Annotated in this window: 53 protein-coding genes, 1 tRNA gene, 1 pseudogene, 1 CRISPR repeat array and 1 riboswitch (1 of these 57 cut by a window edge); of the genes and pseudogenes, 43 read left to right on the plus strand and 12 right to left on the minus strand. The window is 49.5% G+C overall.

Annotation, left to right across the window (positions count from 1 at the left end; all coding sequences use genetic code 11):
* The 3 genes from dnaE to pyk all read left to right on the plus strand — a co-directional run.
* Positions 1–1,459, plus strand: the end of a protein-coding gene (gene dnaE, locus LJ046_RS05580; protein ID WP_035176460.1) for a DNA polymerase III subunit alpha. 2,036 nt of this gene lie to the left of the window's left edge; only the last 1,459 of its 3,495 coding nucleotides appear in the window; the start codon falls outside the window, past its left edge; it ends in the stop codon at positions 1,457–1,459.
* Between the two features lie 208 nt (positions 1,460–1,667).
* The gene (gene pfkA / locus LJ046_RS05585) at positions 1,668–2,627 is read left to right on the plus strand and encodes a 6-phosphofructokinase (RefSeq protein WP_002877605.1); all 960 of its coding nucleotides are present in this window, start codon (positions 1,668–1,670) and stop codon (positions 2,625–2,627) included.
* Positions 2,628–2,666: 39 nt separating this feature from the next.
* Positions 2,667–4,436: a pyruvate kinase gene (gene pyk, locus LJ046_RS05590; RefSeq protein WP_002877603.1), complete on the plus strand. Its 1,770-nt coding sequence runs from the start codon at positions 2,667–2,669 to the stop codon at positions 4,434–4,436.
* A gap of 390 nt (positions 4,437–4,826) precedes the next feature.
* Here pyk and LJ046_RS10380 read toward each other — a convergent pair whose 3' ends face one another.
* From LJ046_RS10380 to LJ046_RS05600, 3 genes are read right to left on the minus strand one after another with little or no spacing between them, the layout of a single operon-like run.
* Complete coding sequence (locus LJ046_RS10380; RefSeq protein WP_231127972.1) at positions 4,827–4,967, minus strand: hypothetical protein; 141 nt, start codon at positions 4,965–4,967, stop codon at positions 4,827–4,829.
* A 4-nt stretch (positions 4,968–4,971) separates the two neighbouring features.
* Entirely contained in the window at positions 4,972–5,361 is a 390-nt protein-coding gene (locus LJ046_RS05595; protein WP_231127973.1) for an ATP-binding cassette domain-containing protein, read from the minus strand.
* A complete protein-coding gene (locus tag LJ046_RS05600) occupies positions 5,289–5,711 on the minus strand; it encodes an acyltransferase family protein (protein WP_002877597.1) in 423 nt (140 codons plus the stop codon). The genes LJ046_RS05595 and LJ046_RS05600 overlap by 73 nt, the downstream gene beginning before the upstream one ends.
* A gap of 190 nt (positions 5,712–5,901) precedes the next feature.
* Here LJ046_RS05600 and LJ046_RS05605 point away from each other — a divergent pair, with 190 nt between their 5' ends.
* From LJ046_RS05605 to LJ046_RS05670, 14 genes are all read left to right on the plus strand, one after another.
* Positions 5,902–6,780 (plus strand): CvfB family protein, encoded by an 879-nt coding sequence (locus tag LJ046_RS05605; RefSeq protein WP_002877594.1) that lies wholly within the window; start codon positions 5,902–5,904, stop codon positions 6,778–6,780.
* Positions 6,773–7,669 carry a site-specific tyrosine recombinase XerD gene (gene xerD / locus LJ046_RS05610; RefSeq protein WP_002877591.1) on the plus strand — a complete coding sequence of 299 codons (897 nt, stop codon included), beginning with the start codon at positions 6,773–6,775 and terminating at the stop codon, positions 7,667–7,669. Before LJ046_RS05605 ends, xerD begins: the two co-directional genes overlap by 8 nt.
* A 10-nt stretch (positions 7,670–7,679) precedes the next feature.
* The gene (locus tag LJ046_RS05615; protein WP_002877582.1) at positions 7,680–8,033 is read left to right on the plus strand and encodes a hypothetical protein; all 354 of its coding nucleotides are present in this window, start codon (positions 7,680–7,682) and stop codon (positions 8,031–8,033) included.
* Complete coding sequence (locus LJ046_RS05620) at positions 8,023–8,757, plus strand: segregation and condensation protein A (RefSeq protein WP_002877580.1); 735 nt, start codon at positions 8,023–8,025, stop codon at positions 8,755–8,757. The genes LJ046_RS05615 and LJ046_RS05620 overlap by 11 nt, the downstream gene beginning before the upstream one ends.
* Complete coding sequence (gene scpB / locus LJ046_RS05625) at positions 8,747–9,349, plus strand: SMC-Scp complex subunit ScpB (protein ID WP_002877578.1); 603 nt, start codon at positions 8,747–8,749, stop codon at positions 9,347–9,349. The genes LJ046_RS05620 and scpB overlap by 11 nt, the downstream gene beginning before the upstream one ends.
* Positions 9,349–10,068, plus strand: a complete 720-nt coding sequence (locus tag LJ046_RS05630; RefSeq protein WP_002877577.1) for a pseudouridine synthase — start codon at positions 9,349–9,351, stop codon at positions 10,066–10,068. Before scpB ends, LJ046_RS05630 begins: the two co-directional genes overlap by 1 nt.
* Before the next feature lie 25 nt (positions 10,069–10,093).
* Positions 10,094–10,209: riboswitch (FMN riboswitch) on the plus strand.
* A gap of 80 nt (positions 10,210–10,289) precedes the next feature.
* Positions 10,290–10,994, plus strand: coding sequence for an ECF transporter S component (locus LJ046_RS05635; protein ID WP_002877575.1), 705 nt, complete (start codon positions 10,290–10,292; stop codon positions 10,992–10,994).
* 109 nt (positions 10,995–11,103) lie between these two features.
* A complete protein-coding gene (locus tag LJ046_RS05640; protein WP_002877574.1) occupies positions 11,104–11,499 on the plus strand; it encodes a LysM peptidoglycan-binding domain-containing protein in 396 nt (131 codons plus the stop codon).
* A gap of 52 nt (positions 11,500–11,551) precedes the next feature.
* Entirely contained in the window at positions 11,552–12,229 is a 678-nt protein-coding gene (cmk, locus tag LJ046_RS05645) for a (d)CMP kinase (RefSeq protein ID WP_003612970.1), read from the plus strand.
* Positions 12,230–12,317: 88 nt separating this feature from the next.
* Entirely contained in the window at positions 12,318–13,523 is a 1,206-nt protein-coding gene (gene rpsA / locus LJ046_RS05650) for a 30S ribosomal protein S1 (protein WP_002877570.1), read from the plus strand.
* 76 nt (positions 13,524–13,599) lie between these two features.
* The gene (gene der, locus LJ046_RS05655; RefSeq protein WP_002877568.1) at positions 13,600–14,907 is read left to right on the plus strand and encodes a ribosome biogenesis GTPase Der; all 1,308 of its coding nucleotides are present in this window, start codon (positions 13,600–13,602) and stop codon (positions 14,905–14,907) included.
* 203 nt (positions 14,908–15,110) lie between these two features.
* Positions 15,111–15,386 (plus strand): HU family DNA-binding protein, encoded by a 276-nt coding sequence (locus LJ046_RS05660; RefSeq protein ID WP_002877566.1) that lies wholly within the window; start codon positions 15,111–15,113, stop codon positions 15,384–15,386.
* A 115-nt stretch (positions 15,387–15,501) separates the two neighbouring features.
* Positions 15,502–16,755 (plus strand): tetratricopeptide repeat protein, encoded by a 1,254-nt coding sequence (locus tag LJ046_RS05665; RefSeq protein WP_002877565.1) that lies wholly within the window; start codon positions 15,502–15,504, stop codon positions 16,753–16,755.
* A 122-nt stretch (positions 16,756–16,877) separates the two neighbouring features.
* A complete protein-coding gene (locus tag LJ046_RS05670; RefSeq protein ID WP_002877563.1) occupies positions 16,878–19,739 on the plus strand; it encodes a YfhO family protein in 2,862 nt (953 codons plus the stop codon).
* A 77-nt stretch (positions 19,740–19,816) separates the two neighbouring features.
* Here the strand turns inward: LJ046_RS05670 and LJ046_RS05675 are convergent, their stop codons facing one another.
* On the minus strand, positions 19,817–20,752 hold the full coding sequence (locus LJ046_RS05675; protein ID WP_002877561.1) for a LysR substrate-binding domain-containing protein: 936 nt from the start codon (positions 20,750–20,752) through the stop codon (positions 19,817–19,819).
* Between the two features lie 367 nt (positions 20,753–21,119).
* Here LJ046_RS05675 and LJ046_RS05680 point away from each other — a divergent pair, with 367 nt between their 5' ends.
* Complete coding sequence (locus LJ046_RS05680; RefSeq protein ID WP_002877558.1) at positions 21,120–21,263, plus strand: LysR family transcriptional regulator; 144 nt, start codon at positions 21,120–21,122, stop codon at positions 21,261–21,263.
* An 80-nt stretch (positions 21,264–21,343) separates the two neighbouring features.
* Positions 21,344–21,997 (plus strand): LysR family transcriptional regulator substrate-binding protein, encoded by a 654-nt coding sequence (locus LJ046_RS05685; protein ID WP_035176470.1) that lies wholly within the window; start codon positions 21,344–21,346, stop codon positions 21,995–21,997.
* Here the strand turns inward: LJ046_RS05685 and LJ046_RS05690 are convergent.
* Positions 21,983–22,324 carry a hypothetical protein gene (locus tag LJ046_RS05690; RefSeq protein ID WP_231127976.1) on the minus strand — a complete coding sequence of 114 codons (342 nt, stop codon included), beginning with the start codon at positions 22,322–22,324 and terminating at the stop codon, positions 21,983–21,985. The genes LJ046_RS05685 and LJ046_RS05690 overlap by 15 nt on opposite strands.
* Before the next feature lie 38 nt (positions 22,325–22,362).
* Between LJ046_RS05690 and LJ046_RS05695 the strand changes: the two genes are divergently transcribed.
* Genes LJ046_RS05695 through LJ046_RS10000 form a run of 3 tightly spaced genes read left to right on the plus strand, consistent with a single transcriptional unit; the run spans position 22,363 to position 25,456 of the window.
* Positions 22,363–24,789 (plus strand): Aq_aa27 family P-loop NTPase, encoded by a 2,427-nt coding sequence (locus LJ046_RS05695; RefSeq protein WP_002877545.1) that lies wholly within the window; start codon positions 22,363–22,365, stop codon positions 24,787–24,789.
* 47 nt (positions 24,790–24,836) lie between these two features.
* Positions 24,837–25,256, plus strand: a complete 420-nt coding sequence (locus LJ046_RS05700) for a hypothetical protein (protein ID WP_002877544.1) — start codon at positions 24,837–24,839, stop codon at positions 25,254–25,256.
* A 53-nt stretch (positions 25,257–25,309) separates the two neighbouring features.
* The gene (locus LJ046_RS10000) at positions 25,310–25,456 is read left to right on the plus strand and encodes a hypothetical protein (RefSeq protein WP_155114311.1); all 147 of its coding nucleotides are present in this window, start codon (positions 25,310–25,312) and stop codon (positions 25,454–25,456) included.
* 44 nt (positions 25,457–25,500) lie between these two features.
* Here LJ046_RS10000 and LJ046_RS05705 read toward each other — a convergent pair whose 3' ends face one another.
* Positions 25,501–26,406, minus strand: coding sequence for a LysR family transcriptional regulator (locus tag LJ046_RS05705; protein ID WP_002877532.1), 906 nt, complete (start codon positions 26,404–26,406; stop codon positions 25,501–25,503).
* 18 nt (positions 26,407–26,424) lie between these two features.
* On the minus strand, positions 26,425–27,330 hold the full coding sequence (locus tag LJ046_RS05710) for a LysR family transcriptional regulator (RefSeq protein ID WP_002877531.1): 906 nt from the start codon (positions 27,328–27,330) through the stop codon (positions 26,425–26,427).
* Positions 27,331–27,896: 566 nt separating this feature from the next.
* Here LJ046_RS05710 and LJ046_RS05715 point away from each other — a divergent pair.
* From LJ046_RS05715 to LJ046_RS05725, 3 genes are all read left to right on the plus strand, one after another.
* Complete coding sequence (locus LJ046_RS05715; RefSeq protein ID WP_002877529.1) at positions 27,897–29,123, plus strand: argininosuccinate synthase; 1,227 nt, start codon at positions 27,897–27,899, stop codon at positions 29,121–29,123.
* Between the two features lie 36 nt (positions 29,124–29,159).
* Positions 29,160–30,542: an argininosuccinate lyase gene (argH, locus tag LJ046_RS05720; protein WP_002877528.1), complete on the plus strand. Its 1,383-nt coding sequence runs from the start codon at positions 29,160–29,162 to the stop codon at positions 30,540–30,542.
* Positions 30,543–30,794: 252 nt separating this feature from the next.
* The gene (locus LJ046_RS05725) at positions 30,795–30,998 is read left to right on the plus strand and encodes a hypothetical protein (RefSeq protein WP_002877527.1); all 204 of its coding nucleotides are present in this window, start codon (positions 30,795–30,797) and stop codon (positions 30,996–30,998) included.
* A gap of 323 nt (positions 30,999–31,321) precedes the next feature.
* Here the strand turns inward: LJ046_RS05725 and LJ046_RS05730 are convergent, their stop codons facing one another.
* The gene (locus LJ046_RS05730; protein WP_231127978.1) at positions 31,322–31,603 is read right to left on the minus strand and encodes a helix-turn-helix domain-containing protein; all 282 of its coding nucleotides are present in this window, start codon (positions 31,601–31,603) and stop codon (positions 31,322–31,324) included.
* A gap of 77 nt (positions 31,604–31,680) precedes the next feature.
* Positions 31,681–31,769, minus strand: a tRNA-Ser gene (locus tag LJ046_RS05735).
* Between the two features lie 230 nt (positions 31,770–31,999).
* Here LJ046_RS05735 and LJ046_RS05740 point away from each other — a divergent pair.
* From LJ046_RS05740 to LJ046_RS05800, 13 genes and pseudogenes are all read left to right on the plus strand, one after another.
* Entirely contained in the window at positions 32,000–32,704 is a 705-nt protein-coding gene (locus LJ046_RS05740) for an FMN-binding protein (protein WP_255217694.1), read from the plus strand.
* The gene (locus tag LJ046_RS05745) at positions 32,623–33,816 is read left to right on the plus strand and encodes an FAD-binding protein (protein ID WP_080638354.1); all 1,194 of its coding nucleotides are present in this window, start codon (positions 32,623–32,625) and stop codon (positions 33,814–33,816) included. Before LJ046_RS05740 ends, LJ046_RS05745 begins: the two co-directional genes overlap by 82 nt.
* A gap of 185 nt (positions 33,817–34,001) precedes the next feature.
* The gene (locus LJ046_RS05750; protein ID WP_002877508.1) at positions 34,002–34,610 is read left to right on the plus strand and encodes a GTP pyrophosphokinase; all 609 of its coding nucleotides are present in this window, start codon (positions 34,002–34,004) and stop codon (positions 34,608–34,610) included.
* A gap of 2 nt (positions 34,611–34,612) precedes the next feature.
* Entirely contained in the window at positions 34,613–35,281 is a 669-nt protein-coding gene (locus LJ046_RS05755) for a response regulator transcription factor (protein ID WP_002877504.1), read from the plus strand.
* A gap of 2 nt (positions 35,282–35,283) precedes the next feature.
* Positions 35,284–36,543: a sensor histidine kinase gene (locus LJ046_RS05760; protein WP_002877503.1), complete on the plus strand. Its 1,260-nt coding sequence runs from the start codon at positions 35,284–35,286 to the stop codon at positions 36,541–36,543.
* A 159-nt stretch (positions 36,544–36,702) separates the two neighbouring features.
* Positions 36,703–40,965: pseudogene (gene cas9 / locus LJ046_RS05765) on the plus strand (type II CRISPR RNA-guided endonuclease Cas9).
* Positions 40,966–41,182: 217 nt separating this feature from the next.
* Positions 41,183–42,094: a type II CRISPR-associated endonuclease Cas1 gene (gene cas1, locus LJ046_RS05770; protein WP_002877500.1), complete on the plus strand. Its 912-nt coding sequence runs from the start codon at positions 41,183–41,185 to the stop codon at positions 42,092–42,094.
* Positions 42,072–42,377 (plus strand): CRISPR-associated endonuclease Cas2, encoded by a 306-nt coding sequence (cas2, locus tag LJ046_RS05775; protein WP_035162685.1) that lies wholly within the window; start codon positions 42,072–42,074, stop codon positions 42,375–42,377. The genes cas1 and cas2 overlap by 23 nt, the downstream gene beginning before the upstream one ends.
* A complete protein-coding gene (gene csn2, locus LJ046_RS05780) occupies positions 42,374–43,042 on the plus strand; it encodes a type II-A CRISPR-associated protein Csn2 (protein ID WP_002877496.1) in 669 nt (222 codons plus the stop codon). Before cas2 ends, csn2 begins: the two co-directional genes overlap by 4 nt.
* Positions 43,043–43,073: 31 nt before the next feature.
* Positions 43,074–43,836: a CRISPR direct-repeat array (repeat unit 36 nt; unit sequence GTTTTAGAAGGTTGTCTATTCAATAAGGTTTAACCC).
* Between the two features lie 361 nt (positions 43,837–44,197).
* On the plus strand, positions 44,198–45,298 hold the full coding sequence (locus LJ046_RS05785; RefSeq protein WP_002877493.1) for a thiolase family protein: 1,101 nt from the start codon (positions 44,198–44,200) through the stop codon (positions 45,296–45,298).
* 1 nt (position 45,299) lies between these two features.
* Positions 45,300–46,526, plus strand: coding sequence for a hydroxymethylglutaryl-CoA reductase, degradative (locus LJ046_RS05790; RefSeq protein WP_002877491.1), 1,227 nt, complete (start codon positions 45,300–45,302; stop codon positions 46,524–46,526).
* Between the two features lie 3 nt (positions 46,527–46,529).
* Complete coding sequence (locus tag LJ046_RS05795) at positions 46,530–47,693, plus strand: hydroxymethylglutaryl-CoA synthase (protein WP_002877490.1); 1,164 nt, start codon at positions 46,530–46,532, stop codon at positions 47,691–47,693.
* 164 nt (positions 47,694–47,857) lie between these two features.
* A complete protein-coding gene (locus LJ046_RS05800) occupies positions 47,858–49,216 on the plus strand; it encodes a threonine/serine exporter family protein (protein WP_002877489.1) in 1,359 nt (452 codons plus the stop codon).
* A 57-nt stretch (positions 49,217–49,273) separates the two neighbouring features.
* Here LJ046_RS05800 and LJ046_RS05805 read toward each other — a convergent pair whose 3' ends face one another.
* Positions 49,274–49,780: an aminoacyl-tRNA deacylase gene (locus LJ046_RS05805; RefSeq protein WP_002877487.1), complete on the minus strand. Its 507-nt coding sequence runs from the start codon at positions 49,778–49,780 to the stop codon at positions 49,274–49,276.
* Positions 49,781–49,842: 62 nt separating this feature from the next.
* Between LJ046_RS05805 and prmA the strand changes: the two genes are divergently transcribed.
* From prmA to aspS, 5 genes are all read left to right on the plus strand, one after another.
* Positions 49,843–50,787, plus strand: coding sequence for a 50S ribosomal protein L11 methyltransferase (gene prmA / locus LJ046_RS05810; protein ID WP_002877485.1), 945 nt, complete (start codon positions 49,843–49,845; stop codon positions 50,785–50,787).
* 140 nt (positions 50,788–50,927) lie between these two features.
* Entirely contained in the window at positions 50,928–53,189 is a 2,262-nt protein-coding gene (locus LJ046_RS05815) for a RelA/SpoT family protein (RefSeq protein ID WP_002877484.1), read from the plus strand.
* A gap of 28 nt (positions 53,190–53,217) precedes the next feature.
* Positions 53,218–53,655 (plus strand): D-aminoacyl-tRNA deacylase, encoded by a 438-nt coding sequence (dtd, locus tag LJ046_RS05820; RefSeq protein WP_002877483.1) that lies wholly within the window; start codon positions 53,218–53,220, stop codon positions 53,653–53,655.
* A 284-nt stretch (positions 53,656–53,939) separates the two neighbouring features.
* Entirely contained in the window at positions 53,940–55,226 is a 1,287-nt protein-coding gene (hisS, locus tag LJ046_RS05825) for a histidine--tRNA ligase (RefSeq protein ID WP_002877481.1), read from the plus strand.
* 15 nt (positions 55,227–55,241) lie between these two features.
* Complete coding sequence (aspS, locus tag LJ046_RS05830; protein WP_002877480.1) at positions 55,242–57,086, plus strand: aspartate--tRNA ligase; 1,845 nt, start codon at positions 55,242–55,244, stop codon at positions 57,084–57,086.
* A gap of 71 nt (positions 57,087–57,157) precedes the next feature.
* Here aspS and LJ046_RS10385 read toward each other — a convergent pair whose 3' ends face one another.
* Both LJ046_RS10385 and LJ046_RS10390 read right to left on the minus strand, forming a co-directional pair.
* Entirely contained in the window at positions 57,158–57,412 is a 255-nt protein-coding gene (locus tag LJ046_RS10385) for a hypothetical protein (protein ID WP_231127980.1), read from the minus strand.
* A 72-nt stretch (positions 57,413–57,484) separates the two neighbouring features.
* Positions 57,485–57,667 carry a hypothetical protein gene (locus LJ046_RS10390; RefSeq protein ID WP_231127982.1) on the minus strand — a complete coding sequence of 61 codons (183 nt, stop codon included), beginning with the start codon at positions 57,665–57,667 and terminating at the stop codon, positions 57,485–57,487.
* Positions 57,668–57,671 lie beyond the last annotated feature (4 nt).

The following is a 57,671-nucleotide window of genomic DNA, read 5'->3' on the forward strand; positions in this document are numbered from 1 at the left end:
CGCGGGCTTCAGCCTGGCGGAGGCTGACGTCTTCCGGAACGCGATTTCCAAAAAGCAGGCTGGCCTTTTAGACGAAGAAAAGGGCAAGTTTGTCGCTGGCGCTGTCAGAAAGGGACACAGCCGGCAAGCCGCCGAGGCAGTCTACGCCTTAATCGAGCCTTTCGCCAACTACGGCTTCAACCACTCCCACGCCGTCGCCTATGCTCTTTTGGCCTACTGGCAGGCCTTCTTGTCCGTCCATTTCCCTAGGGAGTTCTACTTGGAAAAGCTCCGGGCCAGCCGGGGCAAGGAAAAAGGGGCCATCATCCGCCAGGCCAGAAAGGCCGGCGTTGAGATCCTGGGGCCCGACATCAACTTGAGCCAAGCAGAGGCCCGCTTGTTTGAAGGCCGGATCTACCTGGGCTTAAAGGATATTATGGGGATTACGCCGGCCTTTTTGGACCAGCTTCTGGCCCTAAAACGGCCAGTAACCAGCTTCCCGGCTTTTTTGCGGCAGCTGGATACCAAGGAATTGAAAGAAAAGCAGCTGGTCCCCTTGATCGAAGCCGGCCTCTTTGACCAGGTCAGTCCCAACCGGGCCAGTCTTTTGGTCAACTGCGGCAACATGCTCAATACTGCCCGCTTGTCGCAAAAAAGCCTGGTCTTGCAGGACTTTTTAGCCGCCAAGGAAGAAAACGTGCCAATGCCGACGGCAGCAGAAAAGATGGCTATGGAAGAAAGAGCCATGGGCTTTGCCGTAACGGCATCTCCCCTGGAAATTGCCGGCAAGGCCCTGGCCAAGCGTTATGGAGCCAAGCCTTTTGCTGGTCTTGCCTTAAACGAGACCGGGCAGGTGCTTGCCCAGTTCATCAAGAAAAACAACTGGCGGGTCAAGCGGGGAGCCCGGGCCGGTGAGTTAGGCAGCAACGCCGTCTTTAGCGACGGACAGACCAGCGAGAAGGTGACCATTTTTACCAGCCAGTACCGCCGCTTTGCCCAAATTCTGAAAGAAAACGCCGTCTACCTCCTGCAAGTTGACAAAAAAGAAGACCAAAAGGACAGCCGGGGCTACCAGCTGATCTTGCAGGATTTGCGCCTTTTGGACTTAAAGCAGCTCGAGCAGGCTGAAGAAGTCAAGCCGGTTACCGTCAAGCCTAAGGACCTGGCTCTTGAGCGTTATTTTGACCAGCACTACCGGACCAAGCGCTTAGGCGACTTCCAGGTTAAAGAAAGGGGCCTGGCACTGGCCAAGCTTTTGGCTGTCCGCTACCAGGAAGACAAGCGGGGACGGAAGATGGCGACCTTGATTCTGGCTGATTCTTCCGGCCGCTACAGGTGCTGGCTTTTTGCCGGGGAACTGGCCAAATTAACTTTGAATTTACAGGTAAATGACTACTACCTGCTCAAGCTGGAAGCTTTAGGCCAAAGAGAGAGACTGGACTTCAAAATTTGGGACATGAAGCAGGTAAATTTGCGCTGAAAATGACTTGACCAATTTGCTTTTTTGAAAAAAATCTCTCCTAGTGAAATAAATAATAAACGCCAGGCTGGGATTTGTAAGCCCTAACAGGTCGAAAGTCTGAAAAAATCGAATTTAAACCAGATTTTACAAGACTTTATGCGGTAAAAATGTTATGATTTATTTGATGTGAGATATTACACAATTTAAATCATGATGAGGTGAATTCATGAAACGGATTGGTATTTTGACTAGCGGCGGTGACGCCCCTGGTATGAATGCAGCCGTAAGAGCCGTAACCAGAGTCGCGATCGCGAACGGTTTGGAAGTTTTCGGTATCAGATACGGTTTTGCAGGTTTGGTTGCGGGCGACATTTTCCCATTGGAAAGTGAAGACGTAGCCCACTTGATCAATGTTTCCGGTACCTTCCTCTACTCTGCGCGTTATCCTGAATTTGCAGAAGAAGAAGGACAGCTGGCTGGTATTGAACAATTGAAGAAGCACGGCATCGATGCTGTTGTCGTTATTGGTGGGGATGGTTCCTACCATGGCGCCCTGCAGCTGACCCGCCACGGCTTCAACTCAATTGGCCTGCCAGGCACGATCGACAACGACATCCCTTACACGGATGCCACGATCGGCTATGACACGGCCTGCATGACGGCAATGGACGCGATCGACAAGATCCGTGACACTGCTTCCAGCCACCACCGGGTCTTCATTGTCAACGTAATGGGCCGCAACTGTGGTGACATCGCTATGCGCGTCGGCGTAGCCTGCGGGGCGGACGCGATCGTCATTCCTGAAAGACCATATGATGTCGAAGAAATCGCCAACCGGCTCAAGCAAGCCCAGGAAAGCGGTAAGGACCACGGTGTGGTAGTCGTTGCTGAAGGCGTAATGACCGCTGACCAATTCATGGCTGAACTGAAGAAGCATGGTGACTTCGACGTCCGGGCCAATGTTTTGGGTCACATGCAGCGGGGCGGCACGCCAACTGTTTCTGACCGGGTGCTGGCTTCCAAGCTGGGCAGCGAAGCCGTTCACCTTCTTTTGGAAGGCAAGGGCGGCCTGGCTGTCGGCATTGAAAACGGCAAGGTTACTTCACACGACATCCTTGATTTATTTGATGAGTCTCACAAGGGTGACTATGACTTGTTAAAGCTCAACGCAGATTTATCAAGATAGTTATTTTTATAGTTTTTGATTTAGGGAGATTTTTTCAAGATGAAAAAAACGAAGATTGTTAGTACTTTAGGACCAGCTTCAAACGATATTGAAACTATTACCAAGTTAGCCGAAGCAGGCGCAAACGTATTCCGTTTCAACTTCTCACACGGCGACCACGAAGAACACTTGGCAAGAATGAACATGGTTCGTGAAGTTGAAAAGAAGACTGGCAAGCTTTTGGGCATCGCTTTGGACACCAAGGGTGCTGAAATCAGAACCACTGACCAAGAAGGTGGCAAGTTCACTATCAACACTGGTGACGAAATCCGCGTGTCAATGGACGCAACTAAGGCCGGCAACAAGGACATGATCCACGTTACCTACCCAGGTCTGTTCGACGACACTCACGTAGGCGGCACTGTATTGATCGACGACGGTGCTGTTGGTTTGACTATCAAGGCCAAGGACGAAGAAAAGCGCGAATTGATTTGTGAAGCTCAAAACACTGGTGTCATCGGCTCAAAGAAGGGTGTTAACGCTCCAGGTGTTGAAATCCGCCTCCCAGGGATTACTGAAAAGGACACTGACGACATCCGCTTTGGTTTGAAGCACGGTATTAACTTCATCTTTGCTTCTTTTGTACGTAAGGCTCAAGACGTTCTTGACATTCGCGCACTTTGCGAAGAAGCTAACGCACCATACGTTAAGATCTTCCCAAAGATTGAATCACAAGAAGGTATTGACAACATCGACGAAATCTTGCAAGTTTCAGATGGTTTGATGGTTGCCCGTGGTGACATGGGTGTTGAAATCCCATTCATCAACGTGCCATTTGTTCAAAAGACTTTGATCAAGAAGTGCAACGCTTTGGGCAAGCCAGTTATCACTGCTACTCAAATGCTGGACTCAATGCAAGAAAACCCACGTCCAACCCGTGCCGAAGTAACTGACGTTGCTAACGCCGTTCTTGACGGTACTGACGCAACTATGCTGTCAGGCGAATCAGCAAACGGTTTGTACCCAGTAGAATCAGTTCAAGCTATGCACGACATCAATGTCCGGACTGAAAAGGAAATGGACACCCGGAACACTCTGGCTCTGCAACGCTTTGAAGAATACAAGGGCTCAAACGTTACTGAAGCTATCGGCGAATCAGTTGTCCGCACTGCTCAAGAACTGGGCGTTAAGACTATCATCACTGCTACTAGCTCCGGCTACACAGCTCGTATGATCTCCAAGTACCGTCCAGACGCAACCATCGTTGCCTTGACTTTCGACGAAAAGATCCAACACTCATTGGGTATCGTTTGGGGCGTTGAACCAGTTTTGGCAAAGAAACCTTCAAACACTGACGAAATGTTCGAAGAAGCTGCCCGCGTAGCTAAGGAACACGGTTTCGTTAAGGATGGCGACCTGGTAATCATCGTTGCCGGCGTACCATTCGGCCAATCAGGTACTACTAACTTGATGAAGCTGCAAATCATCGGCAACCAACTTGCTCAAGGTTTGGGCGTAGGCACTGGCTCAGTTATCGGCAAGGCTGTTGTTGCGAACAGCGCTGAAGAAGCCAACAATAAGGTTCACGAAGGCGACATCCTGGTAGCTAAGACTACTGACAAGGACTACATGCCAGCTATCAAGAAGGCCAGCGGTATGATCGTTGAAGCTTCCGGCTTGACCAGCCACGCAGCTGTTGTCGGCGTATCACTCGGCATTCCAGTTGTTGTCGGTGCTGCTGACGCAACTTCAAAGATCGCTGACGGCTCAACTTTGACTGTTGACGCACGTCGCGGCGCAATTTACCAAGGTGAAGTTTCAAACCTGTAATCTAGGATTGCAAGTCTGACAACCACAGAAGAAAGAGTTCAATCAATCGATTGAGCTCTTTTTCTTTGCTAATTTTCCTCTGCTTTCTTTAATGATTGCCTTGAATATAGCTAAGGCAGAAGAGGTATTTTAAACTGCTGAGCCGCTTTAAATCGTCTGCAAACTTAATCTACCCAAAAAGCATAGCCGACCTTAGAAGACCGATATGGGCTGTTTAACAGGGAGGAAAAAGCGCATTAAAAAACTCCAGCTGAGCTAGAGTTAAATTACCACTTTTTAATTGTTAAGCTGCAAGGTCATCTTCACCTAAGATGATCTGCAAGGTGTCGTGGACGATCTTGTCCTTGGCCAGTTGGGCCTGGTCATCGCCTTGGTCGCGGAAGTCGTTGATCATTTCTGCCGCGATTTGATGACCCAGATCTTGTTGGCCATGATGGTGGCTTCCCGGACGTCGTGGGTAACGAGCACTGTGGTGATGCCCTCTTCCTTGCAGACCTGGAGGATGAGCTCCTGCATCTTGGATCTGGTCAAGGCATCAAGGGCTCCGAGGGGGTTGTCCAAAAGCAGGAGCTGGGAAGAGGACAGGAGGACTCTGGCTAAAGCAGCTCTTTGTCTCTGCCTCCCCGGACAGGGTGGCCGGGTGGCCGTCAGCGTATTCTTCCAGGCCCACCCGGGCTAAAAGGCGCTTGGCCTTGTCCGGGTCATTGCCGGTCATGAGCAGGTTGCCCAGGACGGTCTTCCAAGGCAAAAGGCGATCATCTTGGAACATGACCTGGGCCTGCTGGTTGAGGCCGGATAATTTTTGTCCGTTCATGGTGATTTCCCCGGCTGTCAGTGCTTCCAGGCCGGCGATTAGGCGCAGGAGGGTGGATTGAAGTAGAACTGGCTGCCCTTGCTGATGGCTTCCAGCCAGCCGGTCAGCCACTTGTTCCAGCTAAAAGAGCCACTGGTCAGCAAGAGAAAGGCCAAAAAGAGGCCGTTCCAGAAGAGGTAGGGAATACCGCTGACGATATAGCGCTTTTTCCAGAAGACCGGCCAGTTTTGTTTTTCAGGCCGGCCCCAGTAGCCTAAAAAGAGAACCAGTCCGGTGATGAACATAAAGCCGAAGCGAGGAAAGTGCAGGATCAAGTGGGTTGATACTAAAAAGCGGCCGGCAGGGGTCGCCTTGTTGCCTAAAGCTGCGGCAAATGTGCTGGCCACGTGGTTGAGCACGACGCCGAACATAAAGAAGCAGCGCATCAGGTCAACTTCGTAAAGGTGTTTTTTCTTGGTCATGTAAGCCTCCTTTTCTTTGATTACCTAGATTAATTAAAGAACTTGGTCAAAACTTGCTTTAAAATAGAGAAAACTATGCGTGAATTGAAAAAAATCAGCGAACTGACGGAAAAACTATTGTTAATTGCTTTATTTTCTTTCTTTGTTCCCGTATACTAGTGTTAGAATTATGTAAAGTTGGAGGCAGACTATGCTTGGAGAAATCCGGACCGGTAAAATCATTGACAGCAACGCTGAAGCCTATTTTGTGCAGATTGACGGCTTAACGTTCAAATTGAAGAAAGAAGAAATCACCCAGGAAGAGACGCCGGAAATTGGCGGGCAAATCACGGGATTTATTTATGATAACCAAAAACATGAACGGGAAATGACCCAGTTCCTGCCTTTTGCCCAGGCTGACCAATACGGCTGGGCCACGGTTACCAGGGTCCAGCGGGGGCTGGGGGTCTTTTTGGACATTGGCTTGCCTGATAAGGATATAGTTATGTCCCTGGACGACCTGCCACTTGACCCGGCCCGCTGGCCGCAAAAGGATGACCGCCTTTTGGTGCGGCTGGAAACTGATGACAAGGACCGGATCTGGGCCAAGGCCGCTGACGAAAACGTCTTTGCCCAAATCGCTGTCCGTTTCCCCAACAACCTGGTCAACAAGAACCTGCTGGCCCGGGTATACTCCAGCAAGTCCTTGGGTTGCTTTGTTTTGACCAATGACTACTATTTGGGCTTCATCCATGAATCTCAAATGCAGCAGCCGCTGCGGCTGGGTGAGGAAGTCAAGGCCCGGGTAATCGGGGTCAGCCAGTATGGCCGCTTGAACATGAGCGTTTTGCCCCGGTCTTTTGAAGAAATTGACGATGACGCGGCTATGATCATGATGTCTTTGCGCCGCAAGGGCGACAAGACCCTGCCATTTAGCGACAAGAGCGAGGCCCAGGCCATCAAGGACTATTTCGGCATCTCCAAGTCTGCCTTTAAGCGGGCCTTAGGCAACTTGATCAAGCGGGGCCTGGTCAGCCAGGACAAGGAAGCCGGCACGATCAAGCTGATTAAGGATGAGGCGGATGAATAAGCTCGCTGAGCAGATAAACGATTATCTGCGCTACAGTCAGATTGAGCGGGGACTCAGTCCGAATACCATCGCGGCCTACCATCAGGATTTGCTGGAGTTTCTGGCCTTTGTCAAAGAAGAGCAGATGCCCGCCTGGCCGCTGGAAGCCGTGGAAATTGATGCTTTTTTAGCTAAAGAGCGGGACTTGGGCAAGGCTAACAGCTCTATCAGCCGGCTGGTGTCGACCCTGAGCCGCTTTTACCAGTGGCTGGTCCGCCAGCAGCTGATCGCCCTGGACCCCATGAGCCAGATTGATGCTCCCAAGCGGGAGAAGCGGATGCCCTTGGCTTTGACTGAGGCTGAAGTGGGCAAGCTCTTAGAGCAGCCAGATCTGACTACGGATTTAGGAATCCGCGACCGGGCCCTTGTGGAACTGCTTTACGCGACGGGGATGCGGGTCAGCGAAGCGGTCAACTTGCAATTAGCCGATGTCCATGCCGACCTGCAGCTGATCAAAGTCCTGGGCAAGGGGAGTAAGGAACGGCTTATTCCGGTGAGCGCCCTGGCCTTAGACTGGATTAAGCGTTATCTGCCTGTCAGGGACCAGCAGCTTTTAAAGCGGGGCAAGAGCAGCGACTACCTGTTCTTAAACAGCCGGGGCGGGCAATTGACCCGGCAGGCTGTCTGGCAGAAGATCAAGAAGTACTGCCAGCAGGCCGGCATTGCTAAGGATGTGACTCCCCACACCCTCCGCCACAGCTTCGCGACCCATTTGCTAGAGCATGGGGCGGATTTGCGGGTGGTGCAGGAAATCCTGGGCCATACAGACATTTCCACGACCCAAATCTATACTAATCTGACCCAGAAGCATATCCTGGACGTCTACCAAAAGACCCATCCCCGCATTTAGAGGTGATCATATGCTAGTACCATATAAGAAAGATTATGAAAAAGTCGCCATGGGTCTCTTGTCCTATCTGCCGGATTTCAAGAACCTGCAGAACCTGAAGGAAGAGATGCAGCTCTACGCTGAAGACCCGGCCCACCAGCTCTACCTTTACCGGGACGAAGACCAAAACATCGTCGGCCTGGCGGGCTGCGAGACCGGGGTCGGCTGCCTGGTCCTGCGCTATTTGTCTTTAGCACCGGGTTTCCGGGACGATGAGCATTTTTCGGAAATCATGCGGGAACTGGCCCAGGAAGCTGGCAAGCAGAAAGTAATGACGGTTCCGGAATATACTTATTTGATGAAGTACTTGAACAATGATGAATGAAGGCATGACCATTGAGCTGCCGAATTTTGAAGGCCCCCTGGACCTTTTGCTCCACCTGATTAGGTCGCAGGAATTAGACATCTATGACATCCCGATCGCCCGGATTACCCAGCAGTACTTGGACTACCTCCAGCAGATGCAGCGGCTGAACCTGCAACTAGCCGGGGAATATTTCGTGATGGCGGCAACCTTGCTGCGGATCAAGTCCCAGTATCTGCTGCCGAAAAACGACTTTGTCGAGACAGAAGAAGAATTTGCCGACCCCCGGGAAGAACTGGTTGAGCAACTGGTTCAGTATTCCGTCTTTAAAAAGATTTCGGCCTACTTCAAGGTCAGAAATGACGAGGTACCAGTTTTGGCCGCCAAGGAGCCCAGCGTGGCTGTAGGGGCCAAGGTTCAGCCCCTGCCTTTAGGGCAAATCAGCCAGCAGGACCTCACGGCCAGCTTTATTTTGGCTATGCGCCGCTTTAAGAAAAGGAACGACCATGCCCAGGTGACCTTGACTGGCCGGCCGATCCAGGAAATGATTGCCTGGCTAAAGGAAGTTTTAGAGCAGCAGGGCCGGGTCAGCTTTTTTGCCTTGACTGACCAGGTGGAAAGCCTGGCCGACCTGGTTGGCCTTTTTTTGGCAATTTTGGAACTGGCCAAGGACCAGTACTTGAAAGTTAGGCAAAAGCGCCGCTTTGGCGACTTGGAAATAGAAAGGAGCAAGCATGACGAGTAAAATAGCCCAGCTGCAAGCCCTCCTTTATGTGGCCGGCGACGGCGGGATCAAGAAAGAGCAGCTGCGGGACCTGTTGCAGCTGGCGGACCCGGAAATTGAGAGTCTGGCCAAAAGGCTGCAGGAAAAACTGGCCAGTGATCCGGACTGCGGCCTGCAGCTTTTGGAAATCAACGACGAATATAAATTAACGACCAGCGGGGAAGTCAGCGACCAGGTGGAAGCCTATTTCAATAAGGACCTGACCAAGAATATCAGCCAGTCAGCCTTGGAAATTCTGGCGATCGTGGCCTACCGGCAGCCGATTACCAGAATTGAGATCGATGAAATCCGGGGGGTCAACTCTTCTGGTGCCCTGCAGACCCTGGTTTGGCGGGGCCTGGTCAAGGCCCAGGGGGTTAAGGACGCCCCGGGCCACCCCAAGCTGTACGTGACGACCGATTATTTCCTCCAGTACTTTGGCTACAAGTCCCTGGCGGATCTGCCGGTAATTGAGAATTTTGAAGACAGCAGCTTTGATGCCGACGGCCAGGTAGACCTGTTTGCCGAAAACGGCACGGCTGATAAAGCATTGCAGAAGATGGAGGATTTATAATGGCGGAAGAACGTTTGCAAAAAGTGATCGCCCAGGCGGGGATCGCTTCCAGAAGAGAAGCGGAAAAAATGATCCTGGCCGGCCGGGTCAGAGTCGACGGGCAAGTGGTAACCAAGCTGGGGACCAAGGTCAGCTCGATTGAACAAGTTGTTGTTGACAACCAGCCGATTGAAAGAGAAAGCCACCATACTTATCTCTTTTACAAACCCCGGGGCGTGATCTCCGCGGTTAAGGATAACAAGGGCCGCAAGACGGTGGCAGACTACTTTACAGATTTGCCATACCGCCTTTACCCGGTTGGCCGCTTGGACTACGACACTTCCGGCCTGCTCTTGATGACCAATGACGGGGAACTGGCCAACCTGCTTATGCACCCGAGAAACGAAGTTGACAAGGTCTACGTGGCTAAGATCAAGGGCATTCTGCAGCCAGATGAAATCAAGGCCTTGAAGAAGGGGGTCCAGATCGGCCGCTACAAGACCAAGCCGGCCCGAGTCAAGGTTTTGAAGACCAATCCCCGGGCCCAGACCCAGATCGTCCAGCTGACCATCCATGAAGGCCACTACCACCAGGTCAAGGAAATGTTTAAAGCTGTCAATCACCTGGTTGACAAATTGTCCAGAGAACGCTACTCCTTCCTGGACTTGCAAGGCCTTACATCCGGACAGTACCGGGAATTAAACCACAAAGAAGTTGACAGACTCAAGCAAGTGGATTAGAATGTAAACGTAATCAAAAAATACAAGTTGTCTTCGGGGCAGGGTGAAAATCCCGACCGGCGGTGCAAGTCCGCGAGCCACGCGAGTGGTTGAATGCTGTAAAGCTACCGATAGTTATAGTCTAGATGGAAGAAGGCAGACGCTGGAATAATAAGCATGCTTACTAAGAAAGGTCTGTTGCTCTTCGAGGCAACGGACTTTTTTAATGGAGATATGTTAATATGGACGCTACTAACAAACGGACAGATAAATCAGTCAGCAACTGGCTCGCTTATGCCATGATCGGGGCCATCGCCTTTGTGGTTATGAAGTTTGAATTCCCGATCATGCCGGGTGTCAGCTTTTTGAAGATGGACTTCTCAGACGTCATCGTGGTCATTACCACCTTTATCTTCGGCATCGGCGGCGGGGTGGCCGTAGCCGCGATCAAGTGCCTCTTGTCCTTGATCTTTGCCGGCTTTGCCCTCCCGTCACTGGTCGGTGAACTGGCTGCCTTACTGGCTTCAATGGCCTTTGCCCTGCCATTTTACTTCCTGGCTGGCTCAGTCAAGGAAGAAGACAGAAAGAGCCTGAAGGGCCACCTGCTGCCGGCCCTGGGCCTGCTTTTGGGCGTTTTGTCATTGACGGTGGTCATGGCTTTGACCAACCAGTTCCTCTTGACTCCGGTTTACGCCTACACTTCAGTGCCGCAGGCAGCGGGGATGCACATGAGCTACGCTCAGCTGCTCACTTTTACTGAACAGACTTACCTGGGCAAGATGATGCACATTCCAAGCATGTCCAGCTACATCATGGGCATCATCGTCCCATTCAACTTGATCAAGGGGGCCATCAACTCAGTTGTGGTCTACATCCTCTTTGAATCTGTCTTAAAGACGATCAAGCCATTCGTGATCAAGCACTTCAGTGTTTCCAGCAAGTACTAATGCGAAAAGACAAATAAAATATTAGATGAGGCTTTCCTTAAGGAAGGCCTTTTCTTTTCAATTAGCACCTGGTTTTATGTTAAAATGTAGGCTTAAAGGGGGAAGCTAGATGGATCAAAATGCCCAAAAGCCCTTGTCACGTCTGGCCCGCCAGCAAGCGGTCAGAGAAGAGCGCAAGAACAAGCAGGCGCCGTGGTGGACGGCCCTCTTGATCGCGGTTATGATGGCCTTGGCAGCCGTGCCGCTGATCACCAGTCAAAACAGTGACTACGCCGTTCCGCAGGCAAAGAAAGAGCAGGCCAAGCCCAAGCCAGCCGCTGAAAAGACTAGCAAGGTCAAGCCTGCTCCCAAGGTCAAGACTTACGTGGTCAAGGCCGGCGACAGCTGGGCCGCGATCGCCCAGAAGTACGGCATAAGCGCCGAAGAGCTGGCTGAGCAAAATGGTCTGGATACCAGCTCAACCCTGGCAGTTGGTCAGAAACTGAAGATCAAGCAAGCCAAATAGCTGAATTTATTGGAAAGGATTGAAGCGATACGAGTCGCTTCATTTTGATGTTATGCAAGTAGCAATTGATGGACCTGCTTCAGCAGGTAAGAGCACGGTGGCCAAGATTGTGGCCAATAAGCTGTCATTCGTTTATATCGACACGGGTGCTATGTACCGGGCATGTACTTTTATCGCCCGCAAGCACGGCCTGGACTATGGGGATGAAGCCGGGATTTTAAAGGCGATCGACGAAGACGGCATCGTTTTAGAGCCCGGCGAAAGCGGCCAGAAGGTTCTGGTAGCCGGGGAAGACGTGTCTTTGGAAATCCGGACCCCGGAAATCACAGCTAATGTCTCCCAGGTCTCAGCCCTGCCGGGGGTCAGAAGCAAGATGGTTGACTTGCAAAGAAAACTTGCCGGGTCAACCAACGTGATCATGGACGGCCGCGACATCGGGACCACGGTTTTGCCTGAGGCTGAAGTCAAGATCTTCCTGGTTGCCAGCGCCCGGTCTAGAGCAGAAAGACGGCTTTTGGACTGGCAGGAAAAGGGGATTGAGGCCAAGCAGACGGTTGAGGAAATCGAAGCTGATATCGCCAAGCGGGACTACCTTGACTCCCACCGTGAAGTTTCACCTTTGAAGAAGGCAGCGGATGCAATCGAAATCGATTCAACTAATTTAACGATTGACCAGGTTGTTGCCGCTATCTTGGCCGAAATTGCTAAAAAAACAAATACCAGCAAGTAAATTCAAAAAAAGTCTGGTAAAATAGTAGCAAATTAATCTATTTTTTGGTAAAATAGAGAACGAATAAACAGGGAGGCATTTTGTATTTATGTCAGAAAACAATCAATTTTTAGATGCTCTTGCTCAAATGCGAGAAGTTAAGGCAGGCGACATCGTTGACGTTAACGTTTTGAGCGTTGAAGATGGCCAAATTAACGTTGGTGTTCAAGGCGCCGGCGTTGAAGGTGTAATCACTCGCCGTGATTTCACCAACGACCGTAGTGTCAACTTGCGTGACGAAGTTAAGCTAGGTGATACCTTCAAGGTTTACGTAGTTCGTCGTGCAGGCGGTGACAAGGAAAACGGTGAATTTTTCTTCTCAGTAACCCGCGTTAAGGAACGTGAAGCTTACGACAAGCTGCAAAAGGACTTCGAAGAAGGCAAGACTATCGAAGGTAAGGTTACTTCATCAGTTCGCGGTGGTTTGCTCGTTGATGTCGGCACCCGCGGCTTCTTGCCAGCAAGCTTGATCTCAAACCGCTTCGTTTCAGACCTTAAGCCTTACATCGGTAAGCCTATCAAGGTTAAGATTACTGAAATCGACCCGGCTAAGAACCGTCTGATCCTTTCCCACAAGGAACTGATCGAAGAAGAACGCGAACAAGCCTTTGAAAACGTTGCTTCACAACTGGTTGTCGGCGACGTAGTTGAAGGCCGGGTATCACGCTTGACCAACTTTGGTGCATTCGTTGATATCGGCGGCGTTGACGGTTTGGTACACATCTCCGAAATTTCATACAAGCACGTTGACAAGCCAAGCGACGTCTTGAAGGTTGGCCAAGATGTTAAGGTTAAGGTTATTGGCATCGACAATGACCGTCACCGTATCTCCCTGTCAATCAAGCAAACTGAACCATCCCCATTCGAACAAGCTACTTCAAGCTTGAAGGAAGGCGATGTAATTGAAGGCGAAGTTAAGTCTTTGACCAACTTCGGTGCCTTTGTTGAAGTTGCTGACGGCATCCAAGGCTTGGTACACGTTTCAGAAATTTCATACAAGCACGTTGACAAGCCAAGCGACGTCTTGACTGTAGGTCAAAAGGTCAAGGTTAAGGTTCTTAACATTGACCCAAGTAAAAGAAGAATCTCCCTGTCAATTAAGCAAGCTGATCCAGAGAACGCTTCTTCATCAAACGACAGACCTCGCGCACGTCGTTCATCAAACAACGATGCATTTGCTCGCAAGTACATGAACAACGACGACAATGGCTTCTCGCTTGGTGACATGATCGGTGACCAACTTAAGAACCGTTAATCAGCACTAAAAAGACCGACCGTTGGTCGGTCTTTTTGTTTGACAATAATCAATAGAAAGCAAAAGAGGTGAAAAGATGCCATTACCAATTGTTGCCATCGTAGGGCGACCAAACGTGGGCAAGTCAACCCTGTTCAACCGGATTATCAATGAACGGGTGGCGATCGTGGAAGACCGGCCAGGCGTGACCCGGGACCGGAACTATGCCCGGGCCAGCTGGATGGGCCACCAGTTCAGCATCATCGACACCGGGGGGATTACCTGGGAAGACAGTACGATTGACGAAGAAATCCGGACCCAGGCGGAAATCGCTATTGAAGAGGCCGACGTCATCGTCATGCTGGCCGATGTCAGCCAGGGGGTGACCAGTCTGGATGAACGGATCGCCCACCTGCTCTACCGGGCCGATAAGCCAGTTCTTTTGGCCGTTAACAAGGCAGACAACCCTGAGCAGCGGACCGATATCTATGACTTCTACAGCTTGGGCTTGGGCGACCCAATCCCGGTTTCCGGTTCCCACGGGACGGGGATCGGTGACTTGCTGGACGAAGTAGTCAAGAACTTCCCGGCCGATGCCGAAAAGACCGAAGAAGGGGTTATCTCCTTCAGCGTGATCGGCCGGCCAAACGTGGGCAAGTCATCCATCGTCAACCGCCTGTTGGGCGAAGAACGGGTGATTGTGGCCAACGAAGAAGGGACGACCAGAGACGCCATTGACACGCCATTCGTCAAGGATGGAACCAAGTTCCGGGTTGTTGACACAGCCGGGATCAGACGGCGGGGCAAGGTCTATGAGAAGACTGAAAAGTACTCCGTCATGCGGGCGATGAGCGCCATGGAACGGTCAGACGTGGCCATCCTGGTCCTGGATGCCAGCACCGGGATCAGAGAGCAGGACAAGCACGTGGCCGGCTACGCCCATGAAGCGGGCCTGGGGATGATTATCGCCGTCAACAAGTGGGACTTGCCGAAGAAGGACTCTTCATCCGGCAAGGACTTTGAAGCGGTGATCCGGGAAGAATTCTCCTACCTGGACTATGCCCCAATTGTCTTTGTTTCGGCCAAGACCGGCAAGAACATCGACCAATTGCCAAAGATGGTCAAGGAAGTTTACGAGAACAAGAACCAGCGGATCCAGTCATCCGTCTTAAACGACCTGCTCCTGGAAGCCAGCCGCTTGGTGCCGGCGCCGATGGTCAAGGGCAAGCGGCTACGGGTCTACTACATGACCCAGGTCAAGACCAATCCGCCGACTTTCGTTGTTTTCTGCAACGATCCAGAACTGATGCACTTCTCCTACCAGCGCTTCTTGATCAACCAGCTGCGGGAGAATTTCGACTTCACCGGGACCCCGATCAAGATCCTGCCGCGTAAGCGGAAGTAGGACCGGGCTTTTCTTTTTCAATTTGTGACATTCTCTTGAAAAAGTGCTAAGCCGCGGGCTAAAAGCCTTGTAGGGACAACGTTCTTGTGATATTTTAGAGAGCAGGGAATTAATTGAATGCAGCAAGCGCTCAGTGTCCCTCATTTCTACAAGAGAAATGAAGTGATTAGACGCGAGTCTAATTTATAGGAGGTGAATTCCACATGGCAAATAAGGCAGAATTAGTTTCAGAAGTAGCTGCAAAGACTAAGTTGACTAAGAAGGACGTTTCAGAAGCTGTTGACGCGGTTTTCGAAGCAATCCAAGAAGACTTGGCTAAGGGCGAAAAGGTGCAACTGATCGGCTTCGGCACTTTCGAAGTACGTGACCGTGCAGCTCGCAAGGGCCGCAACCCACAAACTGGTGCTGAAATTGAAATTCCAGCAAGCAAGGTTCCTGCATTTAAGCCAGGTAAGGCTCTTAAGGACGCTGTTAAGTAATTGACGTGCTTTAAAATAAAGAAACGCCGGTATTTCTGGCGTTTTTTTGTTTGGGCAAAAAACTTATTTAGCTGACTAGTTACGGTACAATAGTAAGCAGAAAGTGAGGACAAAGATGACATATTCTGAACAATTGTTGGACGCGATTCAAGGTCACCGTTTCAGCGAGAGCCGCGCCCTCTTGAAGCAGGCCCTGGAAAACGATGATCCGGAGATCCTGGCGTCTCTGGCGGAAAACCTGACCGACCTGGGCTTTACCGACCTGGCCAAGGAAGTCTACCGTAGCTTGATCGCTGATTTTCCCAATGAAGACCTCTTCAAGGTCTACCTGGCCGAAATCCTCCTCAATGACGGAGCAGAGGACGATGGCTTGACCCTGCTTTACAATGTGCCGGCTGATTCAGATGCCTATCTGGAAAGCCTCCTGGTCCAGGCTGACTACTACCAAAGCGAGGGCCTGATCGAAACGGCACGGGCCAAGATGGAGCAGGCCCGGCAGCAGGCCCCGGATGAAGATGCCATTACTTTTGGCCTGGCGGAACTGGACTACATGAGCGACTTGAACGACCAGGCCCTGCCTCTGTACCAGGACTTGCGGCAAAGACAGACCATGTTCGGGGAAGTCAATCTTAACCAGCGGGTCTTCCAGACCCTGGCTAAACTGGGCCGGTATGAAGAAGCAGCTGCTTTTATCAATGACCATAAAGAAGACCTCCTGGACATCGACGCCAAGTACCAAGCCGGGGTAATCATGGAAGAGGCCGGCCAGTTTGACAAGGCCATTTCCTTCCTTGATGATGTCATTAAGCAAAGCCCTGACTACGTTAACGCTTATCCTTTCCTGGCCAAGGCCTACCAGGAAGAAGACAACCCAGAAGAAGCCCTCTTTGCCGCTCAGACGGGCCTGGGCTACAATGAGCTGGATGAAGAGCTTTACCTGACTGGGGCTAAGGCAGCTGCCAAATTAGGCAAGGCTGAGGATGCTGAGGACCTCTTGCAGCGGGGCCTTGAGGTCAATCCGGACAATTCCAGCCTCCGCCTCTTGCTGAGCGACCTCTACTTAGCCCAGGGACGGGCAGAGGACTCCTTGGCCTTGTTTACTGCTCTGGCTGACAGCGATCTGGAGCCCCAGGCCCACTGGAACATGGCCCGGTCCTACCAGGAAATGGAAAAATATGACCAGGCCCTGCAGGAATATCTCTTGGCCTACCAGAGCCTGCAGACCAGTCCTGCCTTCTTGCGGGGAATGATCTCCTTTTCTCAAGAGAGCGCCCATGGCGATCTGGCCCGGCAATTGCTGGAAAAGTACTTGAAGCTTGTGCCAGATGACCAGGAAATGCAGGATCTTTACGAACAGCTGAGAAATTAGAATTTTGGATGATGACCAGCTTTTGCTGGTCATTTTTCTTTTTTTAATATTTTCTAGCCTTTTAGCGGGCAGGGAAGAAAAGCGGTAGAATAAAAAAATAGACCATTAAACATTTTGGAGGGATGATTTTGCAATTCAGCTTTAACAAAAAGCGTGACCGGGCCGTTTACTGGAAGTACTCGGTCTTCTTCCTCTTTTTGGCGGCCTGTGTTTTTGGACCTTACTTGGTTACGGGCCATAGCCTGATCTGGAACACTGACACGGCCAACCAGCACCTGCCCTTGCTGGTCAAGTACCGGGAGTACGTGTTCAGTTTCCTGCGCCACTTAAGCCAGGGGCCAGCTGAATGGTCCTGGACCATGGGCCTGGGCAGTGACCTGTTTTCAGTCTTTTCTTACTATACGATTGGTGACGTCTTTGCCTATCTGGCCTTTTTATTTCCGACCAGCCACCTGGTCTTTGCCTACCAGCTGATCCTGCTGTTGCGCCTGTACTGCGTGGGCTTGGCCTTTGTTTATTTTGCCCGCCATTTTGACTTTAAAGACGGTGTTGTCTTGATTGGCAGCGGTGTCTACATGGTCAATGCCTACCTGCTGTACGCGGCCCTGGCCCAGCCGATGTTCACCACGACCTTTATTCTTTTTCCCTTGATCGTGGTCCAGCTGGAGCGACTCTTGCAGGGGGGCAGCGCCTGGCCCTTATTCGGGGTCTTTGTCTGGATGCTGGTCAGCAACTATTACCTGGCCTTTGTCCTGGGCCTGGGGGCAATCATTTACCTGTTTTTGCGCTGGGGCCTGGCTTATTGGAAAAAGATTCCTTTCTGGCCAACAATTAAGAAGCTCTTCTTTGCCAGTTTAGGAGCGGTCCTTCTGTCAGCTGGCCTGCTTTTGCCGGAATTTTTGGCCGTGGTCAACTCCACCCGGACCGGATCGCAGTTTGCCAATGGCTTGACCTTTTATCCGGCCTACTACTACTTGCTTTTGCCAAAGGAACTGATTGACGGGGACAACTGGAAGTTGATGTTCTGGTCAGCCTTGGGCCTGGCCAGCATCATCCTGCCGGCCCTGGTCTACCTCTTCCGTAACTGGCGCAAGTACCGGCTGGTCGCTGCTTCTCTGTTATTAGGGGCAGTCATGCTCTTGATCCCGGCAGTCGGGGCGGTTTTTAACGGGGGGATGTCAGCGTCAAACCGCTGGACTCTGCTCTTGTACCTGCCTTTTGCCTTCAGCGTGATGGTCTTTGTCAAGGCCATCAGTGAGCAGGCGGTCAGTCAAAAGGAGATGCGGCTGATTTTTACCACCAGCGGGATCTACCTGGTCTACCTGGTCGCCATGTCCTTTTTGAAAAATGACTACAAGCTCTTCTTGCCAGTCATCTTCCTCTTGCTCAGTCTGGGGGCCAGCTACCTGGTCAACGAAGGACGGGCTTTAAAGCGAGCGTTATTGCTTACTGTAGCGGCTAACTTGGCCTTTAACGCCCTGTACGCGGCTCTTCCATACAATGGCAACTTTGCGGCCAAAATGCTGGTCAGGGGGGAATATGAGCAAATCGCGGAAGACCGCTATGGTAGCTTGAACCATATCCTGCCGGCCGGCTTTTACCGGGTCAACACGGTGTCAAATAACCGGTTTGTCAGCCAGAAGAAGCTGTTTAACGACTTGACCAGCGGCCTGGCCAACGTGTCATCTTACTATTCCATCCAGAACCAGTACCTGGGTCAGTTCTCGACCGACCTGGGCAACCTGCAGTATGACAACAACATTCCCTTCCACCAGCTTGATGACCGGACGATATTGAACAATTTCCTGGGCGTCCGCTATATTTTTAACCAAAAATACTCAGTAAACGGTAGCAAGGTGCCCGGGACTTACGACCTGATCGCTGCTGGCAAGGAGAAAAAAGATCAAAATCAAGAGCCTGTCTACCAGGCCGAGCTCTACAAGACCACAGAGGCCTTCCCGCTGCTTTGGCTAAGCTATAAGGCAATTAGCCCCAGCCGCTACCAAAAACTGTCAGCGAGCCAAAAAGAGCGGGCTCTGGCCAGCGGGGTGGTGGTCAAGGGGGTTGGCCTTAAAGCCGCGAAATTGACCGGGGTCAAGACCATCAAGGCCAGCATGGTCGATGCCAGTGGCAAGAAGCTGAACAAGAATAAATTGACCTATACGAACTCTGATGCCAGCTACAAGTTGAAGCTGCACTTGTCAGATAAAGAAAAGGCCAAACTGGGCAAAAGCGAGCTGCATGTCGAGATTAGCCAGATTTCCTACCAGCCTTTCACTTTAAGCCAGCAGCTGGACTTGGAGCTGAAGAAGGCCAAGCAGGAGGCCGACCTGGCCGGGCAGACCTTTAATGAGCGGGCGACCCGCTACAAGTACTGGCGCTACCACCTTCTGGCCGGTTCACCAGACCCCAGCTACAAGCTGACGGTAACGGGGAAGAAGGCCAGTGAAACAATTGTACAGAGAAGCCAGGATATGACTTCTTTTTACCGCCTGGTCGACAGCGCGGTCATGAACATGGGCACTTACCAGATTCTGCCCAATAGTCTGACCTTCCAGCCTTCAAAACTGGGGACCTACCGCTTCAAGATCAAAGTTGTAGCAATTCCTTTGAATCAAGAATACACGAAAGAAGTGCGGCAGATTCAAAAGCAGGGGGTCAAGCAGCTGAAACTCGCGCAAAACCAGCTGACCGGCCTCTTTACTAGCAAGAAAGCCGGTGTTGTTACTTCGACCATCCCTTATTCAAACGGCTGGACGGCTACGGTTGACGGCAAGGCAGTCAAGGTAATTAAGACCAACACGGCCTTTGTCGGCTTCAAAATGCCAGCAGGCAAGCACCGCGTCCGCCTGGTTTACCGGACGCCGGGATTGCGAAGCGGCCTGCTGATTTCACTCTTGACGGCTTTAGCCATCTTGGTTTATGCCGCGTTTAGTCACAAAGAATGGCGGCGGGAATTCCGGGCCAAGAAGAAAGAAAAATAGTTTTTAATAGTCAAATGCCAATAAAAAAACGAGCCAGCTGGCTCGTTTTTTGTCTACATATTTTTAAATTTCTGCTCTTATTCCTTGATCAGCTTGCGGGCAACCAGGTCATCCTTCATCAGTCTGGTCATCACCTGGGCAACTTCCTTGGCCCGGTCGTTGGAGTCCATGTGGATGGTCAAACCGTTGTCTGACTGGATCAAGGTGTGAGGAAGTTCAACCTGGTTGTACTTAAGGTCTGGGTCCAGGTCCGGCAGCATGTATTCCAAAGTTGCCGTCCAGCCCAAACCGCCGACTGCCAGTTGCAGGGCGACTTCGTAGTCGTTGACCTTGATACTCTTGTTAACGGAGAGGTTCTGGTCTTCAAGCAGGTGGTCAACGGTCTTTTGGAAGCCGGAGTCATCGCTTAAGGAAACCATCTTTTCTTCGCTGAGGTCCATCAAGAGCTGCTGGCTGAACGGAACGTCCCGCTTGCCTTCTTGGTAAAGTTTGCTGGTTTCAGGGATGATCAAGAAGATCCGAGGCTGGAAGAGGAAGAAGTTCTTCAAGTTTTCTCCCCGCAGGAGCGGCCCCAGGTAGATGTCAACCATCCGGTTGTCGATCAAACGCTTGGCAGAGTTGATAGAGAAGGTCTTGATCAGTTCAAAGCGGGTGGTTTCAAACTGCTTTTGCAGAACGGGGATGATCTTCCTGCTTTCTCCTGGTGCCCAGATCGGGGAGAAACCGATCTTGATGTAGGACTGCTCTTCTTCAGTGAAGCGGCGCAGGTCCTGTTCGATCTTCATTTGGTCGCTGTGCAGCTTGGCTAAGCCTTCGCAAAGGGTCCGGCCGGCTTCAGTCAGTTCGATCGGCAGGGTTCTTCTTTCCAGGAGAACGACATTGTATTTCTTTTCTGCCTTGCTCAAAACCTGGCTGACATATGGCTGGCTCAGGAAAAGCTTCTTAGCGATATCGCTGACTGTCTGGCAGTCTTCAGCAGTGGTCAAGATTTGGTAAAGTACGTCTTGTTTCATCTTAAGGCTCTCTTTTAAGTGAATGAATTTACAAAATAAATTTTACAATAAGATTATTATAGCGCCTTTTTCTTATTAGTCAACGCCAATTATGCTTACTCAATTTTGACATAATATTCGGTGAAATTCAAATAATTACTGCTGATTTTTCGGATAAATGCGACTTTTCCAATCAAGAAAGAGGAATAAAAGCGGTATATGAAATCTGAATCATATATTTCCGAACTTATGTTGGCGGTTTTTAGCAGGAAATTTTGGCAAAAAAGTTTGAAAATTACTAAAAAACGTTTTAAAAAATGCTAAATTCTTGCTAAAAACTAAATTTTGGCAAAAATAAGAGGTAAGACTTAACGATGAGAAAAAAGACATGAACTTTCAACACTTGGAATACTTTAACGAGCTGGCTGAGACCCAGTATATGGCCCAGGCAGCGGAAAAACTGGGGATTTCCCAGCTAACCTTGAGCTACGCGGTCAAGAAACTGGAAGAGAAGGCCGCAACAGCCCCCTGACGGTTTACGGCAAGGTCCTCAAAGAGTACAGTGAAGCCGGGGTCCGGCAGATCCAGGAAGGGCGGCGGCAGTTGTCTGAGATGGCCCTGGGCGAAAGCGGCAAGCTGTCAATCGGGGTGGCTAAAATCGTGGCCCATAAATTCATTACCGATGTGATCAAGGACTACCGGCAGGTCAATCCGGAATACCGGGTCGACTCCAATTTAAAGCGGGCCGTGACCGGCAAGCTCCTGGACATGCTGCAAAGCGGGGAACTGGACCTGGCCATTATCACTACCCGGCCGGGTGAAAAGATTGCCGGCTTTGACTTAGTACCAATGATGCACAGAAAGCTGGAGCTGCTCTTGCCGGCGGGTCATGAACTGGTCAAGCAGAAGTCGGTCAGCTTGAAGCAGATCGAGCAGTATCCTTACCTGGCTTTTGGGGAAGAACATGCCTTGGCCGGGATCATCGCTGACGTTTTTGCTAAAAATGACATCCATCCCCAGATCAGTAGCGTGACTGACGATGTGCGGACCCTGGTTGACCTGGTGGCGATCGGTGAAGGGGTGGCTCTCTTGCCTAAGTCCAAGTACCACGAATCTGCTGGTGCCATTGCCGTGCCGGTAACGGAAGATACTTCTTACACCATCAGCCTGGCCAGCCGGAATCTGGCCCAAGAGCCGAAGGTTGCCCAGAAGATGGCTTCCTTTATCGTGGACTTCTGCCAGACCCGGGGTTTAACGTGGTCTTAATTCACTAGCGGTCTGGTCGTAATTCTTTTGCTTAAGGGCGATAGCAGCCTGCCTTTTCTCTTGCAGCAGGACCTGCTTGTGCCGGCCGTCGAAGCCAATCAACATGATGAATAAGCCACCGACCAAGAAGAAGTCGCAGGCAAAGCGGAGGCGGGACTGGCTGGTGATGAGGCCGAAGAGCCAGATCAAGGCAAAGAGAATGAAGATCCCGCAGCCAATCCAGGCCGGCTTTCTTTTGGCAAAAATCCGTAGAATCTTGCCAGTAAAGCGGGTAAACGCTGCCGAAAACTGGCCGGATAGTGCTATAATCTTGTTAAAGGTCTGCAATATGGCAGGCAAAAAGTCATGAATGGGAAATAAGACAGATGGCAAGGATTATTGATACTCAGCGAAAGTTACTGATCCAGCACGGCTTGCTGGAAGACATCAAGGAAGCAGGGGAGGAATACGGGAGTCTGACGGCCGCCCTGGCCGCTCCTGACTGGACCCTGCTGGACCGGGAGCTCAGCCCTTTATTTAGGCAGGTAAAGTTTTGCCTGCTTTTTGGGGAGGAAGAAGTTCCCGAACTTGCTGCGGCAAGTGAACTGTCCCGGCTTTTTCCGCTCTTAGCTAGCGACTGCCCGGACTTAAAGGAAAAACTGGCTGCTGGCCGGCTGGCGGTTAGTTTTTCACCGCAGAAAGAAAGCAACTTCTTCCTGCTGACCGGGAAAGACCAGTACCGCTTCTACTGGGGGCAGGGGACGACCTACTCCTTAAGCAGCGGGGAAAAGACCGGTGACGACTGGGCCATGGTCCAGCAGCTGGTCAAAGAGCTGACGGCCAAGGCCAGAGATATTTTAGACAAGGAGATCTACCAGGGCTATTTGGACCTGGCAGAAGACAAGCGATCCCAGTACCTGCTGGAAGTTAGCGGCTTGGCAGATAAAATGGCTGAATCACCTTTAAAGGATTTCAAAGAAGCGACCCGGCTAGGGCAATTAGGCCAAAGTCAGGCCGGCGTGTCCTTTAAGAAGGCGGCCAAGCTCCTCCGCTTTAAAAGCGGGATTGATAAGGAGAACTTGACGGGAAAAAAGATCCTGGCTGATGAGGAATTGAGTAAGCGGCTCAGCCAGATCGTCTTTGGCGAAGGCAATGAAAATGGCGAGGCCATTGTTTTGCCGGATGAAAAGGCCCACTACCCGCGCCCCCTTTACCTGCAAGACCCGGTAACCGGGACGATTCTGGAGAAGCCGGCAATCGGCTCCTACCAGGAAGAACCAGTCGCGGTCCAAAAGCCGACCCGGCAGGACGTGTCAGCAATTTTTGACATTATCCGCTTCTACCGGGACCGCAAGCAGGATAATGAATCCCAGGCTACCTTCTCCTTCTTGATGTATGTCCTGGAAAGCGGCAGCATCTGGAAGATCCGCCAGGCCATCGATGAGCGAAACGGGATCGTGGAAGACGTCCCGATCGTGGCCGGCCTGGTCGGGCAGGGGGAAACTGGCAAGTCGACCCTGCTTAAAATTGCCTCCAACTTGACCATCGGCAATACCAAGGAGATCGTCCAGGCCAGTTCAGAAGACAAGCTCTTCGGGATGACGGCAGCGGTCAGAAAGAAGCTGCTGGCCGGCAAGAGCTTGAGCAAGCAGGACCGGGTCAGCGCCTACAGCTCCAACCCCAAGGTCATCAACAAGAATATCTGGAACTTTATCGACCACTACATGGATGAAGACCAGGTCATCACTCCGATCTGCATCGATGACCCGGAAGTCTCCCTCTTTTCTTCCAGCGCCGCCCAGAGCTTTTTGAAAAAGCGGAGCAACCGGCATGGCGAGAAACTGGGAGTGGAACCGGTGGCCATTTTCAGCATGAACAGCAAGGGCAAGGATCTCGAGCTTTTGACTGAAGTTGGCCGCAGGGGCTACGTGATCAGCCAGGGCAACCAGTTCCGCAAGAAGACGGACGCGGACATCCACTTTTTTGAATACCTGGATGGCAATACCGACAACCACGGCCACTGGTTGAACAACACCCTCTTTCTTTACCTGACCCGGCAGATCGACCGCTGGCTGGAAGAGATGGATGACGAGGACTACTTGAAGCTCAAGCACGACTTCCTTTACCCGGTTAAGCACGCCTTCTGGCAGTTGGTTGAAGAATACGGCCTGGTCAACACGGAAACCAAGTACTACTTCCACATGAAGAACTACAATATTGTTGAGGACCTGGGCCGGCGGAACTGGAGCATTCTTTTGCACGATGAGGCGACCTTGCGGGAAATCACCTTTACCCGGGACAATCCGGAATGCATGATTCCCGCCCGGGTCTTCCCCAACAAGGGCAACGACATCAACCGCTACTTCGCATACCTGCCGGCTTCAGCTGAGATCTGCAAGACTTTTAACAGCCAGGGGCTGGCGGTCAAGATGGCCAATATGGACCTCTGGCAGGGCAACCACTTGCTGATTGAGCGCTATGAGAAGGAAACTGGGATCGCGGCTGAGCGCTTTGAAATTGAAAAGGCCAGAGCCGCCGCGGAAGTCCAGGGGCAGAGAATGGTCGAAAACATTGCTCCATACTTGAAGAAGAATGCCAAAATGATGGACCGGATGTTGAAGGTCACCGAGCAGAATGCCCAGCTTTTGGCGGAAAAGGAAGCCCAGGCTGAAAAGCAGCAGCAGGCAGAAGCTGAGAAGAAGGAGCAGGCCGACCAGATCCAGAAGCTGAAGGATGAACTGGCCCAGGCCAAGGAGGCCGCCAAGAGCGAGGAAAAGAAGCCCCGCGGCTTCTTCGACCGCTTTTTCAAGTAATTTTTTTAGAAAGAAGAGTAAGAAAGAAGATTAGAAAGAAGAGTAAAATGACCGACACGCAAAGCATGATTGCCGTTCAAGAAAAAGACAATACCGTTTCCAGCCTGGTCCTGGACCATGACGGGGACTTGGAAACCGCCGGCCGGATCCTGGAGGAAAACTACCAGGATTATGAGCAAGTCCTGGCCCTGGTCAGTTTGGGTGACTTAAAGAGGCTGGGGAAGACGGCGGAAGAAAGCCGGGCCTACTACCGGGACGAGCATGAAGACCAATTGGTCTTGGAAAATTACGCGGACACGGAAGTTTTTGACCGGGCTACTGAAGAGCAGGGGGACTACCTGGCCTGCTGCTTTTTGTACTGCAAGTATGAAGGTGACTTCCAGTGGCTGGTCAGAGATTTTTCCACGGGCGACAAGCGCTTTAAGCCGCTGAAGGAAGCTCTGGCTAGAAAAGAGGACCGGAAATGACGAATTTGGCCCAGCTGACCTGATCTTTTTTCGAAAAAGTGCCTGCCGGCAGCTTGGCAGCGAAAGGCTTAACCAAGGCGGCCTGGGTGAAATTGACCGGGGTCAGCCTGGGCAGGCTGGACAAGTGGCTGGGCTCAGAAAGCAGCGGCGACTGGCTGGCCTGGGACCTGGCCTTGACCGCCAAGGAAAATTTGAAATAGCATGCAAAAAGGCTAGAAGCAGTAAGTGCTTCTAGCCTTTTAATTTAAGCCAGTTCATGCATGGCTGGCAATTTGCCCTCTTCCAGCCAGTCATAAAAGTCCTGGCTGGCGGTAGACATGGTCCGTTCGGGGATGGCTGTGCCATAGCTGACCTCGTTTTTTCCGGACAGGGGAACGACTGTCAAGTCCTTCAGCTGGTCAGGTAAGAGGAAGTTGGGCAGGATGCCGATGCCCAGGCCCGCCTTGATGCTGAGCATGGCAGCGTTGATGGAGTTGGCCGAAGTTACCTTGAGGTGGGGTAGTTTCTGCCAGAGGATCTTTTGCAAAGAGTACTGGCCAGGGGTGCAGATATTGTCACTTAAGAAGATAACTCTTTGCTTGTCCAGGTCGCTGTGCTTGACCGATCCGCGGATGGCAAAATCATAGTCCTGATGGAAAACGGCACAGTACTTGCCTGTTAAAAGCGGCTTGAATTTGACATTGGCACTCGGACTCAAAGAGTCTTGGCTTAAGAAGACGATATCCAGGGCGCCTTCGTTTAAGAGGCCAACCAGGTCCCGGTTGTTATGGCTTTCGATGTAAAATTGGACCTTGGGATTTTCCGCTTGGTAGGCCTTGATGCTTTTAGACAAGTCAAAGATCTCGTAAGGGGAATTGCTGATGCCGATGGTGATCTTGTCTCTGGCCTGCTCGTTTAGGGCTTCCAGCTGTCTTAAAGTGTCCACGTAATTGTGGTGGACGGGGCGGATGTCTTCATAAAAGGCCTTGCCAACTGGGGTTAAGGAGACCTTCTTCCTGGTCCGGTAGAAAAGGTCGGCCCCGATATAGCGCTCCATCGAGGAAATGGTCTGGGAGACCGCCGACTGGGAGACCCCCATATTCATGGCTGTCCCGGAGAAGCTCAGGGTTTCAGCCAGGTTAATAAAAATTGCCAAGTGTTCTGTGTTCATTCTTTGCTCTCCAGCACCTTATTTTGTGACCGGGTGGGTGGCCGGCAGCCCCCGCTCTTTGACCCAGGCGATAAAGTCGGCGGCCGGCGATTTCCGGTCCTTCAAGGTGACGATGCCGATTTCATCAGTAACTTCCTTTTCCAAAGGGAAAAGCTCCAGCTGGTCATCGCTGGGGTCAACGACAAAGTCAGCACAGATGCCGATGCCCAGGCCGGCGGAAATCATCTGGGTGTAGTCGGCCATGTTGTTAGCTACGGCATAGTCCAAGCTGGCCAGGTCCCGGCTTAAAGCATTCTGCAGGGAGTTCTGCTTGGGCAGGCACCAGCTGTTGTCCAGGAAGATCAAGCGCTCCTTAGACAAATCCTTCATGGTAACGGGCGAATTGCCCATGTAGCAGTAGTTCTTGCTGCAGACGGCATAAAAGCGTCCTTCCAGCAGCTTGTCGTAAGTTAGGGTGATGCCGGAGTCGATTGATTCTGGTCCGGTCAAGATCACGTCGCAAAAGCCCTGCTTTAAGCGGGCAACCATGGTCCGGTGGTCGTAATTTTCCAAGAAGATCTTGACTTCCGGTCTGACCTTCCGGTATTCATGGATCAACTGGTTGATGGCGTAGCGGTCATAACCGGACCCGGAGAAGCCGATGGTCAAGAGAGTATTAACTGACTGGGCCACTTCCCGGGCATGGGTGACTGCTTTGTTGAACTGGGTGATGACCGGCTGCATCCCCTGGTAAAAGAGCTGGCCGGCCGGGGTCAAATTGACTTCTTTGCGGCTGCGGTAGAAGAGCTTGGTATTTAAGTAGCGCTCTAATGAAGAAATTGACTGGGAAACAGCCGACTGGGTAATATTCATGTTTTGAGCAGTCCGCGAGAAGTTCAGGCTTTCTGCCAAATCAAGGAAAATTCTGATTTTATCGGTATTCATGGATAGTATTAGTCTTTCTGATTAATTTTGCTTGTCCGCGTTATGAGGAAAGAATACCCCATTATTTAGTCCAAGTCAAAGAACTGGTTAAAAAATTGATCAAAAAAGTAAAAAATGTAATAAATTTTGGATAAAGGCGATTAGGGTGGGCTTTGCCGTGAAAATGGCAAGCACTTTATGTAGATTTTCGCAGAAAAATTCAAAAAAGTTTGTAAAGGGGGCTTGCATAAAATGAGAGACCTGTTAGAATTAAGTCCAACAAGTTAAACGAAGGAAGTAGTACCCGCTCCCCTGACTCTTCAAGCGAGTTTCGTAGTTGAGAGGAAACAGAGCCAGCGCGGGGAACGCAGCCGGGAAAATGACCGAGAAGCGGCCATCGTTTGATTCGCGTTAAGAATCAAGAGGGTCCAGCCGGATATGGCTGGGAATTAAAGGTGGTACCGCGAGCAAGTCGTCCTTTTGCAATTAGCAAAAGGGCGGCTTTTTTGATAGAAAAGGTGATAAAAATGAGGCGGACTAGCGGAGTAGATTAAAAGTAAGTTAGAATTTTACAGGAGAGAATATTAATGAACATCGACAAGAGCAAGATCAAGAAAATCGTATTGGCATACAGCGGCGGCCTGGACACTTCCGTGATTATTCCCTGGTTGAAGGAAAACTACAACAACCCGGAAATCATCGCGGTCTCAGCCAATGTCGGCCAGGGGGATGAACTGGAAGGCCTGGAGGAAAAGGCCAAGAACTCCGGGGCGGCCAAGCTGGTCGTAGCCAACTTGGAAGAAGAGTATGTCAACGATTACCTGCTGCCATGTCTGAAGGCTGATGCCAAGTACGAAGGCTACCTGCTGGGGACGGCCAACGCCCGTCCTTTGATCGCCAAGGCCCTGGCGGAAGTAGCTATTAAGGAAGGGGCTGACGCGATTGCCCACGGGGCAACCGGTAAAGGCAACGACCAAGTACGTTTTGAATTAGGGATCAAGCACTTTGCCCCGGACATGCCGATCATTGCTCCTTGGCGGGAATGGGACCTGGTTTCCAGAGAAGGTGAAATCGATTATGCCGTCGCTCATAATGTTCCTTTGCGGATCAGCAAGGAGACCAACTACTCTAAGGATAAGAACCTCTGGCATTTAAGCCATGAAGGGCTGGATTTGGAAGACCCGAGTCTTGGGCCAACTTATGAAAAGCCGGGCTTTTTGGAAATGGGCGTGTCACCGCTTGATGCCCCGGACAAGCCAACTTACCTGCAGCTGGACTTTGAAAAGGGCGTACCAGTTGCCTTAAACGGGCAGGAAATGCCTTTAATGGAAATGTTGGAGAAGCTGAACAAGGTCGGCGGGGAAAATGGGATTGGCCTTTTGGACTTGGTCGAAAACCGTTTAGTCGGGATGAAGTCAAGAGGGGTTTATGAAACTCCAGGCGGCAGCATTCTCTACTTTGCCCACGAATACCTGGAAACTATCACCCTGGACAAGCAGGTTCAGCACAAGAAGTCTGAACTGGCCATTACTTACGGAGAACTGGTTTACGACGGGCAATGGTTTACTCCATTAAGAGAAGCACTGGCTGCTTTTGTCGACAAGACCCAGGAATGCGTGACCGGGACGGTCAAATTGAAGCTCTACAAGGGCAACATCATCAAGGCCGGGGTGACTTCGCCAAACAGCCTTTACTCAACTGAACTGGCAACTTTTGACGAATCAGACTACGACCAGGCGGAAGCCGCTGGCTTTATCAACCTCTTCGGGCTACCGATCCAGGTGCAAGCCAAGCTGGACGCCAAGAAGAAGTAAGACGGGACAAGTTTTTTTAGATTAGGTGATTGTGATATGAAAAAAATGTGGGCCGGCAGAACTTCCGGTAAGACTGACCAGATCGCGGACGACTTCAACTCATCCATCCGCTTTGACCAAAGAATGTATCCAGAAGACATAGCCGGCTCCATTGCCCATGCCAAGATGCTGGCCAAGCAGGGGATTATTCCTGAAGAAGCAAGTGCGAAAATCATAGCCGGCTTGGAGGGCATCTTGGCTGACTTAAATAGCGGCAAGCTGGAAATCGATCCGGCCGCTGAAGACATTCATATGTTCATTGAAGAGACCCTGACTGACCGGATCGGCCAGGACGGGAAGATGCTGCACACGGCCCGGTCAAGAAACGACCAGGTGGCCCTGGATATCCGCTTGTACATGCGGGAAGAAAACGGGCAGATCAAGCAGTTTTTAAAAGATTTGGTGGCAGCTCTTTGCGACCAGGCAGAAAAGTACAAGGCCAGCCTCATGCCGGGTTATACCCACCTGCAGCGGGCCCAGCCGGTCACTTTTGGCCACCAGCTGATGGCTTATGCTTACATGTTCATGCGGGATCTGGAACGTCTCGGGCAGATGGAAGAGCGGATGAACTATTCGCCAATCGGCAGCTGCGCCCTGGCCGGGACGACTTACCCGATCGACCGGGTTTATGAAGCGGAACTTTTGGGCTTTAAGGCTCCGGTAGCCAACAGTTTAGACGGGGTTAGCGACCGGGATCATGTGGTGGAAGATTTAAGTGATTTGGCGCTGGTGATGATGCACCTCTCCCGCTTAAGCGAAGAGCTGATCTTGTGGTCATCTTGGGAATTCCACTTTGTCCGTCTGGCGGATGCTTATACGACTGGGTCATCCATCATGCCGCAGAAGAAAAATCCCGACATGGCTGAACTGGCCCGGGGGAAGACCGGCCGGGTCTACGGGGACTTGATGGCGATTTTGACGACTTTGAAGGGACTGCCTCTGGCCTACAATAAGGATATGCAGGAAGACAAGGAAGCCTTGTTTGACGCTATCGACAATGTTGAGCTGTGCCTGGAGACTTTTATCCCGATGATCAAAACACTGGAGGCTAATGAGAAGGCCATGCACCAGGCGGCGCAGAAGGGCTTTATTAACGCGACGGACTTGGCGGACTATTTGACTAAGAAGGGGATGCCATTTAGAGATGCCTACCATATTTCCGGGCAATTGGTGGCCTTGTGTATCGACCAGGACATGGTTTTAGAAGACTTGCCGCTTGAAACTTACAAGGGCTACAGCGACTTGTTTGAGGAAGACTTGTACCAGGCAATTGACCTGCATAACTGCCTGGCCAAGCGGACTTCTTTGGGAGGACCGACGCCGGAGTCAGTTCAAAAGCAGGTTGATGAGCTCAGAGGCAAGCTGGCGGAAGAAAAATAGGATTAATCGCTGTTAAGCCAGGGCAAATTTGTCCTGGCTTTTTTGCACCTTTTGAGGGAATTCCTTCCTGCAGGCTTTTACCATTTGGAAGGGCGTCAGCGAATACAGAAAGCAGATCGCGGAAGAAGAAAATTAGAACAGACGCAAAAGGCGGACCAGGCTGCAAGACTTGATCCGCTTTTTAGGTAGAGGAAGAGGGCGGGGAGATGGTATAACTTGGAGGAAGAAAGCGCATTATTAGGAGGTAATGGAATGAGCGAATCTAAAGAAGACAAAAGGATGAGGGCAAAGTGGGAAAGTTTAAGCGGCGCAGAAAAATCAGAGTTTAAAAAGAACTATGCTATGAGGCGGGGGATTACGATAGATTTTATCCGCCGTTGGGCTTGGAACGAAGGAGATTTGGACAATTTGGAATATCGCATTGCGGAACGTAGAAAAAAGTTTAGGGAGTTTTGAGGAGTAGGAGGGAATTTCTAGTCGGGGGCGACGGGCAGCCTCTTTAAGTTAGCTTAAGGAATGTGGTGGTGTTAGGGTGAGTGGGGATGCTCTGTTGATTATAGGAGTTATCCTGTCGGGATTGCTTATGTGGTTTATATGGCGCTACATTGACGTGCTCATGTTTATTGTGATTTGCGGTATTATCTCCCTATTTTGGCTAGCTTTTAAGGTGATTGACAAGATACTTAAATAATGGTTTGACACAGAATTTTGAGGAGCTAAAAAAGCCGCTTAGAGATCTTCTAAGCGACTTTTTGCATGGAAAACTAGATGAGAAATGGTTACTTTGAATTATCCTCGTCAAGTTCAATCAGATCATCAAGAACTTGGCCTGGTGTTTTGCTTAGGGCCTGTGCGACCGCGGTAATGACTTTGACGGTTTGCCCGGATAATGGCTTAGTTTCTTTAACGGCGTTGGCTAAGGTCGTATTAGCAATCCCAGTTTGTTTAGCTACTTGGTAGCGAGTGACACCGTTTTGATTAAGATATTCTTGTAACGCGTTCATTTGATTTAGATGTCCTTTCCATTTATTTTCTATAGATGTAGATAATTTTTGGGACAAGGATAGAAAAAGCCAGTAGTTAAAACTACTGGCTACTTTGAAATACTTCCTATAGGGATGCTATTTTGACTATAATAAGGAGAGTACAGGATTTGAACCTGCGCACCAATTCAACATTGGTTCGGCGGATTTCGAGTCCGCTGCATTACCGCTCTGCCAACTCTCCATTAACAATAATAGTATACCTTAATTTTTGTTTCTTGCAAATTATTTTTTAAGATGGTGAAACCGATTTCTTAAATGTTATAATTAATAGGTAATGCTCGTTAAAGAGTTTAATGTAATATCTCTTTAGCAAATAGTTGATATTGGGGACTAATAATGACATTTCAACTGCTTTGAGGAGCTATCTGTATTTTGTAAGTATATTCTTGAAGTAAAGCAAGAGGCATAATAATCTACAAAAAAGGCGATTATGAAGTCGAAGCAGAAGGACATCATTCTACGGTTAAGTTACGCGTTTCTTTTGATGAAGAAAAACTGACTAAAATTGAAGTTCTTGAAGAAAATGAAACACAGGCTTTTGTAGACGATTTAAAAGACAGATTTATCCCAGAAGTTGTCGCTAATCAGTCTTTAAACGTAGATGCGATTAGTGGTGCAACAAAGTTGACTAAAGCAGTGACCAGTAGTGTAGAAGAAGCAATTACTGAAGCTGGCGGGGACCCTAAAACATTTACTGAAGCAGCACATGTTACTGAAACCAAGCTTCCAGATGCTGATGTTACAGCTGACGTTGTAGTTATCGGCAGTGGTGCATCAAGCTTTATGTCAGCTATCACCGCTGCCAAGGCGGGCAGTAAGGTGGTTGTTTTGGAAAAAGCTGGTAATTTAGCAGCGGTTAACGGAGTAAAAGTTTCAGGCCCATTTGCCGTTAATACTCCAGTCTTGCGTGAACGTGGGACTACTTTGACGGTTAATGAAGTTTTCCAACATGTAATGAATTACACTCACTGGGAACCGAAATCTGCTTTGATTAGGAACTACCTTGAGCATCGAGTGAAGCGGTTGAAAACTTATTGGAGATCGGTTACCAATTTAAGGAAGCAAACTTCCGTTTTAAAACTCCTTTCGTCGATGAAAAGGGCGGCTTCCATTTGATTTTAACCGATGTTGATAAGCGCGTCCGTCTTTGGACTGAAGCTTACGAAAAATATGGTGTTGATGCGTTTTTTAATACGGCAGCTAAAGAAGTTCTGAAAGAAAACGGTAAAATTGCAGGCGTTGCTGGTCAGCGGAAGGATGGTTCGAAAGTTACCGTTCATGCCAAGAGCGTTATTATCGCCAGTGGTGGATATCTTGGCAACAAGGAACTCCTTTTAAAGTATCTAGGCACAACACACGTGAACGTTGCTGCTCGCGGCAAGAGTCTCTGCACCGGTGACGGGTTGGCTATCGCGCAAAAGGCAGGTACAATTCTTGACAAGACCTTTGGCTATTGTGGCTGTGAGTATGGTGGAACCAACCCCAAGGCCAGTCGCCCAGCAACCCAAGATAAATATGACCAGAACCTAGCATTCAAGTTTGGCATTTACGGTAATCTGTTAGTTGACAACCAAGGAAAGCGTTTCATGAATGAAGGCTTGCTATGTGATTATCCAATGTCATATGGTGAAGAGCCGACCTTGCGCCACTCACCATATTACGCCATTGTTGACCAGGAATATGTTGACAAAATGCGGGATGAAGGCCTGTATGAGTACTTAACCAAGCGTGGAGCTAACCATGACAACTGGTTTATCGGCTCCTACTACAAGCAAAGAGGTGGCTTGAGAAGCTTGGATAGTGATCTTGAAGAAGGAATTCATGAAGGTTGGATTGTAAAGGCTGACACTTTGGAAGAACTTGCTAAAAAGACTGGATTCGATCATTTAACAGGTACAGTAGCGTCTTATAACAGTTATTGTGAAAAAGGAGAAGATGAGCAATTTGGTGCCAATCCATGGTACTTAAGCTCGGTCAAGCAAGGGCCGTTTTATGCCATTGAATGTGAGGTAAGTGCTTGGTCAACTTTTGGTGGAGTAAAAACTGATGACGAGTGTCGTGCTTTAGCTGAAGATGACCAGGTTATTCCGGGCATGTATGTAGTTGGTACTGACAACGGCTCAATGATGTACTCACCATATTATGACATCCCAGGCTTCTGTTATGGTTCATGTATCGGTAGTGGGGTTATTGCTGGACATGGAGCAAGCGCTTACGCGAAAGCCTAAAAACGTGATAAGTGCTCGTGTTGAAGTCAATCCACAAAAATAAAAATTAGCCGCTAAGGCAGACAACATGGTCCCAATACTGAATTTGGGCCATGTTTTTTATCCATAAGTTTCAGTTAAAGCACAAGCAAATTTCAAGGATCTTTGGTAGAGTAGAAGTAATAGAGAAGGAGTGAGGAACAAACATGAGCATTTACGGTAAGTACGCCGATTATCTTCCACAGATCCTGGATTCTGTTTTGCAGCAAATCCAAGGCATCGGTCAGGAGTATAGTGCAAAACACGGGCAAAAGCTATACGAGCACCTGGAAAGTCGCGTCAAAGGCGAAGAAAGCATGACGCAAAAGTGCGAAAGAAAAGGTCTACCGCTGACGCCAGAGTCTGCATTGATCGAAAACCGGGATGCGATTGGCCTCAGAATCGTCTGCAACTTTATTGACGATATCTACACTTGCATTGACTTGTTGAAGAAGCAGGACAACTTTAAGATCATTAATGAAAAAGACTACATTACCGATGCAAAGCCAAACGGCTATCGGTCATACCACTTGATCATGGAAGTAGTCACTCCCTTTGAAGACGTCCATGGCAACAAGCCTGGCACCTACTACGTTGAAATCCAGCTACGGACAATTGCCATGGACACTTGGGCCAGTCTTGAACACGAAATGAAGTACAAGCATGACATCAAGAATCCTGAACGTATCAGCAAGGAACTCAAGCGGGTTGCTGACGAACTGGCATCTTGCGATGTAAGTATGCAAACAATTCGCCAACTGATCAAGGAAGGGTAACTATGAAAATTCTTTTAGCTGAAGACGAAGCACAATTGAACAGAGTTTTGACGGTCGCCATGCAAAAAAGCGGCTACGATGTCGACTCAGTTTTTAACGGACAAGAAGCCGTCGATGCTGTCAAAAAGCATCCCTACGACGTCATCATCATGGACATCATGATGCCCGTCAAAAATGGCCTGGACGCGGTCAAGGAAATCCGCGCTACTGGCGACAAAACCTACATTATGATGTTGACGGCCAAGTCTGAAATCGACGACAAGGTAACGGGGCTGGATGGCGGCGCTGACGACTACTTGACTAAGCCGTTCTCCTTAAAGGAACTGCTGGCCCGCCTACGGTCAAAAGAGCGCCGAAGCGAAGACTACAACAGCACTCAAGAACTGAACTACGACAACCTTAAGCTGGACCTCAACTCCCAAGAGCTGTCCAGCAACAACTCCATCAGGCTGTCCAAGCAGGAAACCAGCTTGATGCGCTACTTCTTGCTCAATCCTGGCAAGGCCATCAGCACGGAAGAGCTGTTCAACCATGTTTGGAAGAATGAAGATGAAAGCGAAGACGTGGTTTGGGTATACGTCTCCTTCCTCCGGTCCAAGCTGGCCTCAATCGGGGCAAATGTCCAGATTTCCGGCGAGAAGGGCGGCGAATTCTGCCTTGAGAGGGCCTGATCATGATTAAAAAAATCAGGCGGCGCTTTATCTGGCTGGCGACGCTATCTCTTTTTTTGGTCATGTTTTTCTCTTTCTCCAGCTTGATCGGCATCAGCCTTTTTGAATCCAGCCATGAAGCTGACCAAGTCCTATCCATTATTGTTAAAAATAACGGCCGACTGGACGAGGCTCAAGCCAAAAAGCGGCTAGGCGATCAGTACAATAAGGAAGGGATCTTCAAGTACCGCTACTTCACGGCCAACATCAATACGAAAAAACAGACTTTGACCGTAATTGACGCGGACCACATCATCGGCTATTCGATCAACTCGGTTTCCAGCCGGAAAAAGCAGATCTCCATGCGCCTGTCAGCTGGCCAGTTGAAGGGGACGATCCAATCTAATGGAGTCCGCTTCCGCTACTTGGCTAAAAAGATTTCCGCCAATAAGTACTATATCTGCTTTATTGACTTGAGTCCTTTGATGCAGTCAGCGCTTTTGCTGGTGAGATATGCCTTGATTTTCACCTTCAGCGGGATTTTGTTTTTTGTCATCATTATGGCTCTGCTTGCCGACAAGGCAATCCAGCCGATCAAGGATGCCTACGACAAACAGCGGCGTTTTATCACCAATGCCGGTCACGAATTGAAGACACCTCTGGCCGTAATCAGCGCTAACGCTGAAATGGAAGAGCTGCTTGGCAATGATGATGAATGGAATGAAAGCACCAAAGAGCAGGTGGTGCGGATGACCGGTTTGATCAACCAGCTGATCACTTTGACCCGGATGAGCGAGCCGGAAGAACTGGTCTTGTCAAAGGTCAATTTCTCAGAAATTACCAAGGAATCTGCGGATTCATTTAAATCGGTTCTGGCTAAGGATAATAAAAAGTATGTGGTCAGCATCGATCCGGATCTCTACATCAACGCCGAACAGCACAGCCTGCTGGAACTGGTCAACATCTTGATCGACAACGCCCAGAAGTATTGTGACCCCGAGGGCGAAGTCATGGTTGTCCTGGCCAAGAGCCGACTTAATCAGAATGCGGTTTTGACGGTCACCAATTCATATAAGAATGGGGCTGGGATCGATACCAACCGCTTCTTTGAACGTTTTTACCGGGAAGATGAATCCCACCATTATGATCAGAAGCAAAAGAATGGTTTTGGGATCGGCTTGTCCATGGCCCAGGACCTGGTCGCTGCTTTTGGCGGCAAAATCAATGCCAGCTGGTCGGATGGCGTGATGAACGTCACGGTAACTTTCAAGCGGGTCCACTAAAAGCACTCCCTCGCGGGGTGCTTTTTTGCTGCAGTCGTTTTTTCTTTATTTGGCTAATTTTAGAATTTGTTAGGAAAGAGGATAGGGTTAATAGTATAATTTGGATGTAACCGCTATGCTGGGATGCGAAATAAAGAGAAAAAGAAGGGAAAAAGAAAAATGGCTAAGCCCAAAGATTATACAATCGGCCTTGATATCGGTACTAATTCCGTTGGCTGGGTTGTAACTGACGACCAAAACAATATTCTACGAATTAAGGGTAAGAAAGCAATCGGTGCCCGTTTATTCGCTGAAGGGAAAGTGGCAGCAGAAAGAAGAAGCTTTAGAACGACCAGACGCCGTCTCTCAAGAAGAAGATGGCGGATTAAACTGCTGGAAGAGCTCTTTGATGAAGAAATTGCCAAGGTAGACCCGAGTTTCTTTGCAAGACTGCACGAATCTTGGATTTCACCTAAAGACAAGAGAAAGCGCTACTCAGCAATTGTCTTTCCTAGTCCAGAAGAAGACAAAAAGTTCCATGAGTCATACCCAACGATTTATCATTTGCGCGACAAGCTGATGAAGGATGATCAGAAACATGACATTCGGGAAATCTACATTGCTGTGCACCAAATGATTAAAGCACGCGGTAATTTCTTGCATGATGAATCCGTAGAAACTTATCGTTCAGGGATGAGTTCATTGGGTGGCCGAAGCGAAAGAACCATTTTAAGCGTTCAAATTCTGGAAGAGTTGAATGATCTCTTTGCTGAAAATGAAGGCACGGAGGAAGTCGAATTAAATGTTGCTTCAGCTGAGCAGATTAATGACATCCTCACCGGTGACCATTTGAATGCTGACAGCCAAAAAGAGATTAGTAACCTTTTGTTGCCAAGCAGCTTCCCAAGTTTCGATGACAAAGCGAAGGAAAAGCAGGTCAAGAAACTGATCAACAATGTGGCAACTAATATTTCTAAAGCCTGGTTGGGCTACAAGGCGGATTTCTCAACTATTCTGAATCTTGCCAAGGTTGACAAGGATCAAAAGAAGATCTTTGCTTTTGCTTTACAAGGCGGGGATGAAGAAGACAAAGTACAAGAATTGGAATCCTTGTTGGAACAAAGCCAAACTGATATTGTGGATCGCCTTATTGAAATTCGGCATGCTATTGTTCTGAGTGAGATTGTCCCAGTCGGAATGACCTTGTCTGAAGCGATGATCGATAAGTATGATTAGCATAAAGAAGACTTGATTACTTTAAAGTCTGTTATTCGGAATACCAAGGACAAAAAGAAAGCTGCCAAATTACAAGCAATTTATGACTTGTACGTCAACAACCGCCATGCAGATTTGGCAAAAGCAATGAAGTTGACTGGAATTAAGAAGAGAAGCAAACTGCTTGATCCTGAGGAACTCAAGAAAGCAATTTCCAGTTTGTTGGATGACTCTCCAGAAGCTGTTGAAATTAAGCAAAGGCTCGAGGAAAAGACCTTTTTGCCTTTGCAAAGATCAAACAACAATGGTGTAATTCCAAACCAGCTTCATCAAGTAGAGCTTGATGAGATCATCAAGAAGCAGAGTAAGTACTACCCATTCTTGGCTGAGAAGAATCCAGATGAATCTGAAGAAGCCCAAAAGAAGGCTCCAACTAAGTTGGATGCATTGTTGACTTTCCGCGTGCCGTACTACGTGGGGCCGATGATTACCAAAGAAGAACAGGAAGCACAGGACGGCCACAGCTTTGCCTGGATGGTTCGTAGAGATCCTCAAGACCATGAGGCGATTACTCCATGGAACTTTGAGAAAAAAGTTGATAAGATGGCTTCTGCTACTCAGTTTATTAAGCGTATGACAACAAAAGATACTTATTTGCTTGGTGAAGATGTTTTGCCTGCATCAAGCTTGAAGTACCAGTTGTTTACGGTCTTGAATGAGCTGAACAATTTACGGGTTAATGGTAAGAAGCTGACTAGTGATGAAAAAGAACAAGTGATTGAAGGCTTGTTCAAGAAGCAGAAGACTGTTAAAGCTGACAAATTTGTCAAATATTGGCAAGCAAAGCATATAGGCGCTGATATTAAAGTTAAAGGCCTTTCGGATCCGTCAAAGTTCAACTCGACAATGTCAACCTACATCGACTTTAAGAAAATCTTTGGTGATCAGCTTAATGATGCAAATCGGCAAAATGATTTTGAAAAGATCATTGAGTACTCAACGATCTTTGAAGACCGTAAGATTCTTGAAGACAAGTTACGGGCTGATTTTGCTTGGCTGAGCGAAGAACAAATTAAGCAACTTTGCCGTCTGCGCTTGCAAGGCTGGGGTCGTTTGTCTGACAAATTGTTGACTCGTTTGACAGATGCTGATGGGCAAAATGTTCTTGAACGTCTTTGGAATAGCAATGACAACTTTGCTCAGATTGTCAGTGATCCAAACATCAAGGCTAAGATTGAACAAGAAAATCAGAAGCTCCTGCGTGATGGCCAGTCTGATGATGCAGTTGAAAGTATTTTGGATGATGCATATACTTCTCCTCAGAACAAGAAGGCTATCCGTCAAGTAATGCGCGTTGTTCACGATATTGTCAAGGCATGTGACGGCAATGTACCAGCGAAGTTTGCTATTGAATTTGCTCGCTCGCAAGAGGACGATCCAAAGAGAACTACTGCTAGAGTAAATCAAATGCAGAAGATCTACGATCAAATCAGTGATGAAGTGGTCAGCCAGGGCGTCAAAGAGCAGCTTAGTGGAATGAAGTCACTCAAAGACCGCTACTATCTGTACTTTATGCAGGGCGGCAGGGATGCTTATACTGGTGCGAAACTGAATATTGACCGGCTGTCAGATTACGATATTGACCACATTATGCCGCAGTCTTTCGTTAAAGATGATTCCTTAGACAACCGAGTTTTGGTTGCGAGAGCAGTAAACGATCAAAAGTCTGATAAAGTTCCTGCTTTGCTCTTTGGCAATAAAGTGGTTGCTGATTTAGGAATTACTGTTCGAGAAATGTGGGACAAATGGCAAAAGCTCGGGATGATTTCCAAGAGAAAGTTGAGCAATCTTCTCACTGATCCGGATGCTCTGACAGAATATAGAGCACAAGGCTTTATTCGGCGCCAATTGGTTGAAACTAGTCAAGTTATTAAGTTGACGGCGACTATTTTGCAAAGCGAGTTCCCAGACAGCAAGATTATTGAAGTTCCGGCTAAATATAACTCGATTGTGCGTAAGCAATTTGATTTGTATAAGAGCCGTGAAGTTAACGATTTCCACCACGCTATCGATGCCTACTTAAGTACGATTGTTGGTAACTATCTCTACCAAGTTTATCCAAACTTGCGCCGGATGTTTGTCTACGGTGAGTTTAAGAAGTTTAGTTCTAATGCTGAAGAATCAGCTCATGATGTGGCTAGACGCGTTAAGTCAATGAACTTCTTAGATGATTTGCTTCGTGGTACGCATGGTGACAATATTTATTGCAGAAGTACTGGTGAAATTGTATTCAACAGGAATGATATTATCTCTAAGCTTAAGCAAGCATACTCTTTTAAGCAGATGCTGGTAACGCAGGAGGTCTTTACTAAGAAATCAGCGTTGTTTAATCAGACAGTATACCCGTCACCAAAGAGAGATGGAAGTAAGAGATCTGGTTTGATTCCTCGCAAGCGGGGAATGGATCCGGAAATTTATGGCGGATATGCTCATAATCAAGATTCTTATTTTGTGTTAGCTAAAATTGAAAAAGTTAAGGGTTATACCTTGCAAATTGTTGGGGTACCTATTCGATCTTTAGAAATAATAAATAAGGCAGAAGATTTCTCAACTGCTTTGTTGGACATTATAAAGTCAAAGGTGATGTACAACGAAAAAACAGGTCAACCTAAGAGAGGAATTAAGAATGTAGAGATTTTAGTTAATAAGCTTCCCTATCGTCAACCGATTTTAGAAAAAGATGTAAGTTATATGTTAGGTAGTTCAGCCTACAAATATAACGTAAAACAAATTACGCTTAGTCGGCAGTCGATGAAATACATTCTTGATTACATCGATGATCCTAATTTTACGAAGCATGAAATGACAATGATTGATGAGCAAAATGAACGAGAATGTTTATTATCCGTTTATGATGAAATTTTAGAAAAAGTAGATAAGTATTTGCCTTTGTTTGACGGTAATAAATTCCGAGAAAAACTGCACTCAGCTAGAAAAGAATTTGTTTCATTATCCGTTGATGATGAAGCTAGTGCAATTGAAAAGATTCTGCGCGGATTGCATGCTAATTCTGAGATGCCAAGTTTGGAAAACTTAAAAATTAAACCAGCATTGGGCTTTTTCCAAATGAAAAATGGTATTACGCTTTCAAATGACGCAGTTCTTTTGTATCAATCACCAACTGGATTATTCGAAAGAAGAGTCAAGGTCTCTGATTTACTGAAATAGGAAACTGAAGAAAAAGAAACAGGGAGCTACACGGTTGGTGTAACTCCCTGTTTTGTTGCATAAAAAAGCCCGCAATACGCGGGACAAATGTATAAACTCCACTCCGAAGAGCTTTGCTTGATTTTAAATCAGGTTGTCTATTCAATAAGGTCTAACGTCGGGAGCTACCCAACAAGTTAATTATAACATTGAGATAAAAATAATCAAGGAGATAATTATGGGATGGAGAAATGTGATCATTACACAGCACTCTAAACTATCGTATTCTTCTAATATGATGGTTGTTCATACAAAAGATGGAGTCAGCCAGATTCCGGTTAGTGACATCAACATGTTGGTGGTCTTAACCACACAAGCAGTTATTACTAGTGCTTTAATTGCGGAATTGGCAAAAAAGCAGACGAAGGTAATTTTCGTTGATGAAAAACAAGAGCCAATTTGTGAGACAGAAAATTACTATTCGACTAACTGCCATCCTGAAAAGTTGATAAAGCAGTTTAATTGGGACGAAGACAGAAAACAGATTCTTTGGACTAAAATTGTAGCAGCGAAGATTCAGAACCAAATGAATGTGTTGCGGATTTATGGCTTGCCAACAGACGAAATCGAGAAAGACTTTCTGGAATTGGAACTTAATGATGCATCCAACCGAGAAGCTACCACAGCTAGAAAGTATTTCACGGAATTGTTTGGTAAAGACTTTAAGCGTAGAGAAGGATCAAATGCTTTAAATGCAGCTCTTAATTATGGATACTCCATTTTGTTGTCAGCAGTTAACCGCAAGATTACTATGGATGGTAATCGGACGTATATGGGCGTGCACCATTCATCGGAACACAATCCTTTTAACCTTGGGTCAGATTTAATGGAACCATTTAGGCCGTTTGTTGATTACTGGCTTTATGACCATAAAAATATAAAGGAATTCACTCCTGATATCAAGTACGGCTTGGTAGAGCTGTTGAGCCTTAGAATTATCTACAATGGTGATCGAATGATTTTAGGAAATGCGATCAATCAGTATGTGCATGACTGTTTGAGATATTTAGATGGAAATCTGTTTGAGATGGATATTGAGTTGGGGGTTGACTATGAGGTACCAAATGATGCGATTGATGATAATGTTTGATCTTCCAGTTGATACAGCGGTAGACAGAAAGCAATATCGGCAGTTTAGAAAGAACTTAATTAATGAAGGGTTCGTAATGATCCAATATTCAGTTTACGTAAGGGTGTGTGCTTCAAAAAAGGCAGCAGAACTCTTGGAAAAGAGAATAAGAGGATATGTTCCAGAGTATGGTGTCATTCAAAGCTTAATGCTGACAGAAAAGCAATATAACGACATGCATTTTCTGTTGGGTGAGCCAGTGAAGGACATAAGAAATACTTCAGACAGGACGGTAATCTTATGATTATTACGTACAAGGCACACAAATCATTTGAGATAGAGAATGGAAAGGTCAACGTCATTGCAACGTCAAGTCCAATTGCCTACTGTAACTTGATTGAAGGGATACAAGAAAAGAATGAGCTGCTGTGTGCGGTGAGTGAAGATTATGATGCTATTCCGCTAAGCAAGGCGGTAGACTGGCTTGGGGATCCATTAATCAGTGAATCTTTACTTCAAAAGTACATGACCAAATTAGCTAGTTATGTAGTTGATGAGCTAAGCGCAGATGGCAGAAACAGAATCATTACCTGCTATCGCGATTTACTAAATGCTGTTCAAGACGAGTTGCTTATGGAAGATTTGCCGCTTGAAATAAGTTTTGACACAGACTTGAAGAAACTCTTCAAATTTGGTGGTCTACACTTCAACAAGACACTCACTCGCGATCCATATGGTATAATCGAGACAGTACTTAGGATACATGACAGGTTAGATCTTAAGTCTACTGTTGTTTTTAGTAATGTAGCTCATTACTTAGATGCAGAACAGTTTAACGAAATATCCAAGCTGTGCTTAGAGCTAAAAAAGTCTATTATTTTTATCGAGTTTTGTAGCCATAAGGATCAGGTTGTATATGGTGATGCAAAATTCAGTTATATCGATGAAGACCTTGTTGATTGGTACTAGCCTTATATTAAAGCTGTGTTAAAAAATAACGGTTTTAGAAGGTTGTCTATTCAATAAGGTTTAACCCTACATTGACTAGGTCATCCCACAACTTGGAGTTTTAGAAGGTTGTCTATTCAATAAGGTTTAACCCACGCCAATGGCAATCACAATTACCTTCTTGGTTTTAGAAGGTTGTCTATTCAATAAGGTTTAACCCGCCACGCTATCCGCAAGGTTCGGGAATGCAGTTTTAGAAGGTTGTCTATTCAATAAGGTTTAACCCCGGAATTGCCGTTGCTGTCGACATGGGCAAAGTTTTAGAAGGTTGTCTATTCAATAAGGTTTAACCCTCTTACAAAAGCCCGAGGAGCTACCTCAGAGTTTTAGAAGGTTGTCTATTCAATAAGGTTTAACCCTCGGCATCCCTGACGCTCAAACCCTTTACCGTTTTAGAAGGTTGTCTATTCAATAAGGTTTAACCCAGATAGCGTTGACCCAGTAATTCCTGCTTTGTTTTAGAAGGTTGTCTATTCAATAAGGTTTAACCCGACCTTCGAAAAGTTGTAGTCACGGTCTTCGTTTTAGAAGGTTGTCTATTCAATAAGGTTTAACCCTTGCTGGGAAAGCCCCTAATGCCTTGATACGTTTTAGAAGGTTGTCTATTCAATAAGGTTTAACCCTCTAGCAAGAGAGAAGTGACAGACAAGCTTGTTTTAGAAGGTTGTCTATTCAATAAGGTTTAACCCAGCTCTATTACTTTTGCTTCCGCTTACATCTTTTTAGAAGGCTGTCTATTCAATAAGGTTTAACCCGTTGTGTAGGTTCAAATCCTGTACTCTCCTTGTTTTGGAATATTTCCATTCAATGTTGTCAATTTTCCCGACGTATGTTGGGGGTGGCCATCATAATGGCCTAATACTAAGACGACAATTCTACTCATTCCACGTAGGTGGGGGTGATCGTTTTAGAAGATTGTCTATTCCATAGGGGACAAAAGTGCTTTTCATGATTGAGAAGCACTTTTTTCTGTTGAACACAACAACTTAAAAAAATGCTAAATCAAACGCTTCACCAAGCAAGCAGGAAAAGATTATAGTAAAATATACTGGTTATAAAAAAGCTGAGCCAAGCTCAGCATCCCCAAAACAAAACTTAGTTGAGGAGAATAAACACATGCAAGATATTTATATTGTTGCGGCCAAGCGAACTCCATTTGGCCGTTACCACAAGCAATTGGCTGACTTTTCCGCCATCGACCTGGGCCAAATCGCCCTGCGTGGCGCGTTAAAAGAAGCCGGCCTTGACGCCAAAGCCCTGGATGCTCTCTTCATGGGCAATGTCCTGTCTGCCGGCTTAGGCCAAAACATAGCCCGGCAAATTGCTTTAAACGCCGGGATGCGGCAAGACTCAGTCGCCGTGTCCATCAACGAAGTCTGCGGCTCCAGCCTCAAGGCTGCCCGCCTGGCTGAAGCCCAAATGTTAATCGGTGACCTGGGCCTGGTTGCTGTCGGCGGCAGCGAAAGCATGACCAACGCCCCAAAGGAAATCATGTTCAGCGATGGTCTCGTTGACTCCTTCTCCGGTAAATCCATGGGCATTACTGCCGAAAACGTAGCTAAGCGCAACCACATCAGCCGCCAAGACGCTGACGCCTTCAGCTTGTCTTCCCACCAAAAAGCTGTCAAAGCACAAGCTGAAGGACTTTTTGCCGATGAAATCATTCAAATTGAAGATCTCAAGCAAGATGAAAACGTCCGCCCGGATACCAGCCTGGAAGCCCTGGCCGGTCTTAAAACTTCCTTCCTTGAAGACGGAACCGTCACTGCCGGTAACGCCTCCCCAATCTCCGACGGGGCCAGCATGATTATCCTGGCTACCGCGGAAAAAGTCGCTGAATACCAGCTGACGCCTTTAGCCAAGCTGGGTGCTTACGCCGAAGTAGGCTATGACCCGGAATTCATGGGCTATGGTCCATACTATGCTATCCGTAAGCTGCTTGATGAAACTGGCCGGCAGGTAGCCGACTACGACTTCTTTGAAATCAATGAAGCCTTTGCCGCAACTACTTTGGCTGTTGCCCGCGACCTGGAAATTCCTTTAGCCAAGGTCAACAAGCAGGGCGGGGCGATCGCTTTAGGCCACCCGCTCGGTGCTTCCGGCACCCGCCTTCTGGCTACCGCTGCCCGCCAGCTGCAAAGAGGCGGCCAGCGCGCTATCGCCAGCCTTTGCATCGGAGGCGGCCTGGCCATCGCTTTTGAAATTGAGAAGGCATAAAATGAAATTCTATCAGTTGCCGCCCGAAGAGAGGCGGCAGTTTTTGCAAGAAGATGGGGTCGCCCTGGAAGATATCCCTGCAGCTGATTTAGCCCGCCTGGATGAGATGAGCGAAAACGTGGTCAGTGAGGTCAAGTTCCCCTTGAGCTGTCTGACCAGCGCCCTGGTCAATGGCAAAAATTGGCGGATCCCCATGACGACTGAAGAAGCCTCCGTCGTCGCCGCCGCCAACCACGGCATGTCCGTCTTCGCTAAAGCCGGCGGCGTAAAAGCGACCAGCCAGCGCGACGGCATCTACGGGCAAATCGTCTTAGAAGTCACGGAAGCTTTTTCCCTGGCTGACTTTAAAAATAAATTCCCGACCTATATTAAGGAAGCCAACAAGGAATTTGCCAGTTTGATCCGGCACGGGGGCGGCTTAAAAGACCTGACCGCCCGCCAGGAAGCTGACCTGGTCTACCTCCTGGCCCTGGTTGACCCGGCTGAAGCCATGGGGGCCAACAAGACCAACGCTATCATGGAATTCCTGGCCCAGAAGATGCTGGCCTTTCCTGGTGTTGAAGCTAAGCTCTTCGCCATCCTGTCCAACTATCCCAGCCAGCTGACTACAGCTAAGGTGACAATTCCTGTTAGCCTCCTCAGTAAAAAAGGAGATCTAGCAGAAGGCAGGGAGGTGGCCAAAAAGATGGCCCTGCTGGCTAAAATTGGGAGTAGGGACCCTTACCGGGCTGTAACCAATAACAAGGGGATCATGAATGGGGTAGACGCTGTTATGCTGGCGACCGGCAATGACTACCGGGCAGTTGAAGCATCCTGCCATGCCTACGCCGCCAAAAGCGGCCAGTATCGCAGCCTCAGCTCCTGGAAACTGGAGGGGGAAAATCTCCTTGGCCAAGTCACCCTGCCCCTGGCCTTAGGGGTAGTCGGCGGCTCCATTTCATCGCGGCCTGATATTAGACAAAGCTATGCCATTTTAGGTAAAATAAAAGCAGCTGAATTGGCAGAACTGACCGCCAGCGTCGCCCTGGCCAACAACTTCGCGGCCCTGAACGCTATCTCCACCAAGGGGATCCAGGCTGGCCACATGCGCCTGCAGAGCCGCAACGTGGTTCAGACCCTGCCGGCAGCAGCGGAAGAAAAAGAAGCTGTTTATCAAATGATGATTAGCCAGGGAAAGTATGGCGAAACAGCAGCTAAGAATTTTTTGAAAGAATTGCGAGGACAATAATTAATGGACATCGGTATTGATCAGATAGGTTTTTATACTCCTAATAAGTTTGTGGACATGGTTGACCTGGCCAACGCCAGAAACCAGGATCCCAACAAATTTTTGATCGGTATTGGCCAGGACCGGATGGCGGTCGCTGACAAGACCCAGGACGCTGTTTCCATGGGGATCAACGCGACGGCTGAATATCTTGACCAGGTTGATCTGGAGCAATTAGGCTTATTGATCTTTGCGACCGAAAGCGGGATTGACCAGTCAAAGTCAGCCTCCCTCTTTGTCAAGGAAGCACTTAACCTGCCAGCCCGGATCAGAACTTTTGAAATCAAGGAAGCCTGCTTTGCTTTGACTGCCAGCCTGCAGGTTGCCCGCGACTACGTCCGGGCCCACCCGCACCACTCGGCCATGATCATCGGCAGCGACATCGCCCGCTATGGTCTGGCCACGGCCGGCGAGGTTACCCAAGGAGCCGGGGCCATCAGCATGCTGATCAAGGAGAATCCGGCAATTATCGCCCTGGAAGACGGGCACACTTCCCACTCTGAAAACATCAATGACTTCTGGCGGCCGAACAACTTGGCCACTGCCGTTGTTGACGGCCACTACAGCCGGGATGTCTACCTGGACTTCTTCAAGAGCACTTTCAAGCCTTTCCTTGCAGAAAAGCAGCTGCAAGTTTCTGACTTTGCCGGCATTTGCTACCACCTGCCTTACACCAAGATGGGTTACAAGGCCCACAAGATTGCCATTGAAGGCCAGGATGACGAAACTGTCAAGCGCCTCAGCGACAACTTCCAGCTTTCAGCCAAGTATAGCCGGCAGGTCGGCAACATCTACACGGCCAGCCTCTACATGTCTGTCTTGAGCCTGCTGGAAAACGGCAACCTTGAGGCCGGCGACCGGATCGGCTTCTTCTCTTACGGGTCTGGCGCCATGGCTGAATTCTTCAGCGGCAAGGTAGTTGCCGGTTACCAAAAGCGCCTGCGCCCAGCCTTGCACGCCCGCATGCTCAAGGAAAGAATCCGCCTTGGCGTTGGCCAATACGAAGACATCTTTACCGAAGGCTTGGAAGCCTTGCCGGAAAATGTCGAATTTACTAGCGACGCTAACCACGGCACCTGGTATTTGGCCGGCCAGGAAGGCTATGTCCGCCAATACAAGCAAAAGTAAATATGAAGCTAACCGTCTCAGCTTGCTGGGGCGTTTTTTTTGATAAAAATAGTCTGCATAGCAAGCGCTTAACTAGGGAGGGCGGGAAATTGCAGTTTCTTTTTATGTTAAAATGAAAAAAGTTGAGAAATGCAAAAAAATGAAAGAAGGCAAACACGGTCAACATGAAAACCGAAAGTACTGAGCAAGAGTACCACCACCACCTCTCTCACCACCACCATATGCGGGTGCAGTGGGAAGAGTTTTTCCAAAGCGATGACGAGACCAAGATCAAGGAAGCAACCTTGATTGAAAAAGGGTCGATCATCTCCCGGGTCGGCATGATGATGCTGAGCTGCGGGACTGGGGCCTGGCGGGTCCGCGACGCCATGGACACCCTGGCCAGAACCCTGGACTTAACCTGCAGCACTGACATCGGTTTGATCTCCATCGTCTGCACCTACTTCGATGTCGACAACCAGTCATATTCCCAAAGCCTGGCCCTGCCAACCACCGGGGTCAACATGGCCAAGCTGAACGAATTGGAAAAGTTTGTCCGCCAGTTCGAAGCAGCCGGCGGTGACTTTGAAATCAAGACAATCCGCCGCCGCTTAGGGGAAATCGAACACATGAAAGGCCGCTATCCGCTTTGGGGATCCAGCCTGGCCGCGGCTTTGGCCTGCGGCGGCTTCATTTTCCTCCTGGGCGGGGGGATTCCTGAAATCATCTGCTCCTTTATCGGGGCGGGACTGGGCCAGTTTGCCCGGGGCAGCTTAGCCAAAAGACGGATCACGATTGCCGCTACGACTGCCGTGGGGGTGGCAGCGGCTTGCTTGTCCTACTACCTGGCCTTCATGCTGGGCCACTTGCTCTTTAACGTCGACATGATTCATATGCGCGGCTACATTGGGGCTATGCTCTTCGTTATTCCAGGTTTTCCCTTTATTACTTCCGGTCTGGACATCTCCAAGCTGGACATGCGGTCTGGCTTGGAGCGGATGGCTTACGCCATCTTCATTATCTTGATCGCGACTGGTACTGGCTGGGTGATGGCTACGGCTCTCCAGATCAAGCCTGGCGACCTGCCGGCCTTGCACCTGTCTAAAGCAATTTTGACGGCTTGTCGCCTGGTAGCCAGCTTCTGCGGGGTCTTCGGCTTCTCTTTGATGTTCAACTCCCACCGGCGGATGGCCGCCGCGGCCGGGCTGGTGGGGGCGATTGCCAATACCATGCGCTTATCCCTGGTTGACTTTGCGCATTTCCCGGCTCCCTTGGCTGCCTTTTTAGCCGCCCTGCTGGCTGGCCTTTTGGCCGGCTATGTCCGGGAAAAGGTTGGCTACCCGCGGATCGCCTTGACCGTGCCTTCCATCGTCATCATGGTGCCCGGCCTCTACATGTACCGGGGGATCTTCCTCTTGGTTTTGACCAATGTCGGGGCCGGGGCCACCTGGATGACTGAAGCTTTGATGCTGGTCATGTCCCTGCCTGCCGGCCTTTTGACCGCCAGAATCTTGACCGACAAGAAGTGGCGCCGGGTCGATTAACATAGAAAGAAAAAACAGCTTTTGCCCAAAAATAAGGGTAAAAGCTGTTTTTGCGTATTATTCCTGTAGGTCAGCCACCGTGGCCTTGACCAGTTTCTGCAGATCAAGTGGGTTGACCATGACGCTGCGGCCCACTTCGCCGCTGGACACCCAGATCCCGTCTTCATTTAAGACACTCTTATCCAAAAAGATCGGGAACTTCTTGCTGTGGTAGATGCCAATCGGCGTGTTGGCCCCGTGCACGTAGCCAGTGGTCTTTTCCAGCTGCTTGAGGGGAATCATTTCACACTTCTTGTTGCCGGAAGCCTTGGCAATCTTTTTGAGGTCCAAGTGGCCGCTCAAAGGCACCACGCCGACAATCGGGCCGGTCTTGTTGCCATTGACCGCCAGGGTTTTGTAAACCGGGTGGCCGTCTAAAACCGGCTTGCCGGTCCCAACCTGGGCTACCCCGTGGTCTTCGGAAATTTCGCTGATATGCTGCTCATAGGCAATTTTATGCTGGTCGAGAATCTTTTCCACCAGGGTCTTGTCTAATTTGTCTTTATTCTTTTTCTTTTTTGACATTGTTATCACCGCTTTCCATGATACCATTTTAAGAGAAGAAGCTAAAGAAAGAAGATATAATCATGAAATTACTTGAGATCAAGATTGAAAGCAGCTACGACGTTGAAGACGCCCTGGCTTATTTTGCCACGGAAGACTTAAAGGCCCTGGGGACCGAAGCCCGGCGCAGAAGCGACTTTGAACAAGCCGGCTGGCTGCACGACTCAACGGTTGTTGACATGGATGACATCCCAAACCTGCCCGATGAGCTGGAATTCATTGCCTACTTTGATGAAGAAACCGACCCTGAAGAAACGGTCAAGTGCTTCAAGGACAAGCTGGCTGAGCTAGCGGGCTATGGCTTAAAGACCGCTCCTGGTAAAATCTCCGTTGACTATGTTGCTGACCAGGACTGGAACACTGTCTGGCAAAAGTACTACCACGTCATCAACTTGTCCCGCCACCTGGCCATTGTGCCGGAATGGGAAGACTACCAGCCGGTCTTTAAGGACCAGGAAATCATCCGCCTGGACCCAGGCCTGGCCTTTGGGACGGGCAACCACCAGACCACCCAGCTGGCCATGTTGGGCATTGAACGGGCCATGGTCAAGCCGCTTACTGTCGCTGACGTGGGGACGGGGTCCGGCATTTTGGCCATTGCTGCCCATAAGCTGGGGGCCAAGAGCGTTTTGGCCACGGACATTTCTGATGAATCAATGACGGCAGCTAAAGAAAATGCGGCCTTAAACGGCATCCACGACATCGCATTGCAAAAGACCAGTTTGCTGGCTGGCGTTGACGGCAAGTTTGACTTGATCGTAGCTAACATCCTGGCTGAAATTCTTTTGGACCTGATTCCGCAGCTGGACAGCCACTTAAACGAAGACGGCCAGGTCATCTTCTCCGGGATCGACTACCTGCAGCTGCCAAAAATTGAACAGGCCCTGGCAGAGAATGGCTTCCAAATCGACCTTAAGATGCGGGCTGGCCGCTGGATCGGCCTGGCAATTTCCCGCAAGCATGACTAAAATGCGTTAAAATAAAAGTAAAAGAAACTCTCATTTTTTAATAAGTAAGCCCGGTCAAGCATTAAGGCTTGTTTTTAAGGAACTTTTTGCGCTAAAATAACAAGTACTGATTAGTTAAATGTTAGAAACTGGTGATCTAGATGTCAAAGTATATTGAAATGACTCACGAGCAGGTCATGGCCGCCTGCAAGAAATACATGACGGCCGACCAATTGGCCTTTGTTGAAAGTGCCTATCAATTCGCGGCCCGGGCCCATGAGGGACAAACCAGAGCCTCTGGCCAGCCTTACATCGTCCACCCGACCCAGGTAGCAGGGACCCTGGCTAATTTAGGCCTGGACCCGGACACGGTGGCTGCCGGCTTTTTGCATGACACGGTTGAAGACACTTCGGTCACCAACGACGACATTAAGGAAAAGTTCGGCGCCGACGTGGCCTTCATCGTTGACGGGGTCACCAAGCTGAACAAGTACGAATACAAGTCTCACAAGGAATTCCTGGCGGAAAACCACCGCAAGATGCTGATCGCTATGGCGAAAGACCTCCGGGTCATCCTGGTCAAGCTGGCTGACCGCCTGCACAACATGCATACCCTGGAGCATTTGCGCCCGGACAAGCAGCGCCGCATTGCCGCTGAAACCCTGGACATCTATGCACCATTGGCTGACCGGCTGGGGATCGGGACCATCAAGTGGGAACTGGAAGACATGTCCTTCCACTACATGAACCCGGAAGAGTACTACAAGATTGTCTCCATGATGAACGCCAAGCGCAGTGAGCGGGAAGACTACATCAAGGACGCCATTGACTACTTGCGGGGGACCCTGGATTCTTTAGGGATCAAGTACGACATCAGCGGCCGGCCAAAGCACATCTATTCCATCTATAAGAAGATGGTCAACAAGCACAAGGACTTCAACGAAATATATGACTTGCTGGCTGTCCGGGTGATCGTCCCAACGGTCAAGGACTGCTACGCCGTTTTAGGGGCGGTTCACACCAAGTGGAAGCCGATGCCTGGCCGCTTTAAGGACTACATTGCCATGCCTAAGGCCAACGGCTACCAGTCCCTGCACACGACTATCATCGGCCCTGGCGGCAAGCCTTTGGAAATCCAGATCAGAACTGAAGAAATGCACAAGGTTGCTGAGTACGGTGTGGCAGCCCACTGGGCCTACAAGCGGGGCAACTTCCAAGGCGTTGATGAAAAAGACGGCGGGGCCCTGGATATCGGCCGGGAAATCCTGGAGTTGCAGAAGGATTCCAAGAACGCCGACGAGTTCATGGAAGCCGTTCATTCGGATATTTTTGCCGACAAGGTCTATGTCTTTACGCCAAAAGGGGAAGTCTACGAACTGCCTAAAGGATCAGTCACCTTGGACTTTGCCTACGCCATCCACACCCAAGTCGGTGACCACGGCATCGGGGCCAAGGTCAACGACAAGCTGGTTCCTTTGGACTACAAGCTGAAGAACGGGGACGTGGTCGACATCTTGACCCAAAGCAATGCCCGGCCGTCAAGAGACTGGGCGGAAATGGTCAAGACCTCCCGGGCTAAGAACAAGATCCGCCGCTATTTCAGAGATGTTGACCGGGAAGAGAGCTTGGCCCGGGGCAAGAGTGAGCTGGTTGACCTGCTCAAGGAAAATGGCTTAAGCGCCAAGGACTTTTTGGACAAGAGCCACATCGACGAAGTCCTGGACCACTTCAGCTTCAAGACCGACGAAGACATGTACGCTGCTATCGGCTTTGGCAACATGTCTGCCGTATGCATCTACAACCGTTTGACGGCCGACCTGCGCCGGCAACAGGAAGAAGAAAAGCAGAAGCAGTTTGAAGCCCAGATCATGTCCGCCGGCCAGCAGGCAGCAGCTTCCAGCGTGGTTAAAAAGCCCGCTTCGCAAAAAGACGATGCCAAGTCCAAGACCAAGGGCAAAAAGCGGGACAGCTTGGTCAGAGTCCAGGGGCTGGAAGATTTGGACATGCACTTTGCCAAGTGCTGCAACCCGGTTCCAGGCGACCCGATCGTCGGCTACGTGACCAAGGGCCGGGGGGTCACTGTCCACCGGGCTGACTGCCGGAACGTGGTCAGCGCGGACCCGGCTGCCCAAGGGCGGATGATCGATGTTGAATGGAATAACATTGACGAAGGCAAGCAGGCCAGCTTCAACGCCAACTTCGAGCTCTTTGGCTACAACCGGCAGAAGCTGCTGGGCGATGTCATCAACCGCTTGAATGCCTTGACCAAGAACATTACCAATGTTTCAGCCAGCGTCAACGAAGAAAACATTGCCCACTTCTACATCACTGTCGAAGTCAGGAATGCCGCCCAGCTGAATGACATCATGGCCAAGCTGCGGGATATTCCAGATGTTTATGACACCAAGCGAACGGACAACTAAGCTGGAAGCAGGGAGATTTTTAGAAAAAATGCGCGTAGTAATTCAAAGAGTCAACCATGCCGCCGTCAGAATCGACGGCGAAACCGTCGGCCAGATCCAAAAGGGCCTGCTCTTATTAGTCGGCCTGGCTGAAGGCGATGGGGAAGAACAGGTGGTTAAGGCCGCTGACAAGATCGCCAAGATGCGAATCTTTGAAGATGAAGCAGGCAAGACCAACCTGGGTATCAAGGATGTCGGCGGCCAGATCCTGTCCGTCAGCCAGTTTACCCTCCTGGCTGATACCAAGAAGGGAAACCGGCCAAGTTTTGTCCACGCCATGCGGCCGCCTAAGTCCAGCCAGCTCTGGGAAGAATTTAACCAGGGGCTGGTTAAGCGGGGCCTGACCGTGGAAACTGGTGAATTCGGGGCAGACATGAAGGTCGAACTGGAAAACGATGGTCCTTTTACCATTGTCTTAGACCTGTAATTTTTCCCCTCAGCCCTTGATTAGGAGGGCAAAACAGGATAAACTTAATTTAATGAGAATTATCAATGACAAAGAATGAAGATAGCCCGGCCTTTTTAGAGACTGCCCGTTTGGTGAAAGAGCAGATGGCTGCTAGCTGTGACCCTTTAGCAGATAATGGTTCGTTTCGTCAGCGTTAATGACAGCAAGCAAAAGGTGGTACCGCGCTATTTTCAAGCGCCCTTGATTAAATTCAAGGGTGCTTTTTATTGTCTTAGTCAAAACAAGGAAACAAAGGTGAAATTATGAGAGTTCAAAGACCAAAAGGTACAGTCGACATTCTTCCGGAAACGTCCGGACAGTGGGAAAAGGTGGAACAAACCGCCCGTGACCTCTTCAAACGGGCCAACTACCATGAAATCAGAACGCCAAGTTTTGAAAATTACGAACTCTTTTCCCGGTCATCTGGTGAAACCAGTGACGTGGTTGAAAAGGAAATGTACGATTTTGAAGACAAGGGCGGCCGCCACATCGCTCTCCGGCCAGAAGGCACGGCTGGGGTAGTGCGGGCCTATGTGGAAAACAAGATCTACGGGCCAGACTATGTCAAGCCCTTCAATGTCTACTACATTGCCGCAATGTACCGATATGAACGTCCGCAAGCCGGCCGGCAAAGAGAATTCCACCAGATCGGGGTGGAAAGCTTTGGTTCAAACGGCTACCTGGCTGATGTTGAAACTATCCTGCTAGGCCACGACCTCCTGGCGGAACTGGGGGTCAAGAACTACGAACTGCACATCAACACTTTGGGTGACAGCGAAGTCCGCCAGGCCTACCACGATGCCCTGGTAGACTACTTTACTCCGGTTAAGGACCAGCTCTCAGAAGATTCTCAAAGACGGCTGGGCAAGAACCCCCTCCGGATCCTGGACTCCAAGGCCGAAGAAGACCAGCAGTTTTTGCCGGAAGCCCCGAAAATCAGGGACTACCTGGACGAGGAATCAAAGGAAAACTTCAACAAGATCCTGGCCAGCCTGGACAAGTTGGGCGTTAAGTACGTCATCGACGACGACCTGGTCCGGGGCCTGGACTACTACACCGGCGTGATCTTTGAATTCATGGTTGACGACCCGACTCTTTGGGCCAGCCCGTCAACCGTCCTGGGCGGTGGCCGCTACAACCACCTGGTTGAAGAATTCTCCGGCCCGGAAACCCCAGCCGTCGGCTTTGGGATCGGGGAAGAAAGACTGATGCTGGTTCTCTCCAAGCAGAATCCGGAAATGTTTGAAGATCAAGGGATCGACTTCTTTATCACCAATATCGGTGAAGGCACGGACATTAAGGCCGTGGAAGTTGCCCGCCAGCTCCGCTCTCTTGGCTTCAGCGCCCAATACGACGTTGACCAGAAGAAGCTCAAGGCCCAGTTCAGAAAGGCTGACCGGGTCGGGGCCCGCTATGTCGTGACCCTGGGGGCCAAGGAACTGGCTGAAGGGAAATTAACCGTCAAGCGCTTGAGCGATGGGCAGCAGTTCAGCCTGGAATTTACTGACTTGGAAGACAAGGCCGACCTGCTTTCCAAGATCGAAAAATAGGAGATTTTTAGCAAAATGATGCAAATGGAAAAAAGAACTGATTATTGTGGCAACATTACCAGCCAGTACCTGGACCAAGACGTCCTTCTTTACGGCTGGGTGCAAAGAGTCCGGAACCTGGGCCAGCTGATCTTTATCGACCTGCGCGACCGGGAAGGGATCGTTCAAGTCGTGGTCAACCATGACTCCGGTCAGGAACTGATGGATGTCGCTTCTTCTCTGGGCCAGGAATACGTGGTCGAAGTCAAGGGGCACGTTAACGAACGTTCCAGCAAGAACCCGGACATGAAGACCGGGGACGTAGAAGTCATTGCCAGCGAAATCACTGTTTTGAACAAGGCTAAGACTCCGCCATTTGAGATCAAGGATGACCTGGTTGCCAGTGAACAGACCCGGCTGAAGTACCGCTACCTGGACTTGCGCCGGCCAACCCTGCAAAACGCCTTGATCATGCGGGCCCAGATCATGACCGCTACCAATGCCTACCTGTCAGGGGAAGGTTTCATTAACATTGAAACCCCGGACCTGGGCAAGTCAACGCCGGAAGGTGCCCGGGACTACCTGGTTCCTTCCCGGGTTTACCCAGGCTCCTTCTACGCCTTGCCGCAGTCACCGCAAATCTTCAAGCAGCTCTTGATGGGGGCCGGCTTTGACAAGTACTACCAGATCGCCCGCTGCTTCAGAGACGAAGACTTGCGTGGGGACCGGCAGCCGGAATTCACCCAGATCGACTTGGAAACTTCCTTCATGGATGAAGAAGGCGTCCAGGAAGTAACTGAAGGCCTCCTGGCTAAGGTTATGAAGGATGTTAAGGGGATCGACCTACAGTTGCCGCTGCCGCGGATCACTTGGCAGGAATCCATGGACAAGTACGGCTGCGACAAGCCGGACACCCGTTACGAAATGCTGATCCACGACTTGGGCAATGTTTTTGCCAAGTCTGGCTTCAAGGTCTTCGCTTCTGCCCTGGAAAACGGCGGCTTTGTCCGCGGGATCGCAGTTAAGGGCGGGGCTAAGTTCTACTCCCGCAAGAAGATCGAAGCCATGCAGGACTACATCAAGCGTTACCACGCTAAGGGCCTGGCCTGGGTTAAGTATGAAGACGGCGACTTCTCCGGTCCTGTTTCCCGCTTCTTGAGCGAGGACGAAAAGGCCGGCCTGGTTCAGGAATTCAGCCTGGAAGGCGGGGAACTCCTTCTCTTCATCGCTGACCAATGGAAGGTCTGCTGTGACTCCCTGGACTACCTGCGCCGGCAAACTGCCAAGGAAACTGGCATCATTCCAAAGGACACTTACAAGTACCTCTGGGTTGTTGATTGGCCACTCTTTGAATACGACGAAGGCGACGAGCGCTGGATTGCTGCCCACCACCCATTCACCATGCCAGACGACAAGGGGATTGAACTCCTGGAAACTGATCCGCACAAGGCTCACGCCCGCAGCTACGACATCGTTTTGAACGGCTACGAACTGGGCGGCGGCTCCATCCGGATCCACAAGCGGGACATCCAGGAAAAGATGTTCAAGGCCCTGGGCTTCACCAAAGAACGGGCCTACGAACAATTCGGCTTCTTGATGGACGCTCTGGACATGGGCTTCCCGCCGCACGCCGGCCTGGCTATCGGCTTGGACCGCTTTGCCATGCTTTTGGCTGGCAAGGACAACATTCGTGACGTCATTGCCTTCCCGAAGAACGCTAGCGCCAGCGAACCAATGATGCACGCCCCGGCTCCAGTTGCTGACCAGCAATTGACCGACCTGGGCATCGAAGTAGCTGAAGCAGCCAAGGAAGGCGTTGAAAAGTACGAAGCTTCCCTGGAAGCTGAAGCAGCTGAAGACGTTAAGTCCCACGAAGAATAAAAAGCTGAAAAAGCGCAAAAAAATAGTTCAAGATCCGAAAAAGATCTTGAACTATTTTTCTTTGCCAACTTTTAATTATCTGAATTATCGATAGTTTCTTCTGGCAGGTCTTCAGTCGTGTTGATATCATCGTCAGCCGTAGACTTGCTGGTGGTCGTGCTGCTCTTCTTAGGCGTATAGCTGGAAGAGCCAGTTGAAGTAGATGACTTAGTGGAGCTCTTGGAACTGCTTAGGCTGGAGTAGCTGTAGCTTGAGCTGGATGATTCTTCACTTGAAGAGCTTGAAGAATCACTTGAGGACTCTTCACTCGAAGATGATTGGCTCATATCTTCTGAAGAGCTGGATGAACTGGATGATTTCTTTTTGCTCTTCTTGCTCCTGCTTTTAGCCTTGCTTGATTATTCAGACTTTTCGTCTTCCTTGTCGGCCTTGGCCTTTTCCGCCTTGCTGTAGACCTTGTAGGTCTTGCTGCTGCCAGCGGACTGACTGCTCTTGTCAGCCTGGCTTTGGTAATAAAAGACAGCTGCCCCGACTAAAGCGAGTTCAGCGGCAAGGATGCCGGCCAGCATTGGTTTGCGCATTGTA

Origin of the sequence: Lactobacillus delbrueckii subsp. jakobsenii ZN7a-9 = DSM 26046 (assembly GCF_001888925.1) — a bacterium.
GTDB classification, from domain to species: Bacteria; Bacillota; Bacilli; order Lactobacillales; family Lactobacillaceae; genus Lactobacillus; species Lactobacillus delbrueckii.

Excerpts from the sequence above, each read along its gene's own strand:
- pfkA (WP_002877605.1), top strand. The coding sequence starts at position 1,668 with ATGAAACGGATTGGTATTTTGACTAGCGGCGGTGACGCCCCTGGTATG.
- pyk (WP_002877603.1), top strand. The coding sequence starts at position 2,667 with ATGAAAAAAACGAAGATTGTTAGTACTTTAGGACCAGCTTCAAACGAT.
- LJ046_RS05600 (WP_002877597.1), bottom strand. The coding sequence starts at position 5,711 with ATGACCAAGAAAAAACACCTTTACGAAGTTGACCTGATGCGCTGCTTC.
- LJ046_RS05605 (WP_002877594.1), top strand. The coding sequence starts at position 5,902 with ATGCTTGGAGAAATCCGGACCGGTAAAATCATTGACAGCAACGCTGAA.
- xerD (WP_002877591.1), top strand. The coding sequence starts at position 6,773 with ATGAATAAGCTCGCTGAGCAGATAAACGATTATCTGCGCTACAGTCAG.
- LJ046_RS05615 (WP_002877582.1), top strand. The coding sequence starts at position 7,680 with ATGCTAGTACCATATAAGAAAGATTATGAAAAAGTCGCCATGGGTCTC.
- LJ046_RS05620 (WP_002877580.1), top strand. The coding sequence starts at position 8,023 with ATGATGAATGAAGGCATGACCATTGAGCTGCCGAATTTTGAAGGCCCC.
- scpB (WP_002877578.1), top strand. The coding sequence starts at position 8,747 with ATGACGAGTAAAATAGCCCAGCTGCAAGCCCTCCTTTATGTGGCCGGC.
- LJ046_RS05630 (WP_002877577.1), top strand. The coding sequence starts at position 9,349 with ATGGCGGAAGAACGTTTGCAAAAAGTGATCGCCCAGGCGGGGATCGCT.
- LJ046_RS05635 (WP_002877575.1), top strand. The coding sequence starts at position 10,290 with ATGGACGCTACTAACAAACGGACAGATAAATCAGTCAGCAACTGGCTC.
- LJ046_RS05640 (WP_002877574.1), top strand. The coding sequence starts at position 11,104 with ATGGATCAAAATGCCCAAAAGCCCTTGTCACGTCTGGCCCGCCAGCAA.
- cmk (WP_003612970.1), top strand. The coding sequence starts at position 11,552 with ATGCAAGTAGCAATTGATGGACCTGCTTCAGCAGGTAAGAGCACGGTG.
- rpsA (WP_002877570.1), top strand. The coding sequence starts at position 12,318 with ATGTCAGAAAACAATCAATTTTTAGATGCTCTTGCTCAAATGCGAGAA.
- der (WP_002877568.1), top strand. The coding sequence starts at position 13,600 with ATGCCATTACCAATTGTTGCCATCGTAGGGCGACCAAACGTGGGCAAG.
- LJ046_RS05660 (WP_002877566.1), top strand. The coding sequence starts at position 15,111 with ATGGCAAATAAGGCAGAATTAGTTTCAGAAGTAGCTGCAAAGACTAAG.
- LJ046_RS05665 (WP_002877565.1), top strand. The coding sequence starts at position 15,502 with ATGACATATTCTGAACAATTGTTGGACGCGATTCAAGGTCACCGTTTC.
- LJ046_RS05670 (WP_002877563.1), top strand. The coding sequence starts at position 16,878 with ATGATTTTGCAATTCAGCTTTAACAAAAAGCGTGACCGGGCCGTTTAC.
- LJ046_RS05675 (WP_002877561.1), bottom strand. The coding sequence starts at position 20,752 with ATGAAACAAGACGTACTTTACCAAATCTTGACCACTGCTGAAGACTGC.
- LJ046_RS05680 (WP_002877558.1), top strand. The coding sequence starts at position 21,120 with ATGAACTTTCAACACTTGGAATACTTTAACGAGCTGGCTGAGACCCAG.
- LJ046_RS05685 (WP_035176470.1), top strand. The coding sequence starts at position 21,344 with ATGGCCCTGGGCGAAAGCGGCAAGCTGTCAATCGGGGTGGCTAAAATC.
- LJ046_RS05695 (WP_002877545.1), top strand. The coding sequence starts at position 22,363 with ATGGCAAGGATTATTGATACTCAGCGAAAGTTACTGATCCAGCACGGC.
- LJ046_RS05700 (WP_002877544.1), top strand. The coding sequence starts at position 24,837 with ATGACCGACACGCAAAGCATGATTGCCGTTCAAGAAAAAGACAATACC.
- LJ046_RS05705 (WP_002877532.1), bottom strand. The coding sequence starts at position 26,406 with ATGAACACAGAACACTTGGCAATTTTTATTAACCTGGCTGAAACCCTG.
- LJ046_RS05710 (WP_002877531.1), bottom strand. The coding sequence starts at position 27,330 with ATGAATACCGATAAAATCAGAATTTTCCTTGATTTGGCAGAAAGCCTG.
- LJ046_RS05715 (WP_002877529.1), top strand. The coding sequence starts at position 27,897 with ATGAACATCGACAAGAGCAAGATCAAGAAAATCGTATTGGCATACAGC.
- argH (WP_002877528.1), top strand. The coding sequence starts at position 29,160 with ATGAAAAAAATGTGGGCCGGCAGAACTTCCGGTAAGACTGACCAGATC.
- LJ046_RS05725 (WP_002877527.1), top strand. The coding sequence starts at position 30,795 with ATGAGCGAATCTAAAGAAGACAAAAGGATGAGGGCAAAGTGGGAAAGT.
- LJ046_RS05750 (WP_002877508.1), top strand. The coding sequence starts at position 34,002 with ATGAGCATTTACGGTAAGTACGCCGATTATCTTCCACAGATCCTGGAT.
- LJ046_RS05755 (WP_002877504.1), top strand. The coding sequence starts at position 34,613 with ATGAAAATTCTTTTAGCTGAAGACGAAGCACAATTGAACAGAGTTTTG.
- LJ046_RS05760 (WP_002877503.1), top strand. The coding sequence starts at position 35,284 with ATGATTAAAAAAATCAGGCGGCGCTTTATCTGGCTGGCGACGCTATCT.
- cas1 (WP_002877500.1), top strand. The coding sequence starts at position 41,183 with ATGGGATGGAGAAATGTGATCATTACACAGCACTCTAAACTATCGTAT.
- cas2 (WP_035162685.1), top strand. The coding sequence starts at position 42,072 with ATGCGATTGATGATAATGTTTGATCTTCCAGTTGATACAGCGGTAGAC.
- csn2 (WP_002877496.1), top strand. The coding sequence starts at position 42,374 with ATGATTATTACGTACAAGGCACACAAATCATTTGAGATAGAGAATGGA.
- LJ046_RS05785 (WP_002877493.1), top strand. The coding sequence starts at position 44,198 with ATGCAAGATATTTATATTGTTGCGGCCAAGCGAACTCCATTTGGCCGT.
- LJ046_RS05790 (WP_002877491.1), top strand. The coding sequence starts at position 45,300 with ATGAAATTCTATCAGTTGCCGCCCGAAGAGAGGCGGCAGTTTTTGCAA.
- LJ046_RS05795 (WP_002877490.1), top strand. The coding sequence starts at position 46,530 with ATGGACATCGGTATTGATCAGATAGGTTTTTATACTCCTAATAAGTTT.
- LJ046_RS05800 (WP_002877489.1), top strand. The coding sequence starts at position 47,858 with ATGAAAACCGAAAGTACTGAGCAAGAGTACCACCACCACCTCTCTCAC.
- LJ046_RS05805 (WP_002877487.1), bottom strand. The coding sequence starts at position 49,780 with ATGTCAAAAAAGAAAAAGAATAAAGACAAATTAGACAAGACCCTGGTG.
- prmA (WP_002877485.1), top strand. The coding sequence starts at position 49,843 with ATGAAATTACTTGAGATCAAGATTGAAAGCAGCTACGACGTTGAAGAC.
- LJ046_RS05815 (WP_002877484.1), top strand. The coding sequence starts at position 50,928 with ATGTCAAAGTATATTGAAATGACTCACGAGCAGGTCATGGCCGCCTGC.
- dtd (WP_002877483.1), top strand. The coding sequence starts at position 53,218 with ATGCGCGTAGTAATTCAAAGAGTCAACCATGCCGCCGTCAGAATCGAC.
- hisS (WP_002877481.1), top strand. The coding sequence starts at position 53,940 with ATGAGAGTTCAAAGACCAAAAGGTACAGTCGACATTCTTCCGGAAACG.
- aspS (WP_002877480.1), top strand. The coding sequence starts at position 55,242 with ATGATGCAAATGGAAAAAAGAACTGATTATTGTGGCAACATTACCAGC.
- LJ046_RS10385 (WP_231127980.1), bottom strand. The coding sequence starts at position 57,412 with ATGAGCCAATCATCTTCGAGTGAAGAGTCCTCAAGTGATTCTTCAAGC.
- LJ046_RS10390 (WP_231127982.1), bottom strand. The coding sequence starts at position 57,667 with ATGCGCAAACCAATGCTGGCCGGCATCCTTGCCGCTGAACTCGCTTTA.